This is a genomic window from Georgenia sp. EYE_87 (assembly GCF_023148685.1).
Lineage (GTDB): Bacteria > Actinomycetota > Actinomycetes > Actinomycetales > Actinomycetaceae > Georgenia.
This window is the reverse complement of record NZ_JAHXNL010000021.1, coordinates 1-48,712: the sequence shown is the minus strand read 5'-3', so window position 1 is coordinate 48,712 and position 48,712 is coordinate 1. Positions and strand designations below refer to the sequence as shown.

Below are 48,712 nucleotides of genomic sequence, written 5' to 3'. Positions count from 1 at the left end.
ACCGCCCCGGCCGCCAGCCCCGTCGCCGCCGGCGCGGCAGCGAGCCCGGCCGTCACCGGGGCGCCGGTCACCGCCGCCGCGCCCGCCGCTACCGTCCCGCCCGCGGCCAGCGCCCCCGCCGGCGAGGCCGCGCCGCACGACGACGCGAAGGAGGCGCTCAAGCGCGAGCTCGCCGAGCGTGCGCCGCGCGCCGACCACGGCGGGGAGAGCGAGGAGGAGCGCGCACGCCGCGCCCTCGACGCACTCGGCGAGGCCGCGGCCCGCCGTCGTGGCCGCCAGGGTGACGGCGAGCAGGACCAGCAGGGCCAGAACCAGGCCGGACGCACCCGCCGCGACGAGGACGAGCACGGCACCTCCCGCTCGCGCCGTCGCAACCGGGACCGCAACCGGGACCGCAAGCGCCCGCGGGGCGGCCGCGGGAGCGACTTCGCCTTCGACGAGCCCGTCGAGGTCAGCGAGGACGACGTCCTGCTGCCCGTGGCCGGCATCCTCGACGTCCTGGACAACTACGCGTTCGTCCGGACCTCCGGCTACCTGCCCGGCCCGAACGACGTCTACGTGACCCTCGGCCAGGTCAAGAAGAACGGCCTGCGCCGCGGCGACGCGATCACCGGTGCGGTGCGCCAGCCCCACGAGGGCGAGCAGCAGACCGGCCAGCGCCAGAAGTTCAACGCCCTGGTCCGCCTGGACACCGTCAACGGGATGAGCGTCGAGCAGGCGCGCAAGCGCCCGGAGTTCGCCAAGCTGACCCCGCTGTACCCGCAGGAGCAGCTGCGCCTGGAGACCACCCCCAAGGCGATCACGCCCCGCGTCATCGACCTCGTGGCGCCGATCGGCAAGGGCCAGCGCGGCCTGATCGTGGCCCCGCCGAAGGCCGGCAAGACGATCATCATGCAGCAGATCGCCAACGCGATCGCCATCAACAGCCCGCACGTCCACCTCATGGTGGTGCTCGTCGACGAGCGCCCCGAGGAGGTCACGGACATGGAGCGGATGGTCAAGGGCGAGGTCATCGCGTCGACCTTCGACCGCCCGGCGACGGACCACACGATCGTGGCCGAGCTGGCGATCGAGCGGGCCAAGCGGCTGGTCGAGCTGGGCCAGGACGTCGTGGTGCTCCTCGACTCCCTCACCCGCCTCTCCCGCGCCTACAACCTCGCGGCGCCCGCCTCGGGCCGCATCCTCTCCGGCGGTGTGGACGCCTCGGCGCTGTACCCGCCGAAGAAGTTCTTCGGCGCAGCCCGCAACATCGAGAACGGCGGGTCCCTGACGATCCTCGCCTCCGCGCTGGTGGAGACCGGGTCGAAGATGGACGAGGTCATCTTCGAGGAGTTCAAGGGCACCGGGAACATGGAGCTGCGGCTCTCGCGCCAGCTCGCGGACAAGCGCATCTTCCCGGCCGTCGACGTCAACGCCTCCGGCACGCGCCGCGAGGAGCTGCTGATGGCTCCCGAGGAGCTCAAGATCGTGTGGAAGCTGCGCCGCGTCATGGGCGCGCTCGACCAGCAGCAGGCGATCGACCTGCTCCTGGGCAAGCTGCGCGAGACGGGCTCGAACGCCGAGTTCCTCATGACCGTCGCGAAGAACACGCCGTCACCGGCCAACGAGCCGGAGCTCGCCATCCGCTGACGCGGAGAGGTCGGTCACATCCGAGAGGCGTCCGCCCGCACGGGAACACGGGCGGCGCCCGCGGCGTTGCACCGGCGGTACAGCCACCGCCATGCCGTCTGGCACAATGTCTCGTCGGCTTCCGGTTCACGTGCGCGACCAGCGTGCGACCCGGGGCACCAAACGAACCAGGAGAGATTCATGAAGCAGGGCATCCACCCCGAGTACGTGACCACCACCGTCACGTGCACCTGTGGGAACACGTTCACCACCCGCAGCACCGCCACGTCCGGCGAGATCCACGCCGACGTGTGCAGCGCCTGCCACCCGTTCTACACCGGCAAGCAGAAGATCCTCGACACCGGTGGCCGCGTGGCCCGCTTCGAGGCCCGCTACGGCAAGAAGAAGTAGCGCCCCACCAACGCCGGCGGTGACGCCGCGGACCCTGACGGTTCTGCGGCTCCCGCCGGCGTTGTCGTACGCAGGGACCGTCGCAGGGGAGCACCGGAGGTAAGGGCATGAGCGAGGACCTCGCGGCCGTCGAGCCGCTGCTGGCCGAGCACGCCGAGATCGAGCGCGCGCTCGCGGACCCGTCCGTCCACGCGGACGCGGGCCGTGCCCGCACGCTCGGGCGCCGCTACGCCGAGCTGGGACGCGTCGTCCACGCCTTCCGCGCCTGGCAGGCCGCCGAGGGCGACCTCGCCGCCGGCCGTGAGCTCGCCGAGGCGGACGAGGCCTTCGCCGAGGAGCTCCCCGCCCTCGAGGCCGCCCGCGAGTCCGCGGCCGAGGACCTGCGCCGGGTGCTGGTGCCGACCGACCCCGACGACGCCCGCGACGTCATCCTCGAGGTCAAGGCGGGGGAGGGCGGGGAGGAGTCCGCCCTCTTCGCCGGCGACCTGCTGCGCATGTACCTGCGCTACGCCGAGCGCCAGGGCTGGTCGGCGCAGATCATCAGCGCCACCGAGTCCGACCTCGGCGGCTACAAGGACGTCTCGGTCGCCATCAAGGCCAAGGGCGTCCCGCAGGACCCCTCCGAGGGCGTGTGGGCGCACCTGAAGTACGAGGGCGGGGTGCACCGCGTGCAGCGGGTGCCCGTCACCGAGTCGCAGGGCCGCATCCACACCTCCGCGGCGGGCGTCCTCGTGCTGCCGGAGGTGGACGACCCGGGCGAGGTCGAGATCGACGCGAACGACCTGCGCATCGACGTCTACCGCTCCTCCGGTCCCGGCGGGCAGTCCGTGAACACCACCGACTCCGCCGTGCGGATCACCCACGTGCCCACCGGCATCGTGGTGTCGATGCAGAACGAGAAGTCCCAGCTGCAGAACCGCGAGCAGGCCATGCGCGTGCTGCGCGCGCGGCTGCTGGCCGCACGCCAGGAGGAGGCCGACGCGGCCGCCTCCGAGCAGCGCCGCTCCCAGGTGCGCACCGTCGACCGCTCCGAGCGCATCCGCACCTACAACTACCCCGAGAACCGCATCGCGGACCACCGCACCGGGTACAAGGCGTACAACCTCGACCACGTGCTCGACGGCGACCTCGGCCCGGTGATCGCCTCCGCCGTCGAGATGGACGAGGCCGCCCGGCTCGCGGCCGCGGCCTCCGGCCGCGCGTGAGCACGACCGGTGGCGACGGCGGACCGTCCCGGCCCGCCCCGACGTGGCGCCAGGCGGTGGCCGGCGCCGCGGCGATCCTGGCCGAGGCGGGCGTGCCGTCGCCCGAGGTGGACGCCCGGCTCCTCGCCGAGCACCTCCTCGGCGCCCCGCTGGTGCTCGCCCCTGACGTCACCCCCGAGCTGCTCGCCCGGTACGCGGACCTGGTGCGGGGCCGCAGCAGCCGCGTACCGCTCCAGCACCTCACCGGCACCATGGCCTTCCGCCACCTCACGCTCGAGGCCGCGCCCGGGGCGTTCGTCGTCCGCCCGGAGACCGAGGTCGTCGCCGGCGCGGCGATCGAGGCGGCGCGGTCGGTGCGGGGCCGCGCGCCTGTCGTCGTCGACCTGTGCACCGGCTCGGGGGCCATCGCCCTCGCCGTCGCCACCGAGGTCCCCGGCTCGCAGGTGGTCGCCGTCGAGCTCTCGCCCGACGCGCTGGCCCTCGCCCGGCGCAACGTCGACGCGATCGCCCCGGACGTCCGGCTCGTCGCCGGCGACGCCGCGACGGCGCTGCCCGAGCTCGACGGCACCGTCGACGTGGTCGTCTCCAACCCCCCGTACATCCCGCCCGACCAGGTGCCGGTGGACGTCGAGGTGCGCGAGCACGACCCGGACCTGGCCCTCTACGGGGGCGGCCCCGACGGGCTCGACGTGCCCCGCGCCGTCGTCGCGACCGCGGCGCGCCTGCTGCGGCCCGGCGGGACGCTCGTGATGGAGCACGCCGAGGTCCAGTCGGCCGCCGTCCGGGACGTCGTCGCGGCCGCCGGGCTGGTCGACGTCGCTACCGCCACGGACCTGGCCGGCCGCGACCGCTACGTCCGGGCGCGCCGTCCCTGACGTCGTCGGGACGGCTCTCCCGCCCGGCCAGCCACCATGCCGCCAGCGCGCCGAGGGCGACGCCGGCCAGGTCGGCGAGGACGTCGAACGGGTCCCCGCTGCGGGCCGGCAGCACCGTGTGCTGCAGCAGCTCGCTGACGCCCGCGTGCGCCACCCCGAAGACGGCGACGACGGCGGGGGAGAGGCCGGCGCGGAGCCCGGCCAGGGTGACGGCCGCGAACACCGTCGCGTGGACGATCTTGTCCCCGCCCGGCACGGCGACCGCACCGACCTCGGGCACGCGGGGGACGTAGAGGACCACGAGCTGGACCACCACCGCCGCGGCGAGGACGAGGTACCGGGTGCGTCGGCGGGCGGTGGGGCTCATGTCACCGGACAGGATGTCACGCCCGCCGCCGACGCCGTGACAGACTCGTGCGCGTGAGTGTGTACGACTGCCAGGACCCGGAGGGCCGCAGCGCAGGGCTGGACGAGGCCGTCAACGCCCTCGGCCGCGGCGCCCTCGCCGTGATCCCCACCGACACCGTCTACGGCATCGCCGCGGACGCGTTCGACCCCCGCGCCGTCGCCGCGCTGCTCGCCGCGAAGGGGCGCGGCCGCCAGCAGCCGCCGCCGGTGCTCGTCGGCAACGTGGGCACGCTCGACGGGCTCGCCACCGAGGTCCCGGACGTGGTCCGCGACCTCGTCAAGGCGTTCTGGCCCGGTCCGCTCACGGTCATCTGCCTCGCCCAGCCGTCGCTGGCCTGGGACCTCGGCGACACCGACGGCACCGTCGCCCTGCGGATGCCCGCGGACGAGACCGCCCTGGCGCTCCTTCGGAGGACCGGGCCGCTGGCCGTCTCCAGCGCGAACCTCACCGGGCAGCCGGCCGCCACCACCGCCGCGCAGGCCGTGGGCTACTTCGGCGACGACGTCGCCGTCTACCTCGACGCCGGCCGCGCCGGCGGCGGGGTGGCCTCGACCATCGTGGACGCGACGGCGGAGCGCCTGACGATCCTGCGGCAGGGCGCCCTGAGCCGGGAGGAGCTGGCCGCCGTCGCGCCCGAGCTGGCCGCGGACGACCTCGACCGGCCCGACGCGGCGAGCGGCGCCGGACCGGAGGGCGCCGAGCCGCCGGACGGTGACGGCCCGCCGTGAGGGTCTACCTCCTCGTCCTGCTGACCGCGGCGGCGGTCACCTTCCTCGCCACGCCGCTGGTCCGCCGCGTCGCCCTCGCGACCCGCGCCCTGACGCCGGTCCGGGCCCGCGACGTGCACACCGTCCCCACCCCCCGGCTCGGCGGGGTCGCGATGCTCGTGGGGCTGGCGGCCGCCCTGCTCGTCGGCTCCCAGGTGCCGTTCCTGCACGAGGTGTTCTTCGAGACCTCGACGATGTGGGCGATCCTCGGCGGCGCCACGCTCGTCTGCCTCCTCGGCGTCGCGGACGACGTCTGGGACCTGGACTGGATGACCAAGCTCGTCGGCCAGGTCCTCGCCGCCGGTCTCATGGCGTGGCAGGGGGTCCAGCTCATCACCTTCCCGATCTTCGGGCTCACGATCGGCTCCTCCCGGCTCTCGCTGTTCGCGACGATCCTCGTGGTCGTCGTCGCCATCAACGCCGTGAACTTCGTCGACGGGCTCGACGGCCTCGCCGCCGGGATGATCGCCATCGGCGCCGGCGCCTTCTTCGTGTACACCTACCTGCTCACGCGCGACGCCTCGCCGGGCAACTACGCCAACCTGGCGACCGCCGTCATCGCCGCCGTGGTGGGCGTGTGCGTGGGCTTCCTGCCGCACAACTTCCACCCCGCCAAGATCTTCATGGGGGACTCCGGCGCCATGCTGCTCGGGCTCACCGTGGCGGCGGCGGCGATCGTCGTCACCGGGCAGATCGACCCGGCCACGGTGAGCAGCTCGCAGGTGCTGCCGGCCTACGTGCCGATCCTGCTGCCCGTCGCCGTGCTGCTGGTGCCGTTGCTCGACATGACGCTGGCCGTCCTGCGCCGCGTGCGTGCCGGGCACTCGCCGTTCCACCCGGACCGGATGCACCTGCACCACCGGCTGCTCGACCTCGGGCACAGCCACCGGCGGGCCGTGCTGATCATGTACATGTGGGCGGCGGTCGTCTCCTTCAGCGCCGTGGCCCTCGCGGTCTACAGCCCCAGGCAGGTGATCATCGGCACGGTCGCGGCCGTGGCCGTGGCCGTCGCCGTCACGGTGACGCAGCTGCCCGGCCTGCGGGACCGGCGGTCACGGCGGTCGGGGGACGACGTGGCGGTCCCGGCGGCCCCGGTCCCGACGGCGGCGCCCCCCGCCGGGTCTGCCCCGGCGGCGGACGCTCCAGCCCCGGCGGTTCCGACGCCGGGGGTGCCCGTCGCACCCGCCCCGACGGCGCAGGCTGCGGTCCCGTCGCTCGCGACGAGCGGCCCGCCGTCGCCCCGGCCGCTGTGGCGCCGCACCACGTCGGCGGCGACACCTACCACCGCGGCCACAACGACACCGTCCGGGACCGACCGGCGCACCGAGGAGGAACCCCGAGGATGAGCGAGACCCCGAACGAGACCGACCGGGCAGCCCGGAACATGTACGCCCTGATCCTGCGCCGCCTCGGGATCCTGGTGGCGGCCCTCGCGGTGATCGGCTCCGTCGTCGGCTACCTGGTCGCGGGGACGCCCGGCGTATGGGGCGCGCTCATGGGGGCGGGCATCGCCGCGCTCTTCATGGTCGGCACCGTGGTGACGATGATGCTCACCGCCGACAAGCCGCTGCCGGTCGCCACCGCGGCGGGCGTGGGCGGGTGGATCGTCAAGATGGTCGTCCTCTTCGTCGTCCTCCTGCTGGTGCGCGGGAGGGACTTCTACTCGCCGGGCGTCTTCTTCCTCGTCCTCGTGCTGGCCATCGTCGGCTCGCTGGGCATCGAGATGGCGGCGGTCCTGCGTGCGCGCGTGCCGACCGTCGACCTCTCGGGCCGCCCCGAGCGTGGCCCCGAGGAGAGCGGCGCGCGCGACTGACCGGTGCCGGCCGCCCCAGGACCGCCCGCCGGAGCGTCCGGCGGCTCTGAGACGGTGTCCGGAGCACTCCTTCCGATGCGTTAGGCTCGTTCTCGTTCCCAGCACACGGTCCGTCGTCGGACGTGCCCGGGGGACGCACCCGTGCCCGGCCCGAGCCACTAGGGGGACACACTGTCTGCCGCATCGCTGCTGTCGTCCAGCACCTCCGCCGTCGTGCTCGCCGCCGAGGAGGGCAGCGGGTTCCACGGCCCCACGCTCGCGGACTTCTTCCCGCCGGCCGTCCTCTTCGAGGGGACGATCTTCGAGTTCAACCGGATCACGCTGGTGCGGCTCATCGCCACCGCGATGCTCGTCCTGTTCTTCTGGCTCGCCGCCCGCAAGGTCCGGCTCGTCCCCGGGCGTGCGCAGTCCATGGGCGAGATGGCTGTCGACTTCGTGCGCAAGGGCATCGCCGAGGAGTCGCTCGGACGTGAGATCGGGCGGAAGTACACCCCGGTGCTCGTCGTGATCTTCTTCGGCGTGCTGTTCATGAACATCACGGGCATCGTCCCGTTCCTGAACATCGCCGGCTCGTCCGTCGTGGGCCTGCCGCTGGTGTTCGCGCTGCTGTCCTACGTCACGTTCATCGTGGCCGGTGTCCGGGCCCAGGGCGGGGGACACTTCCTCAAGTCCCAGCTCTTCCCGCCGGGCGTGCCGTGGCCGATCTACCTCATCCTGACGCCGATCGAGTTCCTCTCGACGTTCATCATCCGGCCCGCCACGCTCACCGTCCGTCTCCTGGCCAACATGCTCGCCGGGCACCTGCTGCTCGTGCTCTGCTTCGGGGCGACGAACTACCTCTTCTTCGAGGCGAGCAGCGCCGGGCTGACGATCGCCGGCCTGGGCACCCTTGCCGCCGGCTTCGCGTTCACGCTCTTCGAGATCTTCGTGGCGGTCCTCCAGGCGTACGTCTTCACCGTGCTCACCGCGGTCTACATCCAGCTGTCCGTCGAGTCCCACTAGTTCACGAAGCCGGCGGCCGGGCCCCAAGCGCCCACCGCCGGACAACACCAACGACGTGCCGGGACCATCCCGGACACGCCACACAGGAAGGAAGACCTCCGCATGGAGATCACCGGAGACATCGCGACCATCGGCTACGGTCTCGCCACCATCGGCCCCGGTATCGGCATGGGCATCCTGGTCGGCAAGACGCAGGAGGCCGTGGCGCGCCAGCCCGAGCTGGCCGGCCCGCTCCGCATCAACATGTTCATCGGTATGGCCCTGGTCGAGGCCCTCGGTCTGATCGGCCTCGCCGCAGGCTTCGTGTTCTGATGCAGCCCACGGCCCTCGTGCGGGCGGAGGTGACGCAGAACCCGCTCCTGCCCGCCGACTACGACATCATCTGGTCGCTGGTCTGCCTCGCGATCATCGCCTTCTTCCTGGTCAAGTACGCCGTGCCGCGTCTGACCTCGATGCTCGACGAGCGCGCGGAGAAGATCGAGACCGGTCTGCAGCAGGCCGAGCGCGCCCAGCAGGCCGCGGCGGACGCCGAGGAGCGGATCGCCGCGGAGCTCGCCCAGGCGCGGCGTGACGCCGCCGAGGTGCGGGAGAAGGCGCAGGAGGAGGGCAAGGCGATCGTGGCCGAGGCCCGGAACAAGGCTCAGGTCGAGGCCGACCGTGTCACCGAGAACGCCGCGCGTCAGATCGAGGCCGACCGTCAGGCCGCCCAGATCTCGCTGCGCACCGACGTGGGGCTGCTCGCCACCGAGCTCGCCTCGCGCATCGTCGGTGAGTCGGTCAGCGACCACGCCCTGCAGTCCCGTGTGATCGACCGGTTCCTCGACGAGCTCGAGGCGCAGCCGGCCGACCGGGCAGCCGCGGCCGACCGGGAGGCGTGATGCGGGCGAGCAGCCAGGCAGCGCTCGAGCAGGCGCGGGAGCGGTGGGAGCCGGTGCTGCGCCAGGTCGGCGCGCGTGCGCACACCCTCGGTGACCAGCTCTTCGGCGTCGTCGACGTGCTCGACGGCTCCGTGGCGCTGCGCCGTGCCCTCACCGAGCCGTCCCGGGCCGGCGAGGACCGCGCCGGTCTCACCCGGGACGTGCTGACGGGCAAGGTCGACGCCGAGGTCGTGGACCTCGTCTCCGGGCTGGTGCGCGAGCGCTGGTCGGAGCCGCGCGACCTCGCCGACGCCGTCGAGATCCTGGCTGCGGACTCGATCCTGGCCGCGGCCGAGCAGGCGGGCCGCATCGAGCAGGTCGAGGCGGAGACCTACCGCCTCGAGCGCATCCTCGTGGACCAGCGCGAGCTGCGGCTCGCGCTCACGGACCACGACACCGCTCCGGAGCGTCGCGGCGAGCTGATGGAGCGGGTGCTGGCCGGCAAGGTCGCGCCCGAGACGGCCGCGCTGGCGGTCCGGGCCGCCGCGCACCCGCGCGGGCACACGCTGCCGGCGCTGCTGCGCGCGGTGGCGGACCAGGCGGCGGCGCGCCGTGAGCGACTGGTCGCCTCGGTCACCTCCGCGGTCCCCCTGACGGGGTCGCAGATCGAGCGGCTGACGCGCATCCTGGAGAGGCAGCACGGCCGGGCCGTGCAGGTGCACGTGGCGCTCGACCCGGACGTGGTCGGCGGCCTGCGCATCCAGGTCGGCGACGAGGTCGTCGACGCCACCCTGGCCTCGCGCCTGGCGGACGCCCGGCGACGGCTCGCGGGCTGACCGCCCACCGATACGAACTGACATGTAGCACCGACCGCGCCCCAGCGGTCACACAGAACGAAGGAAGAGCAGATGGCTGAGCTGACGATCCGGCCCGAGGAGATCCGGGCTGCGCTGGACAGCTTCGTGAGTTCCTACGAACCCACCCAGGCGGTGAGCGAAGAGGTCGGCCACGTCACGCTGACGGCCGACGGCATCGCGCAGGTCGAGGGCCTGCCCGGTGCGATGGCCAACGAGCTGCTGCGCTTCCAGGACGGCACGCTCGGCCTGGCGATGAACCTCGACGTCCGCGAGATCGGCGTCGTCATCCTCGGTGACTTCACCGGCATCGAGGAGGGCCAGGAGGTGCGCCGCACGGGCGAGGTGCTCTCCGTGCCGGTGGGCGAGGGCTACCTCGGCCGCGTGGTCGACCCCCTCGGCCAGCCGCTGGACGGCCTGGGCGAGATCGGCGGCGTCGAGGGCCGCCGCGCCCTCGAGCTCCAGGCGCCCGGCGTCATGGCCCGCAAGTCGGTGCACGAGCCGCTGCAGACCGGCCTCAAGGCGATCGACTCGATGATCCCGATCGGGCGCGGGCAGCGTCAGCTGATCATCGGTGACCGCCAGACCGGCAAGACCGCCCTGGCCATCGACGCGATCCTCAACCAGAAGGCCAACTGGGACTCCGGCGACCCGGCGAAGCAGGTGCGCTGCATCTACGTCGCCGTCGGCCAGAAGGGCTCGACCATCGCCTCCGTGCGCGGCACCCTCGAGCGTGCCGGCGCCCTGGAGTACACGACGATCGTCGCCGCCCCCGCCTCCGACCCGGCCGGCTTCAAGTACATCGCGCCGTACACCGGCTCGGCCATCGGCCAGCACTGGATGTACCAGGGCAAGCACGTCCTCATCGTCTTCGACGACCTGTCCAAGCAGGCCGAGGCCTACCGCGCCGTCTCCCTGCTGCTGCGCCGCCCGCCGGGCCGCGAGGCGTACCCGGGTGACGTGTTCTACCTGCACTCCCGCCTGCTCGAGCGCTGCGCGAAGCTCTCGGACGAGCTGGGCGCCGGGTCCATGACCGGGCTGCCGCTGATCGAGACCAAGGCGAACGACGTCTCGGCCTACATCCCGACCAACGTCATCTCCATCACCGACGGCCAGATCTTCCTCCAGTCGGACCTGTTCAACGCCAACCAGCGCCCCGCCGTCGACGTCGGCATCTCCGTCTCGCGCGTCGGCGGTGACGCCCAGATCAAGGCGATGAAGAAGGTCTCCGGCACGCTGAAGATCACCCTCGCCCAGTACCGGTCCATGGCGGCGTTCGCGATGTTCGCCTCCGACCTGGACCCGACGACGCGTGCGCAGCTCACCCGCGGCGAGCGCCTCATGGAGCTGCTCAAGCAGCCCCAGTACACCCCGTACCCCGTGGAGGACCAGGTCGCCTCGATCTGGGCCGGCACCAACGGCTACCTCGACGACGTCGACGTCCAGGACATCTCCCGGTTCGAGTCGGAGCTGCTCGACCATTTGCGCCGCAACACCGCCGTGCTGACCACCATCGCCGAGTCCGGCAAGCTCGAGTCCGACACCGAGGACGCGCTGCGCTCCGGGATCGAGGAGTTCCGCAAGGGCTTCCTCGACGCCGAGGGCAACCCGCTGGGCGCCGAGCCCGAGCTGGACGTGGACGAGGTCGAGGCGGAGCGTTCGCAGGAGCAGATCGTCAGCGCGAAGCGAGGCTGACGTGGCGGGCGAGCAGAGGGTCTACAAGCAGAAGATCAGGGCCACCCAGACCCTGAAGAAGATGTTCCGGGCCATGGAGCTGATCGCGGCCTCCCGCATCAGCCGGGCCCGGAAGGCGGCCCAGGGCGCGGACCCGTACACGCGCGCGCTGATCCGGGCGGTCTCCGCCGTCTCGGCGCACGCGAACCTGGACCACCCGCTCATCTCCGGACGCGCCGACACCAAGCGCGTCGCGGTGCTGGTCGTGACGTCCGACCGCGGCATGGCCGGGGCGTACTCCGCCACGGTGCTGCGCGCCACCGAGCGACTCCTCGAGGAGCTCGAGGCGAAGGGCAAGGAGCCGGTGCTCTACGTCACCGGTCGCCGCGGCGAGGGGTACTTCCGGTTCCGTGGTCGCGAGGTCGTCCGGTCCTGGACCGGCGGCTCCGACTCCCCGACGGCGGAGCGGGCGGGCGAGATCGCGGACTCGCTGCTGAGCGCCTTCCTCGCCCCCGCGGAGGAGGGCGGGGTCAGCGAGGTGCACGTGGTGTTCACCCGGTTCGTCTCGATGGTGTCCCAGGTGCCGGAGGTGCGCCGGATGCTGCCGCTCGAGGTCGTCGAGGGCGTCACGCCCGCCGGGCAGCAGCCGCTGCCCCTGTACGAGTTCGAGCCGAGCCCCGACGAGGTGCTCGACGCGCTGCTGCCGATGTACGTGCGCCGGCGCATCCACGCCCAGCTGCTGCAGGCGGCCGCCTCGGAGCTCGCGGCGCGTCAGCAGGCGATGCACACGGCCACGGACAACGCCGAGGACCTCATCCGCGACTACACACGGCTCGCGAACACGGCCCGCCAGGCCGACATCACCTCTGAGATCACTGAGATCGTCTCCGGTGCCGACGCGCTCGCGTCGAGCCGGTGAGCCCATCCACCCGACCGGGGACAAGCGAAGGAACGAAGAAATGACTGCCACTGCCACCGAATCGGCGAGGACCGGCGGGTCCAGCACCGGCCGGATCTCCCGCGTGACCGGCCCCGTCGTGGACATCGAGTTCCCGGCGGACTCCATCCCGAACATGTACAACGCCCTCACCACCGAGGTCTCCCTCGGCGACGAGGCGGGCGGCTCCTCCACCATGACGCTCGAGGTCGCGCAGCACCTGGGGGACAACCTCGTCCGCGCCATCGCGCTCAAGCCGACCGACGGCCTGGTCCGCGGCGCGAAGGTGGTCGACACCGGCTCCCCGATCTCCGTGCCGGTCGGTGACGTCACCAAGGGGCACGTGTTCAACGTGACCGGCGAGGTCCTCAACCTCAAGGAGGGCGAGCAGCTCGAGATCACCGAGCGCTGGCCCATCCACCGCGAGCCGCCGAACTTCGACCAGCTCGAGTCGCGGACCACGATGTTCGAGACCGGCATCAAGGTCATCGACCTTCTGACCCCGTACGTCCAGGGCGGGAAGATCGGCCTCTTCGGCGGTGCGGGCGTCGGCAAGACGGTCCTCATCCAGGAGATGATCCAGCGCGTGGCGCAGGACCACGGCGGTGTGTCCGTGTTCGCCGGCGTCGGCGAGCGCACCCGTGAGGGCAACGACCTCATCGTCGAGATGGAGGAGGCCGGCGTCTTCGACAAGACCGCGCTGGTCTTCGGCCAGATGGACGAGCCGCCGGGCGTGCGTCTGCGCGTGGCGCTGTCCGCGCTGACGATGGCGGAGTACTTCCGCGACGTGCAGAAGCAGGACGTGCTGCTGTTCATCGACAACATCTTCCGCTTCACCCAGGCCGGTTCCGAGGTCTCCACGCTGCTGGGGCGCATGCCCTCCGCGGTGGGCTACCAGCCGAACCTCGCCGACGAGATGGGCCAGCTGCAGGAGCGCATCACCTCCGTGCGGGGCCACTCCATCACGTCGCTCCAGGCGATCTACGTGCCCGCCGACGACTACACGGACCCGGCGCCGGCCACGACGTTCGCGCACCTGGACGCCACGACCGAGCTCTCGCGTGACATCGCCTCGCGCGGTCTCTACCCCGCGGTGGACCCGCTGGCCTCCACCTCGCGCATCCTCGACCCGCAGTACGTGGGCCAGGAGCACTACGACGTGGCGACCCGCGTGAAGTCGATCCTGCAGAAGAACAAGGAGCTGCAGGACATCATCGCCATCCTCGGTGTCGACGAGCTGTCGGAGGAGGACAAGGTCACCGTCGCGCGGGCACGGCGCATCGAGCAGTTCCTCTCGCAGAACACCTACATGGCGGAGAAGTTCACCGGCGTGTCGGGCTCGACCGTGCCGGTGAGCGAGACCGTCGAGGCGTTCAAGAAGATCGCCGACGGCGAGTTCGACCACGTCCCGGAGCAGGCCTTCTTCAACATCGGCGGCCTCGAGGACCTCGAGCGCGCCTGGTCGAAGATCCAGTCCGAGCTGCGCTGACGCTCACCACCTACGAGGAGGTCGCCACTGTGGCGATGAATGTGGACGTCGTCTCGACGACCGCCGCGCTGTGGAGCGGCGAGTCGACCAGCGTGGTCGTCCCCGCCGCCAACGGCGACCTGGGGATCCTCCCGGGTCGCCAGCCGGTGCTCGCCGTGCTGCGCCCCGGCAAGGTGCGCATCACGCCCACGAGCGGCTCCGTCGTCGAGATCGAGGTGTACTCGGGCGGGTTCGTCTCCGTGGACGAGGATGCCGTGACCGTCGTGCTCGAGCCGGCCCGCACGGGTACCGAGAGCGACCGGTAGGCCGCATTGACGTGGGCGGGGACGGCCGGGGCTGCCTTGGTGGTCCTCGCCCTCGTCGCGCTCGTGGTGCTGGTGCTCTTCGCGGTGCGCGTGCGCCGGCTGGGGCGCCGCATCGGGTCGTTCGAGTGCGCGCTGCGGCCGGTCGGGCGGCGCGACTGGACGAGCGGCATCGCCGTCTTCGGCGTGGGACGGGTGGACTGGTACCGGCTCGTCTCGCTGTCCCTGCGTCCCAGCCGCACGTTCGAGCGCGAGCACCTCGAGGTCCTCGCCCGCACGCACCGGGCCGCCGGCGGCCGTGACCAGGTCACCGAGGTCCGGTGCTGCGCCCACGGCGAGGAGGTCGACCTCGCCATGCGCCGCTCGTCCCTCGCCGGCCTGGTGAGCTGGCTGGAGTCGGCCCCGCCCCGCGGGGAGCCGCTCGTCTGAGGTCCCGGGGTCGCCCGCGGAACCCCCCGTCACCGACACCGATCCCGAACCAGGAAGGCAGAGCCCTTGCGCGTCGTCATCGCCAGCTGCTCCGTGGACTACTCCGGGCGCCTCGACGCCCACCTGCCCCTGGCCACCCGCCTCCTCATGGTCAAGGCCGACGGGTCGGTCCTGGTGCACTCGGACGGCGGCTCCTACAAGCCGCTGAACTGGATGAGCCCGCCGTGCAAGCTCGTCGTCACCGAGCCCGAGGACCCGGAGGCGGACCAGGGCGTGCGGGAGGTGTGGACGGTCCAGAACGCGAAGAGCGACGACCGCCTCGTGGTGCGCATCTTCGAGATCGTCGCGGACCACTCCGTCGAGCTCGGCGTCGACCCCGGGCTCGTCAAGGACGGCGTGGAGGCGCACCTGCAGAAGCTGCTCGCCGAGCAGATCGACCTCCTCGGCCCCGGGCACCAGCTCGTGCGGCGCGAGTTCCCGACGGCGATCGGGCCGGTGGACATCATGGCGAAGGACCCCTCCGGAGTGTCGGTGGCGGTGGAGATCAAGCGCCGCGGGGACATCGACGGCGTGGAGCAGCTGACCCGCTACCTCGAGCTGCTCAACCGGGACCCGCTCCTCGCCCCCGTGCGCGGCGTGTTCGCGGCGCAGGAGATCAAGCCGCAGGCACGGGTGCTGGCCACGGACCGCGACATCCGCTGCGTCGTCCTCGACTACGACGCGATGCGCGGGCTCGACGACGTCGACTCGCGCCTTTTCTGAGCCTCGCCGGCCCGATTCGGGGCCGACGGCCCCCGAGGTGTTGGATGGGGGCATGACGAGCGAGTCGGTGGTGCGGGGCCGGGTGGTCACGCCGCAGGGCGTGATCGACGACGGCGCAGTCGTCCTCGAGGGGGCCTCGATCCGCTGGGTCGGGCCCGCCGTCGAGGCGCCCGGCGCACCGCCGTCCGGCCCTCCCGACGACGACGGCCGCCTCGTCCTGCCCGGCCTGGTCGACCTGCACTGCCACGGCGGCGGCGGCGCCTCCTTCCCGGACGCCGAGACCGCCGAGGACGTGCTGCGCGCCGTCCACGAGCACCGGCGGCACGGCACGACCTCCCTCGTCGCCTCCCTCGTGACGGCCGCGCCCGGCACGCTGCGGAGCCGGGTGGCCCTCCTCGCCGGCCTCGCCGACGCGGGGGAGATCGCGGGCGTGCACCTCGAGGGCCCCTTCCTCTCCGTCGTGCGCTGCGGCGCGCAGGACCCGGCGCTCATCATCGAGCCCGACCCGGCGCTCACGACCGACCTGCTCGAGCTGGGTGGCGGGCACGTGGTCACCATGACCGTCGCGCCGGAGCACGCCGGGAACCGGGACGGCGTCGCCGCTGCCCTCGTCGCCGGCGGCGCCCTGCCGTCCTGGGGACACACCGACGCCGGCCCCGGGGACACCCGCGCGGCCCTGGAGGCAGGAGCGACGCTGCTCGCCGCGGCCGACGGCGCACGCTCCGCACGGGCCACCGTCACGCACCTGTTCAACGGCATGCACCCGCTGCACCACCGCGACCCCGGCCCGATCGGGGAGTTCCTGGCCGCCGCCCGCCGGGGCGACGCCGTCGTCGAGCTGATCGCCGACGGTACCCACCTGCACCCCGAGCTGGTCCGCGAGGTCTACGAGCTCGTCGGCCGGGACAGCGTGGTGCTGGTCACCGACGCCATGGCGGCCGCCGGCATGCCCGACGGCGCCTACCGGCTCGGCTCCCAGGACGTGACGGTCGCCGGGGGAGTGGCCCGGCTGTCCGGCGGCGGGTCGATCGCCGGCGGCACGGCCCACCTGCTCGACGTCGTCCGGACCACCGTGGCCGGCGGCGTCCCCCTCGTCGACGCCGTCTACATGGCGTCCACCGGCCCGGCCCGCGTCCTCGGCGACGACGGCGTTGGCGCCCTCGAGGCCGGCCGCCGCGCCGACCTCGTCGTTACGGACGCCCAGCTGCGTCCGGTCCGCGTCGTCCGCCACGGCCAGGAGGTCACCGCATGAGCGCCCGCCACTTCCCCGAGTCCTTCGTGTGGGGCGCCGCCACCGCGGCGTACCAGATCGAGGGAGGGGTCTCGGAGGGCGGCCGCGGGCCGTCGATCTGGGACACGTTCTCCCGCACGCCGGGCCGGACGCTCGGCGGCGACACCGGCGACGTCGCCGCGGACCACTACCACCGCTGGCGCGAGGACGTCGCGCTGATGTCCGAGCTCGGGCTGGACGCCTACCGGTTCTCGATCTCGTGGCCCCGGGTGCAGCCGGGCGGCCGCGGGGACCTCAACCCCGAGGGGGTCGCGTTCTACCGCGACCTCGTCGACGCGCTGCTCGACGCCGGGATCAACCCGGTGGTCACGCTCTACCACTGGGACCTGCCGCAGGAGCTCGAGGACGCGGGCGGCTGGGCCAGCCGTGAGACCGCGTACGCCTTCGCGGACTACGCCCGCGCCGTCGCCCGCGAGCTCGGGGACCGGGTCGAGGTGTGGACCACGCTCAACGAGCCGTGGTGCTCGGCCTACCTCGGGTACGCCTCCGGGGTGCACGCGCCCGGCCGCACGGAGCCGGCCGCGGCGCTCGCCGCCGCGCACCACCTCAACCTCGCGCACGGGCTGGCCGCGACGGCGATCCGCGACGAGCTCGGCGAGGAGACGAACGTGTCGATCACGCTGAACCTCCACGTCACCCGACCCGCCGACCCCGAGCGGCCGGCGGACCTCGAGGCCGCGCACGAGGTGGACCTCGTCGGCAACCACATCTTCCTCGGCCCGCTGCTCGAGGGCACCTATCCCGTCGAGCTGCGGCAGCTGACCGCGCACGTGACCGACTGGTCCTTCGTCCGGCCCGGGGACCTGGCGCTGATCCGTCAGCGCCTCGACGTGCTCGGGGTCAACTACTACTCGACGAACTACGTGCGCCGGCGCGAGGCCGGGGAGCCGGCGGGCGGCACGGGCGGCCACGGTGCGGGGGCGGCGAGCCCCTGGGTGGGGCTCGACCGGGTCGAGTTCCTCGACCCCGCCGGCCCGCTCACCGACATGGGGTGGAACATCGAGCCCGACGGCCTCTACGAGCTCCTCACCGCGCTCGACAACGCCCACGAGGGCCTGCCCCTGATGGTCACCGAGAACGGCGCCGCGTTCCCCGACGTGGTCACCGACGACGGGCAGGTCCACGACGCCGCCCGGACCGACTACCTGCACCGTCACCTCGACGCCGTGGCCCGGGCCGTCGAGGACGGCGCCGACGTGCGGGGCTACTTCGTGTGGTCGCTGCTGGACAACTTCGAGTGGGCCTTCGGGTACGCCAAGCGGTTCGGGATCGTCCGGGTCGACTACGACACCCAGGTGCGCACGCCGAAGGACTCGGCACGCTGGTACGCCCGGGTCGCGGCCACCGGCGAGCTGCCCGAGCTGCCCGACGGCGAGCCCGCCGGCCTGGCGCCCACGGCCGGCCGGTCCGACGCCTGAGCGCCCCGACGCCTGAGCGCCCCGACGCCTGAGCCCCCGCACGCCTGAGACAATCCAGGGGTGCCGTCCTCCCGCCGCTCCCGTCGCCGCCCGTACGGCGAGGGGCACGTGCCCCTCGACCCGGAGAGGCTGCTCGGCGTCCCGCAGACGCAGCGTGGGCCGGACGGCGAGGACTACACGGTCCGCACGGTCCGCGGGTCGGACAAGGCGTACCGCTGCCCCGGGTGCGACCAGCTGATCCCGCCCGGCACCCCGCACGTGGTCGCCTGGCGCACGGAGCATCTCCTCGGCGCCCAGGCCGCGCTGGACGACCGGCGGCACTGGCACACGGCCTGCTGGCGGGCGCGGGACCGGCGGCGGCCGGCGCGCTGAGGGCGCAGGGACACATTCGGACCGATGCGGCCTGCGGAGGTCCGGCCCGCATGACATGCTCCAGGCATGAGCGCACGGCTGTCGCTGACGCGACACGGCCCCGACGACCCGATGCCCCTCGTCCTCCTGCACGCCTTCCCCCTCGACCGACGCATGTGGGACGACGTGGTCGCCGATCTCGGCGACCTGCCCGTCATCACCCTGGACGCCGCAGGTTTCGGCGACTCACCCTCGCCGCGTGAGCTCGCCGAGGCCCTGAACCGGCCCCTGAAGCCGTCCCTGTCCTCGTACGCGGACGCCGTGGCGCTGACGCTGCGGGACGCCGGGGTGGACCGCGCGGTGGTCGCGGGGCTGTCGATGGGCGGGTATGCCGCCCTCGCGCTCGCCGAGCGGCACCCCGAGCTGCTCGCCGGGATCGGGCTCCTGGACACCCGGGCGGCCGCGGACACCGACACGGTGCGCGCCCATCGCACCCACGTCGCCGAGCAGGCCGCAGGCTCCATGGGGGCCCGTGCCGTCGCGCCGATGATCGACCAGGTGCTTGGCGGCACGTCGCACGCGGAGCGCCCCGACGTCGTGGAGAAGGTGCGCGGCTGGCTGGCGGGGGCCCCGCCGTCGGGCATCGCCTGGGCCCAGCGGGCCATGGCGACGCGCCCGGACCGGCTGGCCGCCCTCGAACGGCTCGACGTGCCGGCCCTTGTGCTCCGCGGCGCCGAGGACGCCCAGAGCACGCAGGAGGACGCCGAGGCCATGGCTGCGGCGTTGCGGGACGTCGAGCTCGTCGTCGTGCCGCGCGCAGGGCACCTCAGCGCGGTGGAGCAGCCGCACGAGGTCGCCGCCGCACTTCGCCGTCTGCACGAGCGGTGCCGGCGTCCCTGAGGTTCAGCCGTCCCAGCCCGGCAGCAGGCGGGTCAGCGCGGCCGGCAGGGCGAGCGAGTCGCCGTCCTTGCCGCCCGCCCCGATGACGAGCGGCGGGTCCGACGGCGGCACGGTCGTGCCCCGGAGGCGGTCCAGCGCCGTGAGGCGTGCGGTGAGCACGTAGAACCGGCCGTCCGTCCCGACGGCGACGGTGCGGTCGCCGCGCAGGTACCAGCCGGTGAGCGGGGTACGGGCGGTGCCCCGGCCGTCGTAGCCCTGGACCCGGAGCCGCTCGGGCGCCAGCCCGGCCCGGGCGGCCGCGGCCGCGAACGCCCGGAGCATCCCGGCGGCCCGGGCGTTTTCGGCGCGTCGGCGCCGCTCCAGCATCTCGGCCCGATCCTCGGCGGCCTCGCGGCGCCGTCGCCCCCACTCGTCCATCCCCCCACCGTAGGGCCGGCACCGCGGTGGGACGCCCGCCCGTGGCGGCCTACCCTGGGCCCCATGCCGAGCAAGCTCCCCTCCGCCCGTATCCGTCCCGCCAACGTGCTCGACGCGCCGGCGATCGCGGCCGTGCACCTGAGGTGCTGGCACGAGACGTACGACGTCAAGGTGCCCGAGGACGTGTACGCCGAGAGGGCGGCCGAGGGGCCGGGCGAGTGGGAACGTGCGCTCTCGGACCCGAACGGGCCGACGACCTGGCTGGCGCAGCGCGACGGCGAGGCGGTCGGGTTCGCGCAGGCGGTCGCCCCCGGTGCGGGTCACGTCCGTCCGCTCGAGCTTCGGCTGCTCTACGTCGTGGCCGAGGAGCAGGGGCGCCGGACCGGCACCCACCTGCTCCAGCTCGCGATCGGGGACGCACCGTGCCAGCTGTGGGTGGAGGAGGGGAACACGCGTGCCCAGGGGTTCTACCGCCACCACGGCTTCGAGCTCGACGGCGAGCGGCGGGCCGTGGCGGCGGGCGGCGCGCTCACCGAGGTACGGATGCTCCGCTGACTCCACGACCCTCCGGAGCATCCGTGACCTCCGCGCACTCCCCGACCCCGCAGCATCCGTGACCTCCGCGCACTCCCCGACCCTGGAGCATCCGTGACCTCCGTGCACTCCCCGACCTCCGCCGCGGGCGTCGAGCCACCGCCGCAGGGGGTCTAGCCCCGCGCGGGAGGCCTCTTCGCGCGGGGTGACGGCGGCGGCGTCTTGGTGCGCGGTGCCTGTGCGGGGGGCGCCGGCGCGGGCGGCGTCCCCCGCGGCGGCTCCGCGGACGTCGTCTGCGGGGCGGGGGTCCCCGCCGGTGGCGCGGGCGTCGGCGATCCCGCGGGCGCCTGGGAGGCCGGCGCCCGTCCGGGCGGCGGTGGGGCGGCCTCCGGCTCGCGCACCGCGAGCAGGCCCCTCATCTCCTCGATGTAGACCGCGATCGACTCGCGCTGCCGGGTGAGCTCCTCCACCTGCCTCTGGGCCGTGGTCCGGGCCGCCTCGGCCGCCTCCTCCGCCTCGTCGCGGAGGCGGCGTGCCTCCGCGCGGGCGTCGGCCAGCGTCCGGGTCGCCTCGGCGTCGGCCTCGGTTAGCCGGGTTCGGGCCGCGGCATCGGCCTCCGTCAGCGCGCGCTCCGTGCGGTCGAGCGCCTCGGCGAGGCGCCGCTCCGCGTCCGCGGCCCGCGCCTCGGCGTCGCCGACGACCGCGGCCGCGCGAGCCACGGCCGCGTTGTGCACGTCGGTGGCCTCCTGCTCCGTGGCCGCGCGCAGCTGTGCGGTCTCCGTCTGAGCCCGGGCGCGCAGCTCGGCGACCTCCTTCTCGGCGAGCGCCTGCTTCAGCCCCAGCTCGCGGTCGAGCCCCGCGCGCCGTTCCTCGACCTCGGCGTCGACCGCAGCCTTGAGACGTGCCACCTCCCGCTGTGCGGCACCCACCAGCTCCTCGGCGCGGCGGCGGGCGTTGTCCACCGTGGTCTGCGCCGTCGCGCTCGAGCCGGCGGCGAGCTGGTCCGCCTCGCGGCGCGCGTCGGCGAGCATCGCGGCCGACTCCTGCTCCGCGCGCTCGGTGAGCGCGCGAGCCGCCTGGGCGGACCGGGTGAGGGTGCGCTCGGCGTCGGTGTTGGCCCGGGTGACCACGTCGAGCGCCTGCTCCTCCGCGGACCGCAGCAGCTGCTCGACCCGTGAGCCCAGCCCGGCGTAGGTGGGGCGTTCGGTCTCCTTCAGCCGCTGCTGGGCCTCGGAGAGCTCGCCGGAGATCTTCAGCAGACGGGAGTCGAGCGTGGCGACCTCCCGGCGGGCCTCGGCGAGCGCCGACTCCAGGACGTGCAGCCGCTGGTCCACCTGGGCGCGGTCGTACCCGCGCATGACGACCGGGAACGCCGGCCGGTCCTCGTTCGTCCGGGCCTCCTGCATGCTGCCGCCCTCTCCCTCGTCACCGGTGCCGCCGTCCACGGTAGCCCGGGGCCGGGGGAGGAGGCTCGGCGTGGTCCGGGTGAACCGGGTGAAACCGGTCGACCGCGGGCGGGGCGCGCGGCCCCGGGAGCCCGAGCCGGTGCACGGCCCCCGGCGGGATGGCATTGTGACCCACAGCACCTGCGTGGGCGTCGGGGGTGGGTGCGCCGTATTCTGGCCAGCTGACGATGCCGCCCCGGCATCCTGACGGGAGGAAGACCACCCTCGTGACTCGACGGACCATCTCCGTCGCGCTCATCGTCCTGGGTGCGATCGCCGTTCTGGCCGCGATCGCCTCCGCGACGGTGTGGCGGCCGACGGACATCGCAACGCTCTCCCTGCCGGCACGCCCGGACACGCCCGTCGTGGTGTCGGACGCCGGCGTTCTCGACGCTGTCGCCCCGGACGTCACGATCGAGGCCACGGCGGGCGGCGACGAGCCGGTGGTCCTCGCGGTCGCCCGCACGGCCGACGTCGACGCGTGGGTCGGAGACGCCGCGCACACCAGGATCACGGGACTCGCCAGCTGGGAGCAGCTGGAGGTCACCTCGGCAGAGGGCACGGCCGGGGCGACGGAGGAAGCGACTGAGGGCGCGACCGAGGCGACGGAGGAAGCGACTGAGGCGACCGAGGGCGCGACCGAGGCGCCGGCCGAGCCCGCCGCGCTGCCCGACCCCGCCGGCTCCGACCTCTGGGTCGTCGAGCAGACGGGCACCGGCAGCGCCCAGATCGAGTGGGAGGACCGCGAGGGCCGGTGGAGCCTGCTGGCAGCGACCGACGGCACCGCGCCCGCGCCGGAGGTCACGCTGACGTGGCTGGTCGAGGTCGACACCCCGTGGCTCGTGCCCGGGCTCCTTCTGGGCGGCCTGCTGCTGATCGCCGGCATCGCGCTCCTGGTGCTCGACAGCCTCGCCGGCAGGGAGCGCCGTCGTCGCGGGACCCCGGCGCCCGTCGGTGTGCGCGACACCGAGGAGACCGCGGTGCTGCCCGCGACCACGGGAGCCACCGCCGTGCTGACCCGCCGGGAGCTGCGGGAGCGCGAGCGTGCGGCGGCCCGCCGCGGACGCGGCCGGACCGGTGAGATCCCCGTGGTGACAACCACCGGCGAGATCCCCGTGACGGCCGCGGCGCGCGCCCTCGACGACGCAGGGACCGCCCGCGGAGCGGGCATCGTGCCGGCGTCCACCCGTTCCGCCGAGCTGCGGGCCGGCAGGGCCACCGAGGAGCGGCCCACGGGGCCCGCGGGCGAGGAGCCGACGGCGGCCCACGCGCCAGTTGTCGGCCCCGAGGAGCCGACGGCTGCCCACGCGCCAGCTGTCGGCCCCGAGGAGCCGACGGCTGCCCACGCGACAGCACTCGGCCCTGAGGAGCCGACCACGGCCGCGGCGCCCGGCCCCGAGAACGCCGTCGCGGCGTCCGGCGTCGCACGCGGAGCTGCGGTCGTGCCGGCGTCGGAGCACGCCGCCACCCTGCGGGCGGAGCGCGAGCCCGCCGAGGGGTTCGAGAATGCGGCCGCCCGGGAGATGCACGTCCCCGAGGGTGCCGGCTGGACCGAGGGGGAGACCGCCGACGACCCGACGGCCGTCCTGCCCACCGTGCGGTCCGACGACCACGTTGCCGAGCGCGCGAGTGAGGTGTCGCCCGAGGCGCCGGCGGCCGAGCCTGGCCGTGAGGCCCCGGCCGACGCGCCGGCGGCCGAACCTGGCGCTGACGAGCCGCCGGCGCGGGAGCTTCACGACGAGGACCGGTCCGGGCAGGGCTGGCGCTCGATGTGGGGGTTCGGCCGCGGCAGGGACCGCACCGACGAGGGGAAGGAGCAGCGATGAGCATCCGTACCGGCCGCTTCCGCGCCACCCTCGCCGGCACCGGCCTCTCGCTCGCCCTCCTGGCGGGCTGCAGCACCGAGGTGCCCCAGCCCCAGCCGGAGGCGGTCGCCGAGACGCCGCCGGCCGCGCTCGACGAGGACCGCCTCGCCCGGGTGCTCGAGGAGGTGCAGGCCACCGTCGCCGAGGCCGACGAGGCACGCGACCCTGAGCTGCTCGAGCCCCGCGTGGGCGGGCCCGCGCTCGACCTGCGTGCAGCCGAGTACAAGCTGGCCGCGGCGACCGACGGTGACTCGGCCCCGGACGCCCTCACCACGATGCCGCAGGTGGCCGCGGTGCCGGCCGCGGAGGACTTCCCGCGCCCCGCCGTGGTGATCACCCAGGTCCCGGAGGGCGCCAACCTCCCCCTGCTGCTCGTGCTCGAGCAGGCGACGGCGCGCGACCCGTACAAGATGTGGGGCTGGGTCACGCTGTTCCCCGGCATCGAGACTCCGGCGATGTCCCATCCCGACGCCGGCTCCGCCGTCGTCCCGGCCGACGCCGACACGCTCGTGGTGCCCCCCGGGGAGGTCGTCGACCGGTACGTCGACACCCTGAACAAGTCCGACAGCGAGTACGCCGAGCAGTTCGCCGAGGACCCGTTCAAGGAGTCCTCGCGCAGCACCACCACCGAGCTCGACGAGGCGATCGAGGCCGCCGGCGAGGCGACCATCTCGGCGGCCGCCGGCGACGACGGACCGATCGCCCTGGCGACGGCGGACGGCGGCGCCGTCGTCGTGGGCGAGCTGCGGTCCACCCTCACGCTGCGCAGGACGGTGCCCGGCTCCGAGCTGCGCGCCGGCGGGGCGCTCGGCGCGCTGCTGGGCGACAACACCGAGGTGCTGGGAACGGTCTCCGGCGTCTCCGACGTGCTCATGGCGTTCTACGTGCCCCCGGCCGACGCGGAGGACCAGACGATCCGCCCGCTCGGGGCGACCACCGTGCTCACCGAGGTCACCCGCGACGACGCCGCGGCGCCCGCGGAGGAGTAGTCCCGCCCGGGCCCGTCGGCGGCGTAGGGTCATCAGCATCCGCCCCGGACGAAGGAAAGTGATGAGTCAGCCCACGCCTGGAATGAACCTCTACGGCGCCGTCGACCTGTCCGCGCTGGCGTCGCCGCGACCGCCCGCCCCGAGTGCCGGCGCCACCGGCGCGACGACCGGTCAGCCGGGTGCCGCCGTCCCCGGGGAGATCGTCGTCCGGGTCACCGAGGCGACCTTCGGGGACACCGTGCAGCGCTCGACCCAGGTACCGGTGCTCGTGGACCTGTTCTCGCCCCGCTCGGGCGCCTCGGGGCAGCTCAGCCCCGTGCTCGAGAAGCTGGCGCGCGAGTACGGCGGCCGGTTCCAGCTCGCCCAGGTGGACGTCGACGCGAACCCGCAGATCGCCGCGGCCTTCCAGGTGCAGTCGGTGCCGAGCGTCGTCGCCGTCATCGGCGGGCAGCCGATCCCGCTGTTCCAGGGGGCCTACCCGGAGGAGCAGATCCGGCAGGTGCTCGACGAGGTGCTGCGCATCGCCGCCCAGAACGGCGTGACGGGCGTGATGGCCCCGACCGGTGAGCCCCAGGACGAGGAGCCGGCGGAACCGCCGCTGCCGCCGCTGCACGCCGAGGCCCTGGAGGCCATCGAGCGCGGCGACCTCGACGCCGCGGAGAGTGCCTACACGCAGGCCCTGAAGGAGAACCCCGGGGACACCGAGGCCCGCGCCGCGCTGCTGCAGGTGCAGCTGATCCGCCGCGTGGACAGCGACGACCCGGAGGAGGTGCTCACCGCAGCGGAGAGCGCGGGCCCCGGCGACGTGGCGGCCCAGCTCGCCGCGGCCGACGTCGAGGCCGCCACCGGCCGGTTCGGGGCAGCCTTCGAGCGCCTGGTCGCGGCGGTGCGCGCCACCGCGGGCGACGAGCGGGAGCAGGCCCGGCTGCGGCTGCTCGAGCTGTTCGAGATCGCCGGACCGACCCACCCGGACGTCGCCCCGGCGCGCCGCGCCCTCGCCAGCGCCCTGTACTGAGCGCGCAGCGGTCGGCCGACGCCCGAAGTCCACACGGCGTTCGGCCGACGCCCCGAGCGCCATGAGCCGGTCGACGTACTGAGCCCGACCACGCGGATCGACGTACCGAGCGCGACCGGGCGGGCACCTGGTTCAGACGCGAGATCGAGGTACTGGTTCCGGTGCGAACCAGTACCTCGACCTCGTCAGTCCCACCGGGTGCTCGAGCTTGCCGAGACGCCCTGGGCCTCGTTCATCGCTCCCGGGCGAACCAGACGGCTCCCAGCGGGGGCACCCGCAGCGTCGCCGACGCCGGCCGGCCGTGCCAGCCCTTGTCCGTCGCCTCCACGCGACCGAGGTTCCCCACCCCGGAGCCGCCGTAGTCGGCGGCGTCGGTGTTGAGGATCTCGGTCCACGCGCCGGCCGCCGGGAAGCCCACGCGGTAGCCCTCGTGCGGCGTGCCGGCGAAGTTCACCACGCAGACCACCACGTCCTCGCCGTCCTTGCTCTTGCGCAGGTAGCTCAGGGTGTTGTGGTCGCCGTCGCCGGCCTCGATCCACTCGAACCCGGTGTGGGAGAAGTCGTCGGACCACAGCGCCGGGTGCGCGCGGTAGACCTCGTTCAGCCGTGCGACCAGGGCGGCGACGCCGGCGTGGCCGGGGTCGTCCATGTGCCACCAGTCCAGGCCCCGGCCCTCGCTCCACTCGGCCTCCTGGGCGAACTCCTGGCCCATGAACAGCAGCTGCTTGCCCGGGTGGGACCACTGGTAGGCGTACAGGGCGCGCGTCCCGGCGAGCTGCTGCCAGCGGTCCCCGGGCATCTTCGTCAGGATCGAGCCCTTGCCGTGCACGACCTCGTCGTGGCTCAGCGGGAGGACGAACTGCTCCGAGAAGGCGTAGATGAGCGAGAAGGTCAGCTCGCCGTGGTGGTACCGGCGGTTGATCGGCTCCTCCGCCAGGTAGCGGAGGGTGTCGTTCATCCAGCCCATGTTCCACTTCAGGCCGAAGCCCAGGCCGCCTGCCGACGTGGGCGCGGTGACCCCGGGGAACGCGGTGGACTCCTCGGCGATCATGACGATGCCGGGCACCCTGCGGTACGCGGTGGCGTTGGTCTCCTGCAGGAAGCTGATGGCCTCGAGGTTCTCCCGCCCGCCGCGGGCGTTGGGCCGCCACTGGCCCGGCTGCCGGGAGTAGTCGAGGTAGAGCATGGACGCCACGGCGTCCACGCGCAGACCGTCGATGTGGAACTCCTCCAGCCAGTACAGCGCGTTGGCGACGAGGAAGTTGCGCACCTCTCGCCGGCCGAAGTTGAACACGTACGTGCCCCAGTCCTGGTGCTCCCCGCGCATGGGGTCGGGGTCCTCGTAGAGCGGGGTGCCGTCGAACCGGGCGAGGGCCCAGGCGTCCTTGGGGAAGTGCGCGGGCACCCAGTCGACCAGGACGCCGATGCCGGCCTGGTGGAGGCTGTCGACGAGGTACCGGAACTCGTCCGGGGTGCCGAACCGGGCGCTGGGGGCGTAGTAGGAGGTCACCTGGTAGCCCCAGGAGCCCCCGAACGGGTGCTCGGCGACCGGCATGAGCTCCACGTGCGTGAAGCCCTGGTAGCGCACGTGCCCGATCAGCTGCTCGGCGAGCTCGCGGTAGCTGAGCCCGGGCCGCCAGGACCCGAGGTGGACCTCGTAGACGCTCATCGGCCCGGTGTGCGGGTCGGAGGCGGCGCGCCGCTCCAGCCAGTCCTCGTCGCCCCACTCGTAGGTGGACTCGTCCACCACGGACGCGGTCGACGGCGGCACCTCCGTGCGGCGGGCCATCGGGTCGGCCTTCTGGTGCCAGGAGCCGTCGTGGTACCCGATCTCGAACTTGTAGCGCTCACCGGCGCCGATGCCGGGGACGAACAGCTCCCAGACACCCGACGAGCCCAGGGAGCGCATCGACGTGCCCTGCCCGTCCCAGGAGTTGAAGTCGCCGACGACCCGCACCGCCCGGGCGTTGGGGGCCCACACGGAGAAGCTGACGCCGCGGACCTCGCCGATCTCGCCGGGGAAGTGGCGCACGTGCGCGCCCAGGGCGTTCCACAGCTCCTCGTGCCGGCCCTCGCCGATGAGGTAGCGGTCCATCTCGCCGACGGTGGGCAGGAAGCGGTAGGGGTCGTCGACCACGTGGGTCTCGTGCCCGTAGGTCACGCGGATGCGGTAGTCCGGGATCTGGTCCCCCGGCAGCAGCGCCACCCACACCCCGTCCTGCTCGTGCACGGCCTCGTAGGTCTCGTGCGCCGTGACGACGGCGACGGCGTCGGCCAGGTGCCGCACCGTGCGCACGGTGACGCCGTGGGGCCCGGGATGGGCGCCGAGCACCGAGTGGGGGTCGTGGTACCGGCCGAGGGCGACCTCGTGCAGCAGCCCCGCGTCGACCGGGACCGGGCCGCTCCTCTTCTCCGGCGCGGCCGGTCCTTCCGCCCGCGCGTCTGCGTGCTGGCCGCCGGCGGGTGCCTCAAGGGGTTCGCGATTCATGGTCCACACTCTTCCATCAGCCGTCGAAGACCGCTCCCCGTCGCGGGGAGCCGGCCAGGGTGGTCAGGCCCCCAGGATGCGCGCGACGCCGCTCAGGGGGATGGGGAGCCAGTCGGGGCGGTTGCGGGCCTCGTACGTGACCTCGTAGAGGGCCTTGTCCAGCTCGAGGGCGTGCAGCAGGGCGGGCTCGTCGCGGGGGTCGTTGCGGGAGATGTGAGCGTAGCCGTCGAGGAACGCCTCCCGCGCCCGCCCGGCGGCGACCTCGCCGCCCGCCGCGGGCACCGACGCCGCCGCGTAGTCGAAGGAGCGCAGCATGCCCGCCACGTCCCGCTGCGGCAGATCCGGGAGCGTGCGCTCGGCGAGCGGGCGCAGCGGCTCGCCCTCGAAGTCGAGGAGCACCCAGCCGCGGCCCGGGACGTCGAGGACCTGACCGAGGTGGTAGTCGCCGTGGATGCGCTGCAGGGGCGGCCACCAGGCGGCGGCGCCGGCCTCGAGGACCTCGCCCACCCGGTCGGCCCGTCGTGCGAGGTCCGGGACGTGCTCGCAGGCGGTCTCGTAGCGCGCGCGCCAGCCGGCCAGGGCGGCGGCGCGGGCGGCGTCGTCCGGCTCCGCGGTGGGCAGCACGGCGGCGAGCGTGGCGTGCACCTCTGCCGTCGCCTCGCCCAGGGCACGCGCGCGCGGCGCGAGGTCCTCGCCCCGCTCCAGCGCGCCGAGGGTGACGCGCCAGGCGTCCGGCGCGCCGGGCAGGAACTCCTGAGCCAGGGCGAGGTGCCCGGTCAGCTGGGTCCCGCCGTCGGGGGCGGGCCACTGCCCGAGCAGGTCGCCCACCGGCCGCGGCACGCGCGTGGAGCCGGCGAGGGCGAGGGCCTGCTGGACCTCGACGTCGGGGTTGCGCCCCGGGTGCAGCACGCGGAAGACCTTGAGGATGACGGGGCGTTCCTCGCCGTCGTCCGGGTCCACGGTGTCGAAGATGACCGAGGTGTTGGACTGCTCGCCGCGCAGCACCCTCGACCCGCGCACGGCCAGGGCCGGGAGCAGGCCGGTGCGGTGCCCGCGCGCGCGGCCGTTCCCGGGCGGCCCGTCGGCGGCCAGCTCGAGCTCGTCGGTGACCGCCCGCAGGAGCGCCGCGGCACCGACCGGGTCGTGGCAGGCGTCGTAGACCCAGCGCCGCCCGAGGTCGGAGTGGTCCGTGACGGCGACGAGCGCCTCCTCGTGCCCCTCGAGCGGGGCGCGGCGGTAGGTCAGTGGCACCTGGTAGAGGACGGGGGACCGCCCGCCCCGGTCGAGCACGAGGTGGGTCTCGATCCCGACCTCCCCCGCGGGGGCCTGGAGGCGCAGGCCGCCGGTGCGCTCGAGCCGCGGCTCGGTGCCCTTGCCGGTGTACCAGCGCTGCCGGGCGACCCAGGCGGCCAGGAGCTCGGAGAACGGCGGGTCGACGGTGGCCATCATTCCTCCGGGGTGACGGCGACGGGATCGGACTCCAGCCCGGTCCACGGCGCGGCGGGCACCTCCGGCGACGGGCCCGCGAAGGGGGCCGCCGTCGGCTGGTGCGGGGGCAGCGTCGGGGCGCGGGGCGCGGAGGTGGAGGTCGGCACCACGTAGGTGTCCGGCCGCGCGGACGCGGTGCCCTCCGGGTGCGCGGGGCCCCCCGTCTCCCCGGTCTGCGACGTCCGTGGCTCCGTGGGCGGCTCCTGGGGTGTCGGCGCGGTCGACGGACGCACCTGGGAGGGCACGCCGGCGCGCGTGGCCTCGCCGGCGTCCTCCGACCGCGAGACCTGCAGCCAGAAGAAGTCCCGGGAGCCCAGGGTGACCGACACGGTGCCGTCGTGGCCGACCGCCGGGAACGAGCCCCCGCCGAAGACGTCGGTCAGGGTCGCGCCGGCGTGGCCGGGGAGCCGTACCGTCGCCGCGCGCGGCGTGTTGGCCAGGTTCATCACGCAGAGCATCGTCTCCCGCTCGTCGCTGCGGGTGAACGCGAGCACGGCGTCGTTGTCCACGTGGAGCGGCACGAAGTCGCCGCCGCCGAAGACGGGGTGCTGACGGCGCACCTCGAGGATGCCGCGGACCCAGTGCAGCAGCGAGGTGGGCTGGGCGAGCTGGGCCTCGACGTTGACCGCGGCGTAGTGGTTGACCAGGGACTGGACCACGGGCAGGTAGAGCTTGCCGGGGTCGGCCGTGGAGAACCCGGCGTTGCGGTCGGGGGTCCACTGCATCGGCGTGCGCACCGCGTCGCGGTCCGGCAGCCAGATGTTGTCGCCCATCCCGATCTCGTCGCCGTAGTACAGCGTCGGCGAGCCGGGCAGGGAGAGCAGCAGCGCGTGGGCGAGCTCGATCTCGGCGCGGGAGTTGCCCAGCAGCGGCGCGAGCCGGCGGCGGATACCCACGTTGGCGCGCATGCGCGGGTCCTCCGCGTACCAGCCGTACATGGCGGCACGTTCCTCGGTGGAGACCATCTCGAGGGTCAGCTCGTCGTGGTTGCGCAGGAAGGTGCCCCACTGCGCGCCGGCCGGGATCGGCGGGGTGTCGGCCAAGATGTCCCGGATGGCTCCCGCGCGCTGCTCGCGCAGCGCGTAGTAAAGCCGTGGCATCACCGGGAAGTGGAAGCACATGTGGCACTCGGGCCGCTCGTCGGTGCCGTAGTACTGCACGACGTCCTCGGGCCACTGGTTCGCCTCGGCCAGCATGATCGTGCCCGGGAACTCCCGGTCGACCATCGCCCGCAGGTCGGCGAGGAACTCGTGGGTGCGGGGGAGGTTCTCGCAGTTGGTGCCCTCCTCCTCGAAGAGGTAGGGCACCGCGTCGAGCCGGAAGCCGTCCACCCCGAGGTTGCACCAGAACCGCACGACGTCGTACATCGCGTCCCGCACGGCCGGGTTCTCGAAGTTCAGGTCCGGCTGGTGGGAGAAGAACCGGTGCCAGAAGTACTGGCGGCGCACGGGGTCGAACGTCCAGTTGGACGTCTCGGTGTCGACGAAGATGATGCGGGCGTCCTGGTAGCGCTCCGTGGTGTCGGACCAGACGTAGAAGTCGCCGTACGGCCCGTCGGGGTTGGACCGGGAGGACTGGAACCACGGGTGCTGGTCGCTCGTGTGGTTCATCACGAGGTCGACGATGATCCGCATGCCGCGGGCGTGGGCCTCGTTCATCAGCTCGGTGAAGTCCTCGATGGTGCCGTACTGGCCGTCCACCGCGGTGTAGTCGGAGACGTCGTAGCCGCCGTCGCGCAGGGGCGAGGGGTAGAAGGGCGGCAGCCACAGGCAGTCCACGCCGAGCCACTGGAGGTAGTCCAGGCGGTCGATGAGGCCGCGCAGGTCCCCGGACCCGGACCCCTCGGAGTCGTGGAACGCCCGGAGGAGCACCTCGTAGAAGACGGCCTTGCGGTACCAGTCCGGGTCCGGCGTGAGCCCGGGGCGGTCCGCGGCCAGGTGGCGCACGGGCTGGACGGGCGGGGGCAGCGCGCCGGCCGGGGGAGCGGTGACCCGGGTGCCGGTGGGCGCGGAGTGCGCGCGATCGGCCCCGTGCGGGCCCCACCCGCTCGTGGGCGCGCTCACAGGGCCCTCACGCTGAGGACGTGGGCGCACCGGCCGTGCGGGTCGAGCCGGACGTACGGGTGGGCGTTCCAGTAGTACGTCTCCCCGCCCAGCTCGTCCGTGACCTCCATGACGGGGACGTCCGTGCCGGGGTGCTGCAGCCCCAGGGCCTCGAGGTCGAGGTGCACGACGCCGTCGCGGGTGGCGTACGGGTCGAGGCTGACCACGACGATGACGGTGTCCTCGCGGCCGGTGGGCGACTGCTCCGCAGGCACGCGCTTGGAGAAGCAGAGTGTGGCGTCGTCCGTGGTCGGGTGGACGTGGACGTCCCGGAGTCGCTGCAGGGCGGGGTGCGCCCGGCGGATGCGGTTGAGGCTGCGCAGGAGGTCGGCGATGCCGAGGCTGTCGGCGAGGGACCAGTCCCGCTGCTTGTACTCGTACTTCTCGTTGTCGATCTGCTCCTCGGCGCCGGGCCGTGCGACGTTCTCGACGAGCTCGTAACCGGAGTAGATGCCCCAGGTGGGTGAGCCGGTGGCGGCGAGGACGGCGCGGATCGCGAACGCGGCGGTGCCGCCCTGCTGCATGTAAGGAGTGAGGATGTCGTGGGTGGTCGGCCAGAAGCTCGGGCGGAGCCGCGCGTCGGTCTGGGTGGCGAGCTCGGTGAGGTAGTCGCCGATCTCACCCTTGGACGTCCGCCACGTGAAGTACGTGTAGGACTGGTGGAACCCGATCGCCCCGAGGGTGCGCATCATGGCCGGCCGGGTGAACGCCTCGGCCAGGAAGATGACGTCCGGGTGGCGCTCGTGGAACTCCCCGAGCAGCCGCTGCCAGAAGTTCAGGGGCTTGGTGTGCGGGTTGTCCACCCGGAACGCCGTGACCCCGTGCCGGACCCAGGTCTCCAGCACGTCGCGAATGGCGACGTAGATGCCCTCGGGGTCGTTGTCGAAGTTCAGCGGGTAGATGTCCTGGTACTTCTTCGGCGGGTTCTCGGCGTACGCGATGGTCCCGTCGGCGCGGGTCGTGAACCACTCGGGGTGCTCCGTGACCCAAGGGTGGTCGGGGGAGGCCTGGAGCGCGACGTCGAGCGCCACCTCCATGCCGAGCTCGCGGGCGCGGGCGACGAACGCGTCGAAGTCGTCGAACGTGCCCAGGTCCGGGTGGATCGCGTCGTGCCCGCCGTCGGGGCTGCCGATGCCGTACGGCGATCCCGGGTCCTCGGGGCCGGCGTCGAGCGTGTTGTTCGGGCCCTTCTTGTTGGTCGAGCCGATCGGGTGGACGGGGGTGAGGTAGACGACGTCGAAGCCCATCTCCGCGATCGCCGGCAGCCGCTCGGCCGCGGTGCGCAGCGTGCCGGAGATCCACCGGCCGGTCTCCGGGTCGCGGTGGGCGCCCTCGGACCGGGGGAACATCTCGTACCAGGACCCGAAGAGCGCGCGCTCGCGGTGGACGACGAGGGGGTACGTGGCCGACGGCGAGACGAGGTCGCGCAGCGGGTGCGCCGCCAGCACGGCGGCGACGTCGTCGCCCACGCCGGCGGCCAGGCGGGCCTGGGCGGGCCGGGTGGCGTCCCGCAGGGCGTGCGCCGCGTCGGTCAGGACGGCGCGGGCGTCCGCGGGCAGGTCGCGGTCGGCGGCCCGCTCGAGGACGAGGGCGCCCTCGGTGAGCATGAGCTCGACGTCGACGCCCGCGTCGATCTTCAGCCGGGCGTCGTGCACCCAGGTGGCGTAGGGGTCGGACCAGCCCTCGACGCGGAAGCCCCACTCGCCGGGGGCGTCCGGGACGAGCCAGGCCTCGTAGCGGTCGAGACCGGGTGCGACGTCGTGCATCCGTGCCCACGAGTGGTCGCGGCCGTCGGGCGCGACGAGGACGGCGGTCGCCGCGACGGCGTCGTGGCCCTCGCGGAACACGGTCGCGCGCACGGGGAACGCCTCGCGCTCGGTGCCCTTCGCGGGCCAGCGCCCGTCCTCGAGGACCGGGGAGACCTCGACGACGGGGATGCGCCCGATGGGGGCGAAGGGGGCGGGGCGGGGCTCGGGTACGGGCTGCTGTCGACCGGGCACGGCGGTCGCGCGTGCACGGTCTCGGGACTCGGTGGCGCTCACAGCGAAGAACCTATCGAGGTCCGGCCGACATGGCAGTCCGGCCCGGCCGGCCGGTCGACCTCACGGGGTGGAAAGTCATCTGCAAACGGCTGTAAACGTTGCACGAAATCGTGTCTAGACTCGAGCGTGTGAGAGCCATCCGACGATTCACCGTCCGCAACGTCCTTCCCGAGACGCTTGCCCCCCTGGACCGACTGGCGCAGAACCTCCGCTGGTCGTGGCACACGCCGACCCGCGACCTCTTCGCCTCCCTCGACCCGCAGCTGTGGACCCGCGTGCACGGCGACCCCGTCGCGCTGCTGGGCTCCCTGAGCCCCAGGCGGCTGGAGCAGCTGGCGGCCGACCGCAGCCTCGTCGCCGAGGTCCAGCGGCTGGACGCGGACCTGAGCACCTATCTCACCGAGCCGCGCTGGTACCAGCAGGAGCTGACGGACCCGGACAAGCCGGAGGCCATCGCCTACTTCTCCGCCGAGTACGGCATCACCGCCGCCCTCCCGCAGTACTCCGGCGGTCTCGGCATCCTCGCCGGCGACCACCTGAAGTCGGCGTCCGACCTCGGGGTGCCGATCGTCGGCGTCGGCCTGCTCTACGGGGCCGGCTACTTCAAGCAGTCCCTCACCCGGGACGGCTGGCAGCACGAGACCTACCCCCTGCTGGACCCGGACAACCTCCCGCTGCACCTCCTGCGTGAGCGCGACGGCTCCGGCGCCCCGGCGCGGATCTCCCTGGACCTGCCGGCGGGACGCACCCTGCAGGCGCAGATCTGGGTCGCGCAGGTGGGGCGAGTGCCTCTGCTGCTGCTCGACTCCAACATCACCGAGAACGACGACTCGGCCCGCCGGGTCACCGACCGCCTCTACGGCGGCTCGGCCGACCACCGGCTGCGCCAGGAGCTGCTGCTCGGGATGGGCGGGGTGAAGGCCGTGCGGGCCTACTCCCGCATCACGGGCTCCCCGGCCCCGCAGGTGTACCACTGCAACGAGGGCCACGCCGGCTTCCTGTCCGTCGAGCGCATCCGCGAGCTCGTGCAGGGTGAGGGGCTGACGTTCGAGGCCGCCCTCGAGGCGGTCAAGGCGGGCACGGTGTTCACCACGCACACCCCCGTGCCGGCCGGCATCAGCCGCTACGGCACCGAGCTGGTCTCCGAGTACTTCGGCGGCAGCGCCGAGATCGCGGGCATCCCGCTGGAAAAGGTGCTGGCGCTGGGGGCCGAGGACTTCGAGGGCGGCAACCCGGCCGTGTACAACATGGCGATCATGGGCCTGCGCACCGCCCGCCGCGCCAACGGTGTGGCGAAGCTCCACGGCAAGGTCTCCCGCGGCATGTTCCACCAGCTCTGGCCGGGCTTCGACGTCTCCGAGGTGCCCATCACCTCCATCACCAACGGCGTGCACGGTCCCACCTGGGTGGACCCGGAGTTCGCCGCTCTCGTCGAGAGCCGGCTCAGCCCGGAGCAGATCGCCTCCGGCGAGGGCTTCCTCCTCGCCCCGGAGGAGGGGGGACTCACCGACGACGAGCTCTGGCGCATGCGCGGGACGTTGCGCGGCAAGCTGGTCGCCGAGGCCCGTCGCCGCGTGCGCAAGTCCTGGCTCGACCGGGGTGCCTCGCCCGCCGAGCTCGGGTGGACCGAGGACGTGCTGGACCCGAACGCGCTGACCATCGGCTTCGCCCGCCGCGTGCCCACGTACAAGCGGCTCACCCTCATGCTCTCGGACCCCGAGCGACTCACCCGGCTGCTGACCGACCCGGACCGGCCGATCCAGATCCTGGTGGCCGGCAAGTCCCACCCGGACGACGAGCAGGGCGTCGGCCTCATCCAGAAGCTCGTCCAGTTCGCCGACGGCGCGGGGGTCCGTGAGCGGATCGTGTTCCTGCCCAACTACGACATCGCCATGGCCCAGCACCTCATGCCGGGCTGCGACGTCTGGCTGAACAACCCGCTGCGTCCGCTCGAGGCCTCGGGCACCTCCGGCATGAAGTGCGCCCTCAACGGCGCCCTCAACCTCTCGATCCTCGACGGCTGGTGGGACGAGTGGTACGACGGCCGCAACGGCTGGGCGATCCCCACCGCCGACGGCGTCCAGGACCAGGCCGAGCGCGACCGCCTCGAGGCCTCCGCGCTGTACGAGCTGCTCGAGGACACGGTGGTGCCCCGGTTCTACGACCGCGACGCCGACGGCGTCCCGCGCCACTGGATGGAGATGGTGCGCCACACCCTCGCCACCCTGGGGCCGAAGGTCCAGGCGACCCGCATGGTCCGCGAGTACGTCACCACGCTCTACACGCCGGTGGCGCGCAGCTCGCGGGCGCTGGCCGGGGCCGCGGACCACGACGGCGCGCGCCAGCTCGCCGACTGGAAGGCGCGGGTGCGCGCGGGCTGGCCCGCCGTCCGGGTCGACCACGTCGAGACCGAAGGCGTCACCGACGTCGTCAACGTCGGCGACGAGATCCGCGTGACCGCCTACGTCGACCTGGGAGAGCTGCGCCCCGACGACGTCCAGGTGCAGGCCGTCGCCGGCCGTGTGGAGGACGACGACTCGCTCACGGAGCTCCAGGTCTACCCGCTGGAGCACGTGGCCAGCTACGAGGGCGGGCGGCACGCGTTCGCCGGGGCGCGGGTGCTCGACGCGACCGGCCCGTTCGGCTACACGGTCCGCGTGGTGCCGGACAGCCCGCTGCTGGCGGCGCCGACCGAGCTCGGGCTGGCGACCTCCGCCGAGCACTGACCGGGCGCCCGGGCGACGACCCGGCCGACCGGCATGACGACGGGCCCGGTCCCTCCGCGCGGAGGGACCGGGCCCGTCGGTGCTCTTGTCCGGGGCCGGGACGCGGGTCAGTACACCATCTGCATGGCCTCGCGGACCTCGCCGAGGGTGGCGTCGGCGACCGCGTTGGCGCGGTCGTTGCCTGTGCGGAGCACCTGGAGCAGGTAGCCGGGGTCGGCGGCCAGCTCGGTCCGGCGGGCGCGGACGGGCGCGAGCATCTCGTTGACGGCCTCGGTGGCGGCCTTCTTGAGCGTGGCGGCTCCGCCGTCGCCGATCTCCTCGGCGACCTCGTGCGGGTCCCGCTCGCTGGCGAGCGCCGTGAGGAGCACGAGGTTGGAGACCTCGGGCCGGTTCACGGGGTCGTAGGTGATGTGCCGGTCGGCGTCCGTGACGGCCCGCTTGAGCGCCTTGGCGGTGGCGTCCGCGTCCATCCCGAGCTCGATCGTGTTGCCGCGGGACTTGCTCATCTTCTGCCCGTCCGTGCCGAGCACGCTCGCGGCGTCGGAGAGCAGGGCCTCGGGGCGGGGGAAGACCGGCTGAGAGCCGTCGCCCGCACGGCCGTAGCGCTCGTCGAAGCGGCGGGCGATCACGCGCGCCTGCTCCAGGTGGGGCAGCTGGTCCTTGCCCACGGGGACGAGGTTGGCCTTGCAGAAGAGGATGTCGGCGGACTGGTGGACCGGGTAGGTGAGCATGAGGCCGGACATCGGCCGGTCGCCGGTGGCCTCCAGCTCGGACTTCACCGTCGGGTTGCGGCGCAGCTCGGCGTCGGTCACGACCGAGAGGAACGGCAGCATGAGCTGGTTCAGGGCGGGCACGGCGGAGTGGGTGAAGATCGTGCTGGCGTCCGGGTCGATACCCACGGCCAGGTAGTCCGCGACCAGGGACAGCACACGCTCGCGGACCGGGCCGACGCCGTCGCGGTCGGTGATGACCTGGTAGTCCGCCACGAGGACCCAGGTCTCGACGCCCGCCCGCTGCAGGCGCACGCGGTTCACGAGGCTGCCGAAGTAGTGGCCCAGGTGCAGGTTGCCGGTCGGCCGGTCGCCGGTGAGGACGCGGAAACCGCTCGGGTCCTTCTCGATCTGCGCCTCGATCTCGTCGCTGCGGCGGCGGGTGCGCTCGAGGGAGGCGTCGTTGGTGGAGTCCGCCAGGTCGGTGGCGACGTCGGTCTGCTCGGTCATGGGGTCCTCAGGATTCGAAGGCGGCGCCACGAGGCGTGCCAGGCCGCCTCGCGGGACGGCCGGTGGGAGGGTGCGTGGAGGGGCCGTCCGTCAGGACGGCCACCAGGAACGCACGCGGGTGGGCACCCGCACAGCCTAGCGCCGCCGCGGGCCGCGCCCGGCGGGCGTCCGGGGAACGGCTGCGCCGTCGTCGAGAGGACGGCTGCGGGGTAGTCGAGAGGGCGGCTGCGGCGTCGGTGCGCGCCCGCGCCGGCGCGGTGGTCAGCCGGCGCGGTGGTCAGCCGGCGCGGTGGTCAGCCGGCGAGATAGATCCGCATGCTGAGCGACTCCAGCTCGACGGCCTCGCCGGGCGAGGCGACCATGCCGAGCGGCTCCGTCTCCGCCTGCACGGGAAGGGCAGGGCGCTCCCAGGCCGAGTCCCAGACCAGCTCGTAGTCCGCCCCGCGCCCCGGGGGGAGGGTGACGGCCTGCTGGTCCAGGGAGCCGTTGAGCACCACGAGGGCGTCGAGGTCGCCCGCCGGACGCCCCGAGCGGAGCATCTGCAGGACCCGGCCGTGCGGGTCGTGCCAGGCCTGCGCCGTCATGGCCTCGCCCGCGGCGTTGAACCACGACAGGTCTGGCAGGACGTCGTCGTCCGTCGCCGGGCGGCCCGAGGCGAACCGGCCCGGCCGCAGCACGGGGTGCTCGCTGCGCAGCTTGATCAGGGACGACACGGTGTGCAGGAGGTCGCCGTGCCAGCCCTCGCGGTTCCACCCGATCCAGGAGATCTCGTTGTCCTGGCAGTACGGGTTGTTGTTGCCCCCCTGGCTCCGGCCGATCTCGTCGCCGGCGGTGAGCATCGGCGTGCCCGCGGAGACGAGGAGCGTGCCCAGCAGGTTGCGCATGGAACGACGCCGCAGCGGCAGGATCTCCGCCGCGGGGGAGTCCGGGGGCAGCGGACCCTCCACGCCGTGGTTCCAGGAGCGGTTGTCGTCGGTGCCGTCGCGGTTGCCCTCGCGGTTGGCCTCGTTGTGCTTGTGCTCGTAGGAGACCAGGTCGGCGAGGGTGAAGCCGTCGTGGGCGGTGATGAAGTTCACCGACGCGAACGGGCCGCGGCCGCCCGGGACCTCCCCGGAGCCGAAGAGGTCGGCGGAGCCGGAGAGCCGGGTGGCGAGGTCGCGCAGGTCGTGGCCGGTGTGGCCCTTGGCGGCGGCCGCCGGGTCCGCGAGCCAGAACGAGCGCACCGTGTTGCGGAAGCGGTCGTTCCAGTCCGCCATCGGGGCCGGGAACTGGCCGGTGCGCCACCCGCCGGGGCCGAGGTCCCAGGGCTCGCTGATCAGCTTGGTCGCCGACAGGACGGGGTCGGTGGCCATGGCCACGAGGAACGGGTGGTGCGGCGTGAACTCCGCGCCGTTGCGCCCGAGGGTGACGGCCAGGTCGAACCGGAACCCGTCGACGCCGACCTCGCCCGCCCAGTAGCGCAGCGAGTCCAGCGCCTGCTGGACCACGCGGGTCCGGCGGAAGTCCAGGGAGTTCCCGCACCCGGTCACGTCCACCAGGCGGGCCGGGGTCGTGCCGTCGTGGAGGTAGTACCCCGTGTTGTCCAGGCCGCGCAGGCTCAGCGACGGGCCGCCCTCGCCCCCCTCGCAGGTGTGGTTGTAGACGACGTCGAGCACGACCTCCAGCCCGGCGGCGTGGAGCAGGGACACCATGCCCTTGACCTCGGCCAGGATCGCCGCCGGCCCGGCCTCCTGGGCCGCGCGCGTCGCGTAGGTGGGCTCGGGCGCGAAGAAGCCGAGGGTGTTGTAGCCCCAGTAGTTGGTCAGCCCCTTGGCCGTGAGGAACGGCTCGGGGAAGTTCGCGTGGATGGGCAGCAGCTCCACCGTGGTCACGCCCAGCCGCTTGAGGTGCGCGATGGTGGCGGGATGGGCGATGCCCGCGTAGGTTCCCCGCAGCTCCCGGGGCACCTCCGGCAGGCGCATCGTCAGTCCGCGCACGTGCGCCTCGTACAGGACCGTCTCCGACCACGGCACGCGCGGCGGCGGCACGGCCCCGTCGAACGTGTCGTCGACCACCACGGCGTGCGCGACGAACGGGGCGGAGTCGGACGGGTCTGGCAGCCACGGCCCGTCGGCGGGCGCGAGGTCCTCGCCGACGACGTGCGCGTGGATCGCGGGGACCAGCTCCACGCTCCCCGCCAGCGCGCGGGCGTAGGGGTCGAGCAGGAGCTTCGCGGGGTTGTGGAGCAGGCCCGACGCCGGGTCCCACCGGCCGTGGACGCGGAACCCGTAGCGCTGGCCGGCCCGAACCCCCGGCAGATGGCCGTGCCACACCCCTGAGACCGGGCCGCGCAGGCGGAAGCGGCGCTCGCTGAGGGAGCCGTCGGGCGCGACGTCGACGAGGCAGAGGTCGACGCGGGTGGCCCGCGAGGCGTGGACCGCGACGTCGATGCCGTCCCCGACGAGGTGCGCCCCCAGCCGGCGGGGGTTGGCCGCGTGCCCGGGCACCCGCTGCGTGGGGGTGTCGGTGTACGGCTCCGCAGTGCTCTGGCCGAGGAGGAGGGACGCGGTACTCACAGTTCCAGTAAACCCCACGGCGGGCGGTAGCACGTTCAGGAGCGCCTGGTGCGGCGGGGGATGGTGGGGCGACGTCCGAAGGGTGTCCGCAGGGTGAAGGGGCGGGAGGCGCGATTCCGTACCGGGGGCCACCAGGTGGCAATCTGTTCCCATGAGGATCGTCGTGTGCGTCAAGCACGTCCCGGACCTGCAGTCCGACCGTTCGCTCGACGGGGACGGCCATCTCGTGCGCGGTGAGGACGACGTCCTCAACGAGCTGGACGAGAACGCCGTCGAGGCCGCCGTCGCCCTGGCCGAGGGGAACGGCGCCGAGGTGATCGCCCTCACCGTCGGGCCCGAGGACGCCGTCGACGCGGTCCGCCGGGCGCTGCAGATGGGGGCCGACTCCGGCGTCCACGTGGTCGACGACCGGCTGGCGGGCTCCGACGTCGTGGGGACCGCCCGCGTCCTCGCCGCCGCGGTGCGTGCGCTGGGTGCCGAGGCCCCCGTCGACCTCGTCGTGACGGGGATGGCCACCATGGACGGCCTGACGTCGATGGTCCCGGCCGCGCTCGCCGCGGCGCTCGGTCTGCCGTCGCTGACCCTCGCGAGCGAGGTGACGCTCGAGGGGTCCACGGTGACCATCACGCGCAGCATCGGCGACGCCGACGAGCAGCAGGCCGCGGAGCTGCCCCTCGTGCTCTCGGTGACCGACCAGGCGAACGAGCCGCGCTACCCCAACTTCAAGGCGATCATGGCCGCGAAGAAGAAGCCGGTGACCACGTGGTCCCTGGACGACCTGCCCGACGTCGCAGCCGCCGGTCCCGACGGCGCACCCGCCGTCGGGGCGGCGGGCGCGGGCACGACGGTGCGGTCCGCCGCGGCCCGACCGCCGCGCGAGGCCGGGCGCGTCCTGACCGACACCGGGGACGCCGGAGCCCAGCTCGCCGCGTACCTCGTCGAGAACAAGCTTGTCTGAGGCAGGAGAGAACATGCCCGAGCTCGACCGTCCCCTGCTCGTCGTCGTCGACCACGTCGACGGCCACCTGACCACCCCGTCAGCGGAGGTCCTCACCCTCGCCCGGTCGCTGACCACGGGCGGTGTCTCCGCCGTCGCTCTCGAGGCGCCGGACACCGCAGCCCTCGGCCGCCACGGCGTGGGCGTCGTCTACGTCCCGGAGCTCGACGGGCTCTCGCCCACCGTCTCGGCCGTCGCGGCGGAGGCCGTGCTCGCGGCCGTCGCGCAGGCCCGGCCGGCCGCCGTGCTGCTCGTCTCCAGCTTCGCGGGCAAGGAGGTCGCGGCCCGGCTCGCCGTCGCGCTCGACTCCGGCGCGGTGGTGGACGCCACCGGGATCACCGCGGAGGACGGCGCGCTGGTGGCGTCGAAGGTGGTGCTCCAGGGCACGTGGGAGACCGCGTGCGAGGTCACCCGCGGCGTGCCGGTCATCGCCGTCAAGCCCACCGTCGTCGAGGCCACCGCGGTCGACGGGGCGGAGCCCGAGACCGTCGCGGTCCCGGTGGACTTCTCGGCGGCGGCGCGTGCCGTCCGCGTGCTCTCCCGCACCGAGCACCCCCGCGGGGGGCGCGCCCCGCTGGGCGAGGCGCGCACCGTCGTCGTGGGTGGGCGCGGCGTCGAGGGGGACTTCTCCCTCGTCACCGAGCTCGCCGACGAGATCGGGGCAGCGGTGGGCGCCACCCGCGTGGCCACGGACGAGGGCTGGATCGAGCACGCCGCCCAGGTGGGGCAGACCGGCGTGACGATCTCGCCGCGGCTGTACATCGGCATCGGGGTGTCCGGCGCGATCCACCACACCGCAGGCATGCAGGCGGCCCAGACGATCGTCGCGGTCAACTCGGACCCGGAGGCACCCATCTTCGAGATGGCGGACCTCGGGATCGTGGGCGACCTCAACGATGTGCTGCCGCAGGCGATCGAGGAGCTGCGCCGGCTGCGCGGCTGAGGTACGCCGCGCTGCCGGCGCCGGCCCCCGGGAGCGTCTCGGTTCCGGGCCGGTGCGAGCGAGGCTCAGGACCGCTCGGCGTGGTGCTCCGTGTCAGGAGACTGCCCGATGTGGCCCGGGGCGGAGGCGAGCACGCGCTGGATGAAAGCCTCGAACTCCGTCATGAAGGTGGTCAGGAACTCCTTGGTCGAGGGGTCCGTGCACTCGCCGTCGGGCCCGTAGGCCTCCGGCTTGAAGTGGATGTAGGCCTCCGGCGCGTTGAGCTGTGGGGAGTCGAGGAACGACAGGACCGACCGCATGTTGGACTGCATGACCGCGGTGCCGATCCCACCGATCGAGGCGCCGATGATCGCTGAGGGCTTGCGTGCGAACGCGTTCTGGCCCCACGGCCGCGAGCCCCAGTCGATCGCGTTCTTCAGCGCGCCCGGGATCGAGCGGTTGTACTCCGGGCTGACGTAGAGGATGGCGTCGGAGGCCGAGATCGCCTCCTTGAGCGCCCTGCCCTCCGGCGGGTAGTCAGCGTCGTAGTCGTAGCTGTAGAGAGGGAGATCCTTGATAGGGATCTCGGTGAACTCGAGACTCTCCGGGGCGACCTTGATGAGCGCCTGGGAGAGCGTGCGGTTGATGGAGCCCTGCGCGAGGCTACCGACGAAGTAGCCGACCTTGTACGTGGCCATAGGTGATCCTTTCCGGGGCGCGGGCCGGGGGCCCGCGACGCTGTGGGTGATGGGGATCTGGCTGGGTACCGCAGGGCCATCCTCGTCGCCTCAGGGCGCGTCGGCATGGTGAGAGGCTGGGCGCGCCACTGACCTGCGACGACGACGGAACGGTCGGTCATCGCTCGGGCGGGCCCCTGTGCCGGGGCCGAGCGGGGGCTGGTCGGCCGCCCGGACGGTCGTACCTGCCGCCGCTGGTCGGCCCCGGCGAGGCAGGGGCGGCGACCACGCGGCCGCTCCGGCGGGGCTCGGCCCGCCGCCGCTGTCAGCCCCGGCGGGACCAGGGCCGTGCCGCAGCCCAGGCGCGGCGGGACGCCGACGTGCCGATGGCGTGGCGCTGGGTGTACCCGGTGTCCAGGTCGGTGATCTGCACCTCGACCATGCCGTTCCCGTCGACGACGTAGCGCTCCTCGACGAGGCAGCCCTCACGCCGCTCGACGGCGACGCCGCGCAGGTCCTGCCCGTCGCGGAGCGCGGGGTCGAACGGGAACAGGACGTCCGCGAACGGGACGACGTCGCCGCGGGGCTCCCCGGCGTCGTCGATGCCTGCGCACTCGACGAACCGGAACCACCCGAGGTTGTGCGCCGCGCGGTAACGGCGGGTGGCGACCACACCCTCCCTCTCGGGCAGCGCGGTGTCCGCGCCGAGGATCGGGTCGAAGCTCACCGCGGCGCCGCCGCTGCGCTCGCGGAAGACGCCGAAGCCCCGGGAGAGGCGGTCGGACAGCGTGAAGCCGGCCTCGTCGTCGGCCGCGATGGCGAGGCCGATAGCCGTCGAGGCGGAGGGGTGGGGGGAGCGGTGCACACGGCGGCCGAACCGCTCGCGCAGGAGGCGCGGGACGAGCGGGAGGCCGGAGCCGCCGCCGACGAGGTAGATGCCGGCGACGTCGGCAAGGCCCGCAGCGCCGTCGAGGCCGTCGAGCAGCGGCCGCATCGCCTCGACCGTGGCCTCCACCAGCGGTGCGGCGCCTGCGTAGAACGTGTCGACCGGGACGCTGACGTCCTTGTCCCCGACCTCGACGACCACCCGCCGCGACTGCGGGATGATGCGCTCCTTCGCCTCACGGCACCGGTCGAGCAGGTCGTCACGCTCGCGCGCGTCAAGGTCCTCCAGGCGGCGCGGGGCGGCGGCGTGGCGGGCGGTCGCCGCCTCCAGCACGCACCGGGCGAGGACCTCGTCGAAGTCGTCGCCGCCGAGGCGGTTCAGGCCGTTGGAGCCCAGCACCGCGTGGCGGTGCCCCTCGACGTCGACCAGCGACGCGTCGAACGTGCCACCACCGAGGTCGTAGACGACGACGCGGGTGCGCCGGGAGCTGATCGTGCCGCCGCGCCGGTGGGTGTACTCGAAGCCCGCGGCCGAGGGCTCGTTGACGAGGGCGGCGACGTCGAAGCCGGCCCGGCGGAACGCCTCGAGCGTCAGGAACCGTTGCGTGCCGTGGGCGTGGGCCGGGACGGCCACGACCGAGAGGAGCGCCTCGTCGTCGCCAGGGGCGGGCTGGTCCGTGGCGTCGGCGAGGTTCGAAGCGGTGCGCAGCGCGGTGCGCAGCGCGGCGAGGTACCCGGTCAGCAGGTCGAGCACGGGCACCCGCAGGTCACCGACGGTGAGCAGCGTGCCCGCGCCGACGTCCGGGTCCGCCAGCGCACGCTTGAACGAGCGGAGCAGAGGAGCGCCCTCGCGCGCGGCGGAGAGTGCCTCGAACCCGTGGACGAGCTCGCCGTCCCGGGCTGCGACGACGCTGGGGAAGCTCTCGTGGGCGTCGCCCTCGCCGTCGAAGAACGAGACCACGGGGTAGTTGCCCCGGTCGGCGAGGGCGACGATGGTGCGGGTGGTGCCCAGGTCGACGCCGAGGTGCATGCGGCAGAGACTACCTGGCCGCGGGGCCCTCCAGATCCGGCCCGGGTCGCCCCGCCGTGCAGCCGGGGCGTCCCGTCAGGGGCGGTCCTTACACTGGTCGCCGTGACCGTCTACCTCGACCACGCGGCGACCACCCCGGTGCGCCCGGAGGTGGCGGCGCGGTACGCGCAGGAGCTCACCGGGGTGGGCAACCCCTCGTCGCTCCACAGCGCCGGACGCGAGGCCCGCCGCCGGCTCGAGGAGGCGCGGGAGCAGCTCGCCGCAGCCGTCGGCGCAGAGCCCGCCGAGGTGATCTTCACCTCTGGCGGCACGGAGGCGGACAACCTCGCCGTGAAAGGGGGCTACTGGGCGCGGCGGACGAGCGACGCTGCGCTGCGTACCGTGGCGGTCTCGTCGGTCGAGCACCATGCGGTCCTGGAGGCCGCGGAGTGGCTCGGGACGCACGACGACGCCGAGGTGGCGCGCCTGCGCGTGGGTGCGGACGGCAGGCTCGACCTCGCCCACGCCGAGGAGGTGCTGGCACGGGGCGGCGTCGCCGTCGTCTCGGTCATGTGGGTGAACAACGAGACCGGGGCCGTGCAGCCGGTGCGGGACGTCGCCGCCCTGGCGCACGCGGCCGGGGTTCCCGTGCACTCCGACGCGGTGCAGGCGGTCGGCCACGTGCCGGTCGACTTCGCAGCCTCGGGCCTGGACGCGATCAGCCTGTCCGGCCACAAGCTCGGGGCCCCTGTCGGCACCGGCGCGCTCGTGGCGCGGCGCTCCTTCGCTCTCGAGCCGGTCGAGCACGGGGGCGGGCAGGAGCGGGGCGTACGTTCGGGCACCCTCGCCGTCGCGGGTGCATGCGCGCTGGCCCTCGCCGTCGAGGCGGCGGTGGCCGAGCAGGCCGCGGAGGCCGTGCGGCTGCGCCAGCTTCGGGACCGTCTCGTGGCGGCGCTGACGGCGACGCTCGAAGGCGTCACCCTCACCGGGCCGGCGCCCGACCCTCCCGGGCGCGACGACGCCCACCGGCACCCCGGCATCGCGCACCTGACGATCGCGGGGGCGGACGCCGACGCGCTGCTCCTCGGGCTCGACATGGCGGGGATCGCCGCGTCGAGCGGGTCCGCGTGCCACGCGGGGGTGCAGGAGGCCTCGCACGTCCTCCTCGCCATGGGACGCGACGTGGACCAGGCCCGCTCCGCGCTGCGGTTCTCGCTCGGCCGGACGACGACGGGGGCGGACGTGGACGCGGTCGTGGCCGCGCTGCCCGCCGTCGTCGAGAACGCCCGTCGTGCTCACGCGACGCGCCGACGGCCGGTGCGCACGGCGTCCGCCACCCTGCCCACGCGAGGCGGGGCCGCCGTCGTGCCCTCGGGTGGCTCCGCCGTCGTGCCCTCGGGAGGAGACGACTGATGCGCGTCCTCGCTGCGCTCTCGGGCGGGGTCGACTCGGCGGTCGCCGCCGCGCGCGCCGTCGACGCGGGGCACGACGTGGTCGGCGTCCACATGGCGCTCTCGCGCTCGCGGGCGCAGCACCGCAACGGCTCGCGCGGCTGCTGCTCCATCGAGGACGCGGGTGACGCGCGACGGGCCGCGGACGTGCTCGGTATCCCTTACTACGTCTGGGACCTCTCTGAGGAGTTCGAGGAGACGGTGGTTGCGGACTTCCTGTCCGAGTACGAGGCGGGTCGGACGCCCAACCCGTGCGTGCGGTGCAACGAGCACATCAAGTTCTCCGCGCTGCTCGACCGCGGCCTGGCGCTCGGGTTCGACGCCGTCGCCACCGGCCACTACGCGCGGATCGTCGAGGTGCCGGACTCCGCAGGCGGCGTGCGCCGCGAGCTGCACCGTGCGGCGGACCCGCTCAAGGACCAGTCCTACGTGCTCGCGGTCATGGGGACCGAGCGCCTCGCTCGCTCGCTCTTCCCGCTCGGTGACGCTCCCTCGAAGGATGCCGTTCGGGCCGAGGCTGCCGCCCGGGGCCTCAGCGTCTCGGCGAAGCCGGACTCGTACGACATCTGCTTCGTCGCCGACGGCGACACGCAGGGATTCCTGCGGGACCGCCTCGGCGCCCGGCCGGGTGAGGTGGTGGACCCCGAGGGGCGGGTGCTGGGTGAGCACGACGGTGCTTATGCGTTCACGGTCGGCCAGCGCAAGGGGCTCGGCCTGACCAGGCCGGCCGTGGACGGTCGCGCCCGGTACGTGCTCGAGGTGCGGCCGCAGACGAACCAGATCGTTGTCGGACCGAGCGAGCTGCTCACCGTCGACGAGCTGCACGCCAGCCAGACCGTGTGGCTGGCCGACGACGTGCCGGCCGGGGAGTGGATCGACGCCGAGGTGCAGGTGCGCGCGCACGGCGAGCCTGTGGTGGCGTCAGTCCGCAGGGGAGCGAGCGCATCCGGCGAGGACGACGGCGGAGCCGGAGGAGCGCCGGACGGCACGGCCCGCGGCGGCGTGCTTGAGGCGCGCCTGTCCACCGGGCTGCGCGGCATCGCGCCGGGCCAGTCGCTCGTGGTGTACACGGGGTCGAGGGTGCTCGGTCAGGCGACGATCGTCTCGGCGCAGCGGGGAGCGGCTGTCGGCGCGAGCCGACAGTCATGAGCTGGGTGCGCCGACCCGGCGAATCAAGCGGTCCACATTTCGCCTTGGTGAAGCGGTCCACGTCTGCAGCATGAAAGCGGCACATCAGCTTGCGCACGAAGCAGCTCGTGACGCAATAACGACGGCCATTCTCGTCCTCGGCCGATCTGGCGGGTCCGTTCAGCGCTCGGCGTCTTTGCCCCCGGGATGTGCCTCTTGTCCGCGGCAGTCAACTGGGGCTTGTGCTCACACGTTGAGTGGCGCACCGCCGCCGTCACCTTGTGGGGCTGGCGGACCGCTGCCGTCACCTTGTGGGGCGGCCGCACGCCGCGTCCAGGGGTGACGCGTGCGCGGCGCTGAGATGTCGTGTGCTTCGACGGGGTCGGGCATGCAGGCGTTCTCCACAGGGGCCCGGAGTGCCATTGTTTCCACAAATTGTTTATCCACAGCGTCAACTCACGCCGCCATATCCACAAATTATCTGGATTTCACGTTCGACTCTTGCCTGTCGAACGGGCGTTCGATACATTCTCTATACGGCTTAGCGGCGAAGGCAAGGGGGCTCGCGGTGACCAATGCTCCGGGCTCGGCCACGACCGCACAGGCTGTCGCTGCAAGTCTTGATCAGATGCGCCAGGCATTGAATGCCCTTGCTGAAGTCGACCTCCACCAGCTGGACGGAGAGTCACTCCTGGGAGCCCTGGACGCGGTCGAGCATGTCCGTCGACGCGCCGACGCGCTGGGTGCGAGAGTCCTGGCGACGGTGGAGGCGGACGGGCGCTGGGCGGTCGACGGCGCCCGCTCGATGGCGGCTTGGTACCGGGTCCGCACCGGACGTCATCGGGCGGGCGCGGCTCGCGAGGTGCGCCAGGCCCGGGCTCTGCGTGACCACCTGCCAGAGACGGCGAAGGCGCTGGCGGCCGGGGAGATCAGCACCGATCATGTCGCCGCGATCGTGCGGCACACCACGGGCACGGAGGCGCGGCGCGAGCGGTTGCGCGACGAGCAACTCGGGGAGGGATTCCTGCTCACGCACGCCCGTGACCTGGACGCCTCGGCGTTCGACGTGGCGGTGCGGCACTGGGGCCTGCGGGCGGATCCGGAGGCGGCGGACCGGGCGTACGTCGAGGAGACGGACCGCGAGGAGTTCTACCTGGCCGAGACCACCGACGGGTACGTGCCGGGTGGATGGCTGTCGAAGACCAGCGGGGAGATCGTGCTCACGGCGTTGGCCGCCCGCACGGGCGTGCCCGCCAAGGGTGACAGGCGCGCCCCAGGGCAGCGGCGCGCCGGGGCGCTGGTCGGGCTGGCGCACCTCGCGCTGGACTCCGGCTCGCTCCGTCCCGGCGCCCGGGTCCGCCCGCACATCAGCGTGCACGTGCCGTTCGAGACCCTGCAGCGGT

General features: G+C 73.6%; 42 protein-coding genes. 31 read left to right on the top strand and 11 right to left on the bottom strand.

The window, feature by feature from the left end; genetic code table 11:
* The 4 genes from rho to prmC all read left to right on the top strand — a co-directional run.
* Nucleotides 1-1,629, top strand: a 1,629-nt coding sequence (gene rho, locus KZX45_RS19165) for a transcription termination factor Rho (RefSeq protein WP_248259354.1), incomplete at its 5' end; no start/stop codon positions are given.
* A gap of 180 nt (nucleotides 1,630-1,809) precedes the next feature.
* Nucleotides 1,810-2,019: a 50S ribosomal protein L31 gene (gene rpmE / locus KZX45_RS19160; RefSeq protein ID WP_248259353.1), complete on the top strand. Its 210-nt coding sequence runs from the start codon at nucleotides 1,810-1,812 to the stop codon at nucleotides 2,017-2,019.
* Between the two features lie 107 nt (nucleotides 2,020-2,126).
* Nucleotides 2,127-3,224 carry a peptide chain release factor 1 gene (gene prfA / locus KZX45_RS19155; protein WP_248259352.1) on the top strand — a complete coding sequence of 366 codons (1,098 nt, stop codon included), beginning with the start codon at nucleotides 2,127-2,129 and terminating at the stop codon, nucleotides 3,222-3,224.
* Nucleotides 3,221-4,099, top strand: coding sequence for a peptide chain release factor N(5)-glutamine methyltransferase (prmC, locus tag KZX45_RS19150; protein ID WP_248259351.1), 879 nt, complete (start codon nucleotides 3,221-3,223; stop codon nucleotides 4,097-4,099). The genes prfA and prmC overlap by 4 nt, the downstream gene beginning before the upstream one ends.
* On the opposite strand, the gene KZX45_RS19145 is transcribed toward prmC, so the two are convergent.
* Nucleotides 4,044-4,466, bottom strand: a complete 423-nt coding sequence (locus KZX45_RS19145) for a VanZ family protein (protein WP_248259350.1) — start codon at nucleotides 4,464-4,466, stop codon at nucleotides 4,044-4,046. The two genes, prmC and KZX45_RS19145, sit on opposite strands and share 56 nt — an antisense overlap.
* A gap of 59 nt (nucleotides 4,467-4,525) precedes the next feature.
* Between KZX45_RS19145 and KZX45_RS19140 the strand changes: the two genes are divergently transcribed.
* The 17 genes from KZX45_RS19140 to KZX45_RS19060 all read left to right on the top strand — a co-directional run bounded on the left by KZX45_RS19140 (nucleotide 4,526) and on the right by KZX45_RS19060 (nucleotide 19,354).
* A complete protein-coding gene (locus KZX45_RS19140; RefSeq protein ID WP_374112620.1) occupies nucleotides 4,526-5,236 on the top strand; it encodes an L-threonylcarbamoyladenylate synthase in 711 nt (236 codons plus the stop codon).
* A complete protein-coding gene (locus KZX45_RS19135; RefSeq protein WP_308221772.1) occupies nucleotides 5,233-6,621 on the top strand; it encodes an MraY family glycosyltransferase in 1,389 nt (462 codons plus the stop codon). The genes KZX45_RS19140 and KZX45_RS19135 overlap by 4 nt, the downstream gene beginning before the upstream one ends.
* The gene (locus tag KZX45_RS19130; RefSeq protein WP_248259348.1) at nucleotides 6,618-7,088 is read left to right on the top strand and encodes a hypothetical protein; all 471 of its coding nucleotides are present in this window, start codon (nucleotides 6,618-6,620) and stop codon (nucleotides 7,086-7,088) included. Before KZX45_RS19135 ends, KZX45_RS19130 begins: the two co-directional genes overlap by 4 nt.
* 213 nt (nucleotides 7,089-7,301) lie before the next feature.
* Entirely contained in the window at nucleotides 7,302-8,090 is a 789-nt protein-coding gene (gene atpB / locus KZX45_RS19125; RefSeq protein ID WP_248259347.1) for a F0F1 ATP synthase subunit A, read from the top strand.
* A gap of 102 nt (nucleotides 8,091-8,192) precedes the next feature.
* Complete coding sequence (gene atpE / locus KZX45_RS19120) at nucleotides 8,193-8,402, top strand: ATP synthase F0 subunit C (protein WP_211338682.1); 210 nt, start codon at nucleotides 8,193-8,195, stop codon at nucleotides 8,400-8,402.
* Nucleotides 8,402-8,968: a F0F1 ATP synthase subunit B gene (locus KZX45_RS19115; RefSeq protein WP_248259346.1), complete on the top strand. Its 567-nt coding sequence runs from the start codon at nucleotides 8,402-8,404 to the stop codon at nucleotides 8,966-8,968. Before atpE ends, KZX45_RS19115 begins: the two co-directional genes overlap by 1 nt.
* Entirely contained in the window at nucleotides 8,968-9,783 is an 816-nt protein-coding gene (locus KZX45_RS19110; protein ID WP_248259345.1) for a F0F1 ATP synthase subunit delta, read from the top strand. Before KZX45_RS19115 ends, KZX45_RS19110 begins: the two co-directional genes overlap by 1 nt.
* A 72-nt stretch (nucleotides 9,784-9,855) precedes the next feature.
* Entirely contained in the window at nucleotides 9,856-11,496 is a 1,641-nt protein-coding gene (gene atpA, locus KZX45_RS19105; RefSeq protein ID WP_248259344.1) for a F0F1 ATP synthase subunit alpha, read from the top strand.
* Between the two features lies 1 nt (nucleotide 11,497).
* Nucleotides 11,498-12,394: a F0F1 ATP synthase subunit gamma gene (locus KZX45_RS19100; protein ID WP_248259343.1), complete on the top strand. Its 897-nt coding sequence runs from the start codon at nucleotides 11,498-11,500 to the stop codon at nucleotides 12,392-12,394.
* Nucleotides 12,395-12,434: 40 nt separating this feature from the next.
* Nucleotides 12,435-13,901, top strand: coding sequence for a F0F1 ATP synthase subunit beta (gene atpD / locus KZX45_RS19095; RefSeq protein ID WP_248259342.1), 1,467 nt, complete (start codon nucleotides 12,435-12,437; stop codon nucleotides 13,899-13,901).
* Nucleotides 13,902-13,936: 35 nt separating this feature from the next.
* Nucleotides 13,937-14,206: a F0F1 ATP synthase subunit epsilon gene (locus KZX45_RS19090; protein WP_248259359.1), complete on the top strand. Its 270-nt coding sequence runs from the start codon at nucleotides 13,937-13,939 to the stop codon at nucleotides 14,204-14,206.
* Between the two features lie 39 nt (nucleotides 14,207-14,245).
* Nucleotides 14,246-14,632, top strand: a complete 387-nt coding sequence (locus tag KZX45_RS19085) for a DUF2550 family protein (protein WP_248259358.1) — start codon at nucleotides 14,246-14,248, stop codon at nucleotides 14,630-14,632.
* A 66-nt stretch (nucleotides 14,633-14,698) separates the two neighbouring features.
* A complete protein-coding gene (nucS, locus tag KZX45_RS19080) occupies nucleotides 14,699-15,394 on the top strand; it encodes an endonuclease NucS (RefSeq protein ID WP_248259341.1) in 696 nt (231 codons plus the stop codon).
* Nucleotides 15,395-15,446: 52 nt separating this feature from the next.
* Nucleotides 15,447-16,646, top strand: coding sequence for an N-acetylglucosamine-6-phosphate deacetylase (gene nagA, locus KZX45_RS19075; protein WP_248259340.1), 1,200 nt, complete (start codon nucleotides 15,447-15,449; stop codon nucleotides 16,644-16,646).
* Nucleotides 16,643-18,103, top strand: coding sequence for a GH1 family beta-glucosidase (locus KZX45_RS19070; RefSeq protein ID WP_248259339.1), 1,461 nt, complete (start codon nucleotides 16,643-16,645; stop codon nucleotides 18,101-18,103). Before nagA ends, KZX45_RS19070 begins: the two co-directional genes overlap by 4 nt.
* A gap of 60 nt (nucleotides 18,104-18,163) precedes the next feature.
* Complete coding sequence (locus KZX45_RS19065; protein WP_248259338.1) at nucleotides 18,164-18,475, top strand: hypothetical protein; 312 nt, start codon at nucleotides 18,164-18,166, stop codon at nucleotides 18,473-18,475.
* 66 nt (nucleotides 18,476-18,541) lie between these two features.
* Nucleotides 18,542-19,354 (top strand): alpha/beta fold hydrolase, encoded by an 813-nt coding sequence (locus tag KZX45_RS19060; protein WP_248259337.1) that lies wholly within the window; start codon nucleotides 18,542-18,544, stop codon nucleotides 19,352-19,354.
* A gap of 3 nt (nucleotides 19,355-19,357) precedes the next feature.
* Here KZX45_RS19060 and KZX45_RS19055 read toward each other — a convergent pair whose 3' ends face one another.
* Complete coding sequence (locus KZX45_RS19055; RefSeq protein ID WP_248259336.1) at nucleotides 19,358-19,771, bottom strand: hypothetical protein; 414 nt, start codon at nucleotides 19,769-19,771, stop codon at nucleotides 19,358-19,360.
* A gap of 63 nt (nucleotides 19,772-19,834) precedes the next feature.
* On the opposite strand from KZX45_RS19055, the gene KZX45_RS19050 reads away from it, so the two are divergent.
* Entirely contained in the window at nucleotides 19,835-20,326 is a 492-nt protein-coding gene (locus KZX45_RS19050; protein WP_248259335.1) for a GNAT family N-acetyltransferase, read from the top strand.
* Nucleotides 20,327-20,478: 152 nt separating this feature from the next.
* Here the strand turns inward: KZX45_RS19050 and KZX45_RS19045 are convergent, their stop codons facing one another.
* Entirely contained in the window at nucleotides 20,479-21,711 is a 1,233-nt protein-coding gene (locus KZX45_RS19045; RefSeq protein WP_248259334.1) for a hypothetical protein, read from the bottom strand.
* 266 nt (nucleotides 21,712-21,977) lie between these two features.
* Here KZX45_RS19045 and KZX45_RS19040 point away from each other — a divergent pair, with 266 nt between their 5' ends.
* The 3 genes from KZX45_RS19040 to KZX45_RS19030 all read left to right on the top strand — a co-directional run bounded on the left by KZX45_RS19040 (nucleotide 21,978) and on the right by KZX45_RS19030 (nucleotide 25,619).
* Complete coding sequence (locus tag KZX45_RS19040) at nucleotides 21,978-23,576, top strand: hypothetical protein (RefSeq protein WP_248259333.1); 1,599 nt, start codon at nucleotides 21,978-21,980, stop codon at nucleotides 23,574-23,576.
* Nucleotides 23,573-24,604, top strand: a complete 1,032-nt coding sequence (locus KZX45_RS19035) for a hypothetical protein (RefSeq protein WP_248259332.1) — start codon at nucleotides 23,573-23,575, stop codon at nucleotides 24,602-24,604. The genes KZX45_RS19040 and KZX45_RS19035 overlap by 4 nt, the downstream gene beginning before the upstream one ends.
* A gap of 61 nt (nucleotides 24,605-24,665) precedes the next feature.
* A complete protein-coding gene (locus KZX45_RS19030) occupies nucleotides 24,666-25,619 on the top strand; it encodes a tetratricopeptide repeat protein (RefSeq protein WP_248259331.1) in 954 nt (317 codons plus the stop codon).
* A 232-nt stretch (nucleotides 25,620-25,851) separates the two neighbouring features.
* On the opposite strand, the gene glgB is transcribed toward KZX45_RS19030, so the two are convergent.
* From glgB to KZX45_RS19010, 4 genes are all read right to left on the bottom strand, one after another.
* Nucleotides 25,852-28,107, bottom strand: coding sequence for a 1,4-alpha-glucan branching protein GlgB (gene glgB, locus KZX45_RS19025; RefSeq protein WP_248259330.1), 2,256 nt, complete (start codon nucleotides 28,105-28,107; stop codon nucleotides 25,852-25,854).
* A 63-nt stretch (nucleotides 28,108-28,170) separates the two neighbouring features.
* Nucleotides 28,171-29,553, bottom strand: a complete 1,383-nt coding sequence (locus KZX45_RS19020; protein WP_248259329.1) for an aminoglycoside phosphotransferase — start codon at nucleotides 29,551-29,553, stop codon at nucleotides 28,171-28,173.
* Entirely contained in the window at nucleotides 29,553-31,562 is a 2,010-nt protein-coding gene (gene treS, locus KZX45_RS19015) for a maltose alpha-D-glucosyltransferase (protein WP_282453930.1), read from the bottom strand. The genes KZX45_RS19020 and treS overlap by 1 nt, the downstream gene beginning before the upstream one ends.
* 92 nt (nucleotides 31,563-31,654) lie before the next feature.
* Nucleotides 31,655-33,697 (bottom strand): alpha-1,4-glucan--maltose-1-phosphate maltosyltransferase, encoded by a 2,043-nt coding sequence (locus KZX45_RS19010; RefSeq protein ID WP_308221773.1) that lies wholly within the window; start codon nucleotides 33,695-33,697, stop codon nucleotides 31,655-31,657.
* A 170-nt stretch (nucleotides 33,698-33,867) separates the two neighbouring features.
* Between KZX45_RS19010 and glgP the strand changes: the two genes are divergently transcribed.
* Nucleotides 33,868-36,465 (top strand): alpha-glucan family phosphorylase, encoded by a 2,598-nt coding sequence (gene glgP, locus KZX45_RS19005; RefSeq protein ID WP_248259328.1) that lies wholly within the window; start codon nucleotides 33,868-33,870, stop codon nucleotides 36,463-36,465.
* 107 nt (nucleotides 36,466-36,572) lie between these two features.
* Here glgP and trpS read toward each other — a convergent pair whose 3' ends face one another.
* Complete coding sequence (trpS, locus tag KZX45_RS19000) at nucleotides 36,573-37,685, bottom strand: tryptophan--tRNA ligase (RefSeq protein WP_248259327.1); 1,113 nt, start codon at nucleotides 37,683-37,685, stop codon at nucleotides 36,573-36,575.
* Between the two features lie 293 nt (nucleotides 37,686-37,978).
* Nucleotides 37,979-40,240, bottom strand: a complete 2,262-nt coding sequence (gene glgX / locus KZX45_RS18995) for a glycogen debranching protein GlgX (RefSeq protein WP_374112619.1) — start codon at nucleotides 40,238-40,240, stop codon at nucleotides 37,979-37,981.
* Between the two features lie 151 nt (nucleotides 40,241-40,391).
* Between glgX and KZX45_RS18990 the strand changes: the two genes are divergently transcribed.
* Both KZX45_RS18990 and KZX45_RS18985 read left to right on the top strand, forming a co-directional pair.
* On the top strand, nucleotides 40,392-41,198 hold the full coding sequence (locus KZX45_RS18990; RefSeq protein ID WP_248259326.1) for an electron transfer flavoprotein subunit beta: 807 nt from the start codon (nucleotides 40,392-40,394) through the stop codon (nucleotides 41,196-41,198).
* Between the two features lie 13 nt (nucleotides 41,199-41,211).
* Nucleotides 41,212-42,180, top strand: a complete 969-nt coding sequence (locus KZX45_RS18985; RefSeq protein ID WP_248259325.1) for an electron transfer flavoprotein subunit alpha/FixB family protein — start codon at nucleotides 41,212-41,214, stop codon at nucleotides 42,178-42,180.
* A gap of 65 nt (nucleotides 42,181-42,245) precedes the next feature.
* Here KZX45_RS18985 and KZX45_RS18980 read toward each other — a convergent pair whose 3' ends face one another.
* Nucleotides 42,246-42,857, bottom strand: coding sequence for an NADPH-dependent FMN reductase (locus tag KZX45_RS18980; RefSeq protein WP_248259324.1), 612 nt, complete (start codon nucleotides 42,855-42,857; stop codon nucleotides 42,246-42,248).
* Nucleotides 42,858-43,161: 304 nt separating this feature from the next.
* Complete coding sequence (locus KZX45_RS18975; protein WP_248259323.1) at nucleotides 43,162-44,751, bottom strand: Hsp70 family protein; 1,590 nt, start codon at nucleotides 44,749-44,751, stop codon at nucleotides 43,162-43,164.
* Nucleotides 44,752-44,853: 102 nt separating this feature from the next.
* Between KZX45_RS18975 and KZX45_RS18970 the strand changes: the two genes are divergently transcribed.
* The 3 genes from KZX45_RS18970 to KZX45_RS18960 form a co-directional block, all read left to right on the top strand.
* Nucleotides 44,854-46,143 carry a cysteine desulfurase family protein gene (locus KZX45_RS18970; RefSeq protein WP_248259322.1) on the top strand — a complete coding sequence of 430 codons (1,290 nt, stop codon included), beginning with the start codon at nucleotides 44,854-44,856 and terminating at the stop codon, nucleotides 46,141-46,143.
* The gene (mnmA, locus tag KZX45_RS18965; protein ID WP_248259321.1) at nucleotides 46,143-47,330 is read left to right on the top strand and encodes a tRNA 2-thiouridine(34) synthase MnmA; all 1,188 of its coding nucleotides are present in this window, start codon (nucleotides 46,143-46,145) and stop codon (nucleotides 47,328-47,330) included. The genes KZX45_RS18970 and mnmA overlap by 1 nt, the downstream gene beginning before the upstream one ends.
* 607 nt (nucleotides 47,331-47,937) lie before the next feature.
* The coding region (locus KZX45_RS18960) for a DUF222 domain-containing protein (RefSeq protein ID WP_248259320.1) at nucleotides 47,938-48,712 on the top strand (775 nt) is incomplete at its 3' end.

What these genes read in the sequence shown, in the direction of transcription:
- rpmE (WP_248259353.1), top strand. Translation starts at nt 1,810, where the DNA reads ATGAAGCAGGGCATCCACCCCGAGTACGTGACCACCACCGTCACGTGC.
- prfA (WP_248259352.1), top strand. Translation starts at nt 2,127, where the DNA reads ATGAGCGAGGACCTCGCGGCCGTCGAGCCGCTGCTGGCCGAGCACGCC.
- KZX45_RS19145 (WP_248259350.1), bottom strand. Translation starts at nt 4,466, where the DNA reads ATGAGCCCCACCGCCCGCCGACGCACCCGGTACCTCGTCCTCGCCGCG.
- KZX45_RS19130 (WP_248259348.1), top strand. Translation starts at nt 6,618, where the DNA reads ATGAGCGAGACCCCGAACGAGACCGACCGGGCAGCCCGGAACATGTAC.
- atpE (WP_211338682.1), top strand. Translation starts at nt 8,193, where the DNA reads ATGGAGATCACCGGAGACATCGCGACCATCGGCTACGGTCTCGCCACC.
- KZX45_RS19115 (WP_248259346.1), top strand. Translation starts at nt 8,402, where the DNA reads ATGCAGCCCACGGCCCTCGTGCGGGCGGAGGTGACGCAGAACCCGCTC.
- KZX45_RS19110 (WP_248259345.1), top strand. Translation starts at nt 8,968, where the DNA reads ATGCGGGCGAGCAGCCAGGCAGCGCTCGAGCAGGCGCGGGAGCGGTGG.
- atpA (WP_248259344.1), top strand. Translation starts at nt 9,856, where the DNA reads ATGGCTGAGCTGACGATCCGGCCCGAGGAGATCCGGGCTGCGCTGGAC.
- atpD (WP_248259342.1), top strand. Translation starts at nt 12,435, where the DNA reads ATGACTGCCACTGCCACCGAATCGGCGAGGACCGGCGGGTCCAGCACC.
- KZX45_RS19090 (WP_248259359.1), top strand. Translation starts at nt 13,937, where the DNA reads ATGAATGTGGACGTCGTCTCGACGACCGCCGCGCTGTGGAGCGGCGAG.
- nagA (WP_248259340.1), top strand. Translation starts at nt 15,447, where the DNA reads ATGACGAGCGAGTCGGTGGTGCGGGGCCGGGTGGTCACGCCGCAGGGC.
- KZX45_RS19070 (WP_248259339.1), top strand. Translation starts at nt 16,643, where the DNA reads ATGAGCGCCCGCCACTTCCCCGAGTCCTTCGTGTGGGGCGCCGCCACC.
- KZX45_RS19060 (WP_248259337.1), top strand. Translation starts at nt 18,542, where the DNA reads ATGAGCGCACGGCTGTCGCTGACGCGACACGGCCCCGACGACCCGATG.
- KZX45_RS19055 (WP_248259336.1), bottom strand. Translation starts at nt 19,771, where the DNA reads ATGGACGAGTGGGGGCGACGGCGCCGCGAGGCCGCCGAGGATCGGGCC.
- KZX45_RS19050 (WP_248259335.1), top strand. Translation starts at nt 19,835, where the DNA reads ATGCCGAGCAAGCTCCCCTCCGCCCGTATCCGTCCCGCCAACGTGCTC.
- KZX45_RS19045 (WP_248259334.1), bottom strand. Translation starts at nt 21,711, where the DNA reads ATGCAGGAGGCCCGGACGAACGAGGACCGGCCGGCGTTCCCGGTCGTC.
- KZX45_RS19035 (WP_248259332.1), top strand. Translation starts at nt 23,573, where the DNA reads ATGAGCATCCGTACCGGCCGCTTCCGCGCCACCCTCGCCGGCACCGGC.
- KZX45_RS19030 (WP_248259331.1), top strand. Translation starts at nt 24,666, where the DNA reads ATGAGTCAGCCCACGCCTGGAATGAACCTCTACGGCGCCGTCGACCTG.
- glgB (WP_248259330.1), bottom strand. Translation starts at nt 28,107, where the DNA reads ATGAATCGCGAACCCCTTGAGGCACCCGCCGGCGGCCAGCACGCAGAC.
- KZX45_RS19020 (WP_248259329.1), bottom strand. Translation starts at nt 29,553, where the DNA reads ATGGCCACCGTCGACCCGCCGTTCTCCGAGCTCCTGGCCGCCTGGGTC.
- trpS (WP_248259327.1), bottom strand. Translation starts at nt 37,685, where the DNA reads ATGACCGAGCAGACCGACGTCGCCACCGACCTGGCGGACTCCACCAAC.
- KZX45_RS18990 (WP_248259326.1), top strand. Translation starts at nt 40,392, where the DNA reads ATGAGGATCGTCGTGTGCGTCAAGCACGTCCCGGACCTGCAGTCCGAC.
- KZX45_RS18985 (WP_248259325.1), top strand. Translation starts at nt 41,212, where the DNA reads ATGCCCGAGCTCGACCGTCCCCTGCTCGTCGTCGTCGACCACGTCGAC.
- KZX45_RS18980 (WP_248259324.1), bottom strand. Translation starts at nt 42,857, where the DNA reads ATGGCCACGTACAAGGTCGGCTACTTCGTCGGTAGCCTCGCGCAGGGC.
- KZX45_RS18975 (WP_248259323.1), bottom strand. Translation starts at nt 44,751, where the DNA reads ATGCACCTCGGCGTCGACCTGGGCACCACCCGCACCATCGTCGCCCTC.
- mnmA (WP_248259321.1), top strand. Translation starts at nt 46,143, where the DNA reads ATGCGCGTCCTCGCTGCGCTCTCGGGCGGGGTCGACTCGGCGGTCGCC.